Annotated in this window: 59 protein-coding genes, 1 tRNA gene and 1 pseudogene (1 of these 61 running past the window's edge); 43 read left to right on the forward strand and 18 right to left on the reverse strand. The window is 58.9% G+C overall.

Annotated features, from left to right (window positions below):
- Positions 1 to 17 precede the first annotated feature (17 nt).
- The 4 genes and pseudogenes from J7E41_RS21425 to J7E41_RS21440 all read right to left on the reverse strand — a co-directional run.
- Positions 18 to 1,727 (reverse strand): annotated as a pseudogene (locus tag J7E41_RS21425) (host specificity protein J); the annotation flags it as partial.
- Between the two features lie 59 nt (positions 1,728 to 1,786).
- Complete coding sequence (locus J7E41_RS21430) at positions 1,787 to 2,368, reverse strand: tail assembly protein (RefSeq protein WP_214996014.1); 582 nt, start codon at positions 2,366 to 2,368, stop codon at positions 1,787 to 1,789.
- A 52-nt stretch (positions 2,369 to 2,420) separates the two neighbouring features.
- Positions 2,421 to 2,765, reverse strand: coding sequence for a hypothetical protein (locus J7E41_RS21435; RefSeq protein ID WP_214996016.1), 345 nt, complete (start codon positions 2,763 to 2,765; stop codon positions 2,421 to 2,423).
- Positions 2,766 to 2,782: 17 nt separating this feature from the next.
- Entirely contained in the window at positions 2,783 to 3,250 is a 468-nt protein-coding gene (locus J7E41_RS21440; protein WP_214996017.1) for a hypothetical protein, read from the reverse strand.
- A gap of 95 nt (positions 3,251 to 3,345) precedes the next feature.
- On the opposite strand from J7E41_RS21440, the gene J7E41_RS21445 reads away from it, so the two are divergent.
- The 4 genes from J7E41_RS21445 (at position 3,346) to J7E41_RS21460 (ending at position 5,278) form a co-directional block, all read left to right on the forward strand.
- Complete coding sequence (locus tag J7E41_RS21445) at positions 3,346 to 4,008, forward strand: lambda exonuclease family protein (protein ID WP_177006245.1); 663 nt, start codon at positions 3,346 to 3,348, stop codon at positions 4,006 to 4,008.
- A 2-nt stretch (positions 4,009 to 4,010) separates the two neighbouring features.
- A complete protein-coding gene (locus J7E41_RS21450; RefSeq protein ID WP_214996019.1) occupies positions 4,011 to 4,253 on the forward strand; it encodes a hypothetical protein in 243 nt (80 codons plus the stop codon).
- Entirely contained in the window at positions 4,250 to 4,720 is a 471-nt protein-coding gene (locus tag J7E41_RS21455; protein WP_214996021.1) for a hypothetical protein, read from the forward strand. Before J7E41_RS21450 ends, J7E41_RS21455 begins: the two co-directional genes overlap by 4 nt.
- Positions 4,721 to 4,789: 69 nt before the next feature.
- Entirely contained in the window at positions 4,790 to 5,278 is a 489-nt protein-coding gene (locus J7E41_RS21460; protein ID WP_214996023.1) for a hypothetical protein, read from the forward strand.
- A gap of 58 nt (positions 5,279 to 5,336) precedes the next feature.
- Here J7E41_RS21460 and J7E41_RS21465 read toward each other — a convergent pair whose 3' ends face one another.
- Positions 5,337 to 6,098, reverse strand: coding sequence for a hypothetical protein (locus J7E41_RS21465; protein ID WP_214996025.1), 762 nt, complete (start codon positions 6,096 to 6,098; stop codon positions 5,337 to 5,339).
- 105 nt (positions 6,099 to 6,203) lie between these two features.
- On the opposite strand from J7E41_RS21465, the gene yejK reads away from it, so the two are divergent.
- A complete protein-coding gene (yejK, locus tag J7E41_RS21470) occupies positions 6,204 to 7,211 on the forward strand; it encodes a nucleoid-associated protein YejK (RefSeq protein ID WP_214996027.1) in 1,008 nt (335 codons plus the stop codon).
- Between the two features lie 43 nt (positions 7,212 to 7,254).
- Here the strand turns inward: yejK and J7E41_RS21475 are convergent, their stop codons facing one another.
- On the reverse strand, positions 7,255 to 7,563 hold the full coding sequence (locus J7E41_RS21475; protein WP_214996029.1) for a hypothetical protein: 309 nt from the start codon (positions 7,561 to 7,563) through the stop codon (positions 7,255 to 7,257).
- A gap of 11 nt (positions 7,564 to 7,574) precedes the next feature.
- Between J7E41_RS21475 and J7E41_RS21480 the strand changes: the two genes are divergently transcribed.
- A complete protein-coding gene (locus J7E41_RS21480) occupies positions 7,575 to 7,979 on the forward strand; it encodes a hypothetical protein (protein WP_214996031.1) in 405 nt (134 codons plus the stop codon).
- A gap of 5 nt (positions 7,980 to 7,984) precedes the next feature.
- Here J7E41_RS21480 and J7E41_RS21485 read toward each other — a convergent pair whose 3' ends face one another.
- Positions 7,985 to 8,494 (reverse strand): hypothetical protein, encoded by a 510-nt coding sequence (locus J7E41_RS21485; protein ID WP_214996033.1) that lies wholly within the window; start codon positions 8,492 to 8,494, stop codon positions 7,985 to 7,987.
- A 48-nt stretch (positions 8,495 to 8,542) separates the two neighbouring features.
- Here J7E41_RS21485 and J7E41_RS21490 point away from each other — a divergent pair, with 48 nt between their 5' ends.
- Positions 8,543 to 10,588: a DNA cytosine methyltransferase gene (locus tag J7E41_RS21490; protein ID WP_214996035.1), complete on the forward strand. Its 2,046-nt coding sequence runs from the start codon at positions 8,543 to 8,545 to the stop codon at positions 10,586 to 10,588.
- 259 nt (positions 10,589 to 10,847) lie between these two features.
- Here the strand turns inward: J7E41_RS21490 and J7E41_RS21495 are convergent, their stop codons facing one another.
- Positions 10,848 to 11,081: a hypothetical protein gene (locus tag J7E41_RS21495; protein WP_214996037.1), complete on the reverse strand. Its 234-nt coding sequence runs from the start codon at positions 11,079 to 11,081 to the stop codon at positions 10,848 to 10,850.
- Between the two features lie 70 nt (positions 11,082 to 11,151).
- Here J7E41_RS21495 and J7E41_RS28145 point away from each other — a divergent pair, with 70 nt between their 5' ends.
- The 5 genes from J7E41_RS28145 (at position 11,152) to J7E41_RS21520 (ending at position 14,248) form a co-directional block, all read left to right on the forward strand.
- Positions 11,152 to 12,030 (forward strand): hypothetical protein, encoded by an 879-nt coding sequence (locus J7E41_RS28145; protein WP_251029614.1) that lies wholly within the window; start codon positions 11,152 to 11,154, stop codon positions 12,028 to 12,030.
- Between the two features lie 49 nt (positions 12,031 to 12,079).
- Positions 12,080 to 12,391, forward strand: coding sequence for a hypothetical protein (locus J7E41_RS21505; RefSeq protein ID WP_214996039.1), 312 nt, complete (start codon positions 12,080 to 12,082; stop codon positions 12,389 to 12,391).
- Positions 12,392 to 12,730: 339 nt separating this feature from the next.
- Positions 12,731 to 12,952 carry a hypothetical protein gene (locus J7E41_RS21510; RefSeq protein ID WP_214996041.1) on the forward strand — a complete coding sequence of 74 codons (222 nt, stop codon included), beginning with the start codon at positions 12,731 to 12,733 and terminating at the stop codon, positions 12,950 to 12,952.
- A 2-nt stretch (positions 12,953 to 12,954) separates the two neighbouring features.
- The gene (locus J7E41_RS21515) at positions 12,955 to 13,197 is read left to right on the forward strand and encodes a DUF4224 domain-containing protein (protein ID WP_214996043.1); all 243 of its coding nucleotides are present in this window, start codon (positions 12,955 to 12,957) and stop codon (positions 13,195 to 13,197) included.
- A 1-nt stretch (position 13,198) separates the two neighbouring features.
- Complete coding sequence (locus tag J7E41_RS21520) at positions 13,199 to 14,248, forward strand: tyrosine-type recombinase/integrase (RefSeq protein ID WP_214996045.1); 1,050 nt, start codon at positions 13,199 to 13,201, stop codon at positions 14,246 to 14,248.
- 115 nt (positions 14,249 to 14,363) lie between these two features.
- Here the strand turns inward: J7E41_RS21520 and J7E41_RS21525 are convergent.
- Positions 14,364 to 14,454, reverse strand: a tRNA-Ser gene (locus J7E41_RS21525).
- A 152-nt stretch (positions 14,455 to 14,606) separates the two neighbouring features.
- Here J7E41_RS21525 and J7E41_RS21530 point away from each other — a divergent pair.
- From J7E41_RS21530 to J7E41_RS21560, 7 genes are all read left to right on the forward strand, one after another.
- On the forward strand, positions 14,607 to 15,278 hold the full coding sequence (locus J7E41_RS21530; RefSeq protein WP_155584015.1) for a Bax inhibitor-1/YccA family protein: 672 nt from the start codon (positions 14,607 to 14,609) through the stop codon (positions 15,276 to 15,278).
- Positions 15,279 to 15,366: 88 nt separating this feature from the next.
- Positions 15,367 to 15,759 carry a sulfurtransferase complex subunit TusD gene (tusD, locus tag J7E41_RS21535; protein ID WP_214996047.1) on the forward strand — a complete coding sequence of 131 codons (393 nt, stop codon included), beginning with the start codon at positions 15,367 to 15,369 and terminating at the stop codon, positions 15,757 to 15,759.
- 1 nt (position 15,760) lies between these two features.
- Complete coding sequence (gene tusC / locus J7E41_RS21540; RefSeq protein ID WP_214996049.1) at positions 15,761 to 16,111, forward strand: sulfurtransferase complex subunit TusC; 351 nt, start codon at positions 15,761 to 15,763, stop codon at positions 16,109 to 16,111.
- Positions 16,111 to 16,404, forward strand: coding sequence for a sulfurtransferase complex subunit TusB (gene tusB / locus J7E41_RS21545; RefSeq protein ID WP_214996051.1), 294 nt, complete (start codon positions 16,111 to 16,113; stop codon positions 16,402 to 16,404). The genes tusC and tusB overlap by 1 nt, the downstream gene beginning before the upstream one ends.
- Complete coding sequence (locus J7E41_RS21550) at positions 16,401 to 16,736, forward strand: TusE/DsrC/DsvC family sulfur relay protein (RefSeq protein ID WP_214996053.1); 336 nt, start codon at positions 16,401 to 16,403, stop codon at positions 16,734 to 16,736. Before tusB ends, J7E41_RS21550 begins: the two co-directional genes overlap by 4 nt.
- Positions 16,737 to 16,750: 14 nt before the next feature.
- Positions 16,751 to 17,734: a glycosyl transferase family protein gene (locus J7E41_RS21555; RefSeq protein WP_214996204.1), complete on the forward strand. Its 984-nt coding sequence runs from the start codon at positions 16,751 to 16,753 to the stop codon at positions 17,732 to 17,734.
- Between the two features lie 88 nt (positions 17,735 to 17,822).
- Positions 17,823 to 18,824, forward strand: a complete 1,002-nt coding sequence (locus J7E41_RS21560; RefSeq protein ID WP_214996056.1) for a glutathione S-transferase family protein — start codon at positions 17,823 to 17,825, stop codon at positions 18,822 to 18,824.
- A 197-nt stretch (positions 18,825 to 19,021) separates the two neighbouring features.
- On the opposite strand, the gene cysG is transcribed toward J7E41_RS21560, so the two are convergent.
- From cysG to ftsK, 6 genes are read right to left on the reverse strand one after another with little or no spacing between them, the layout of a single operon-like run.
- Positions 19,022 to 20,416, reverse strand: coding sequence for a siroheme synthase CysG (gene cysG, locus J7E41_RS21565; protein WP_169354139.1), 1,395 nt, complete (start codon positions 20,414 to 20,416; stop codon positions 19,022 to 19,024).
- Positions 20,417 to 21,697, reverse strand: a complete 1,281-nt coding sequence (serS, locus tag J7E41_RS21570) for a serine--tRNA ligase (protein ID WP_214996058.1) — start codon at positions 21,695 to 21,697, stop codon at positions 20,417 to 20,419.
- A 16-nt stretch (positions 21,698 to 21,713) separates the two neighbouring features.
- Positions 21,714 to 22,088: a fluoride efflux transporter CrcB gene (crcB, locus tag J7E41_RS21575; RefSeq protein WP_169354137.1), complete on the reverse strand. Its 375-nt coding sequence runs from the start codon at positions 22,086 to 22,088 to the stop codon at positions 21,714 to 21,716.
- Positions 22,088 to 23,410, reverse strand: coding sequence for a replication-associated recombination protein A (locus J7E41_RS21580; protein ID WP_214996060.1), 1,323 nt, complete (start codon positions 23,408 to 23,410; stop codon positions 22,088 to 22,090). Before J7E41_RS21580 ends, crcB begins: the two co-directional genes overlap by 1 nt.
- A gap of 27 nt (positions 23,411 to 23,437) precedes the next feature.
- Complete coding sequence (gene lolA, locus J7E41_RS21585; RefSeq protein ID WP_155584005.1) at positions 23,438 to 24,061, reverse strand: outer membrane lipoprotein chaperone LolA; 624 nt, start codon at positions 24,059 to 24,061, stop codon at positions 23,438 to 23,440.
- Positions 24,062 to 24,117: 56 nt separating this feature from the next.
- Positions 24,118 to 26,526 carry a DNA translocase FtsK gene (gene ftsK / locus J7E41_RS21590; protein ID WP_214996062.1) on the reverse strand — a complete coding sequence of 803 codons (2,409 nt, stop codon included), beginning with the start codon at positions 26,524 to 26,526 and terminating at the stop codon, positions 24,118 to 24,120.
- A 476-nt stretch (positions 26,527 to 27,002) separates the two neighbouring features.
- On the opposite strand from ftsK, the gene aat reads away from it, so the two are divergent.
- The 3 genes from aat (at position 27,003) to infA (ending at position 28,765) form a co-directional block, all read left to right on the forward strand.
- Positions 27,003 to 27,683 carry a leucyl/phenylalanyl-tRNA--protein transferase gene (gene aat, locus J7E41_RS21595; protein ID WP_214996064.1) on the forward strand — a complete coding sequence of 227 codons (681 nt, stop codon included), beginning with the start codon at positions 27,003 to 27,005 and terminating at the stop codon, positions 27,681 to 27,683.
- A gap of 55 nt (positions 27,684 to 27,738) precedes the next feature.
- Entirely contained in the window at positions 27,739 to 28,446 is a 708-nt protein-coding gene (locus J7E41_RS21600; protein WP_214996065.1) for an arginyltransferase, read from the forward strand.
- A 100-nt stretch (positions 28,447 to 28,546) separates the two neighbouring features.
- Positions 28,547 to 28,765 carry a translation initiation factor IF-1 gene (gene infA / locus J7E41_RS21605; RefSeq protein ID WP_002553999.1) on the forward strand — a complete coding sequence of 73 codons (219 nt, stop codon included), beginning with the start codon at positions 28,547 to 28,549 and terminating at the stop codon, positions 28,763 to 28,765.
- 223 nt (positions 28,766 to 28,988) lie between these two features.
- On the opposite strand, the gene clpA is transcribed toward infA, so the two are convergent.
- A complete protein-coding gene (gene clpA, locus J7E41_RS21610) occupies positions 28,989 to 31,259 on the reverse strand; it encodes an ATP-dependent Clp protease ATP-binding subunit ClpA (RefSeq protein ID WP_155584001.1) in 2,271 nt (756 codons plus the stop codon).
- A 29-nt stretch (positions 31,260 to 31,288) separates the two neighbouring features.
- Positions 31,289 to 31,678, reverse strand: coding sequence for an ATP-dependent Clp protease adapter ClpS (gene clpS / locus J7E41_RS21615; protein ID WP_214996067.1), 390 nt, complete (start codon positions 31,676 to 31,678; stop codon positions 31,289 to 31,291).
- A gap of 218 nt (positions 31,679 to 31,896) precedes the next feature.
- On the opposite strand from clpS, the gene cspD reads away from it, so the two are divergent.
- Positions 31,897 to 32,163, forward strand: coding sequence for a cold shock domain-containing protein CspD (cspD, locus tag J7E41_RS21620; protein ID WP_285229516.1), 267 nt, complete (start codon positions 31,897 to 31,899; stop codon positions 32,161 to 32,163).
- Positions 32,164 to 32,246: 83 nt separating this feature from the next.
- Here cspD and icd read toward each other — a convergent pair whose 3' ends face one another.
- Positions 32,247 to 33,503, reverse strand: coding sequence for an NADP-dependent isocitrate dehydrogenase (gene icd / locus J7E41_RS21625; RefSeq protein ID WP_214996069.1), 1,257 nt, complete (start codon positions 33,501 to 33,503; stop codon positions 32,247 to 32,249).
- A 494-nt stretch (positions 33,504 to 33,997) separates the two neighbouring features.
- Here icd and J7E41_RS21630 point away from each other — a divergent pair, with 494 nt between their 5' ends.
- From J7E41_RS21630 to nuoK, 20 genes are all read left to right on the forward strand, one after another.
- Positions 33,998 to 36,223 carry an NADP-dependent isocitrate dehydrogenase gene (locus J7E41_RS21630; protein ID WP_214996071.1) on the forward strand — a complete coding sequence of 742 codons (2,226 nt, stop codon included), beginning with the start codon at positions 33,998 to 34,000 and terminating at the stop codon, positions 36,221 to 36,223.
- A 174-nt stretch (positions 36,224 to 36,397) separates the two neighbouring features.
- On the forward strand, positions 36,398 to 37,621 hold the full coding sequence (locus J7E41_RS21635) for a serine hydrolase domain-containing protein (protein WP_251029615.1): 1,224 nt from the start codon (positions 36,398 to 36,400) through the stop codon (positions 37,619 to 37,621).
- Positions 37,622 to 37,694: 73 nt separating this feature from the next.
- Entirely contained in the window at positions 37,695 to 38,141 is a 447-nt protein-coding gene (locus J7E41_RS21640) for an NUDIX hydrolase (RefSeq protein ID WP_214996073.1), read from the forward strand.
- Between the two features lie 59 nt (positions 38,142 to 38,200).
- Complete coding sequence (mnmA, locus tag J7E41_RS21645) at positions 38,201 to 39,325, forward strand: tRNA 2-thiouridine(34) synthase MnmA (RefSeq protein WP_214996075.1); 1,125 nt, start codon at positions 38,201 to 38,203, stop codon at positions 39,323 to 39,325.
- Positions 39,322 to 39,945: a high frequency lysogenization protein HflD gene (hflD, locus tag J7E41_RS21650; protein ID WP_017137510.1), complete on the forward strand. Its 624-nt coding sequence runs from the start codon at positions 39,322 to 39,324 to the stop codon at positions 39,943 to 39,945. The genes mnmA and hflD overlap by 4 nt, the downstream gene beginning before the upstream one ends.
- 124 nt (positions 39,946 to 40,069) lie before the next feature.
- Complete coding sequence (gene purB / locus J7E41_RS21655; protein WP_214996077.1) at positions 40,070 to 41,440, forward strand: adenylosuccinate lyase; 1,371 nt, start codon at positions 40,070 to 40,072, stop codon at positions 41,438 to 41,440.
- Positions 41,441 to 41,524: 84 nt separating this feature from the next.
- On the forward strand, positions 41,525 to 42,691 hold the full coding sequence (locus tag J7E41_RS21660; RefSeq protein WP_214996079.1) for a cupin domain-containing protein: 1,167 nt from the start codon (positions 41,525 to 41,527) through the stop codon (positions 42,689 to 42,691).
- Entirely contained in the window at positions 42,684 to 43,106 is a 423-nt protein-coding gene (locus tag J7E41_RS21665; RefSeq protein WP_214996080.1) for a GNAT family N-acetyltransferase, read from the forward strand. The genes J7E41_RS21660 and J7E41_RS21665 overlap by 8 nt, the downstream gene beginning before the upstream one ends.
- Positions 43,107 to 43,242: 136 nt before the next feature.
- The gene (locus J7E41_RS21670; protein WP_214996083.1) at positions 43,243 to 43,980 is read left to right on the forward strand and encodes a secretin N-terminal domain-containing protein; all 738 of its coding nucleotides are present in this window, start codon (positions 43,243 to 43,245) and stop codon (positions 43,978 to 43,980) included.
- A gap of 493 nt (positions 43,981 to 44,473) precedes the next feature.
- Positions 44,474 to 45,799 carry an isocitrate lyase gene (gene aceA / locus J7E41_RS21675; RefSeq protein ID WP_010458877.1) on the forward strand — a complete coding sequence of 442 codons (1,326 nt, stop codon included), beginning with the start codon at positions 44,474 to 44,476 and terminating at the stop codon, positions 45,797 to 45,799.
- A gap of 554 nt (positions 45,800 to 46,353) precedes the next feature.
- Complete coding sequence (locus tag J7E41_RS21680) at positions 46,354 to 46,767, forward strand: NADH-quinone oxidoreductase subunit A (RefSeq protein ID WP_003223812.1); 414 nt, start codon at positions 46,354 to 46,356, stop codon at positions 46,765 to 46,767.
- Between the two features lie 10 nt (positions 46,768 to 46,777).
- Complete coding sequence (locus J7E41_RS21685) at positions 46,778 to 47,452, forward strand: NuoB/complex I 20 kDa subunit family protein (RefSeq protein ID WP_155583991.1); 675 nt, start codon at positions 46,778 to 46,780, stop codon at positions 47,450 to 47,452.
- Between the two features lie 71 nt (positions 47,453 to 47,523).
- Positions 47,524 to 49,308 (forward strand): NADH-quinone oxidoreductase subunit C/D, encoded by a 1,785-nt coding sequence (nuoC, locus tag J7E41_RS21690; RefSeq protein ID WP_214996085.1) that lies wholly within the window; start codon positions 47,524 to 47,526, stop codon positions 49,306 to 49,308.
- A 2-nt stretch (positions 49,309 to 49,310) separates the two neighbouring features.
- Positions 49,311 to 49,808 (forward strand): NADH-quinone oxidoreductase subunit NuoE, encoded by a 498-nt coding sequence (gene nuoE, locus J7E41_RS21695; protein ID WP_214996086.1) that lies wholly within the window; start codon positions 49,311 to 49,313, stop codon positions 49,806 to 49,808.
- A complete protein-coding gene (nuoF, locus tag J7E41_RS21700) occupies positions 49,805 to 51,160 on the forward strand; it encodes an NADH-quinone oxidoreductase subunit NuoF (protein ID WP_214996088.1) in 1,356 nt (451 codons plus the stop codon). The genes nuoE and nuoF overlap by 4 nt, the downstream gene beginning before the upstream one ends.
- Before the next feature lie 135 nt (positions 51,161 to 51,295).
- Positions 51,296 to 54,010, forward strand: coding sequence for an NADH-quinone oxidoreductase subunit NuoG (nuoG, locus tag J7E41_RS21705; protein ID WP_214996090.1), 2,715 nt, complete (start codon positions 51,296 to 51,298; stop codon positions 54,008 to 54,010).
- Positions 54,007 to 55,014, forward strand: a complete 1,008-nt coding sequence (gene nuoH, locus J7E41_RS21710) for an NADH-quinone oxidoreductase subunit NuoH (protein WP_214996092.1) — start codon at positions 54,007 to 54,009, stop codon at positions 55,012 to 55,014. The genes nuoG and nuoH overlap by 4 nt, the downstream gene beginning before the upstream one ends.
- Before the next feature lie 11 nt (positions 55,015 to 55,025).
- A complete protein-coding gene (gene nuoI / locus J7E41_RS21715) occupies positions 55,026 to 55,574 on the forward strand; it encodes an NADH-quinone oxidoreductase subunit NuoI (RefSeq protein WP_214996094.1) in 549 nt (182 codons plus the stop codon).
- A gap of 9 nt (positions 55,575 to 55,583) precedes the next feature.
- Positions 55,584 to 56,087 (forward strand): NADH-quinone oxidoreductase subunit J, encoded by a 504-nt coding sequence (gene nuoJ / locus J7E41_RS21720; protein WP_214996096.1) that lies wholly within the window; start codon positions 55,584 to 55,586, stop codon positions 56,085 to 56,087.
- Positions 56,088 to 56,089: 2 nt separating this feature from the next.
- Positions 56,090 to 56,102, forward strand: partial view of an NADH-quinone oxidoreductase subunit NuoK gene (nuoK, locus tag J7E41_RS21725; RefSeq protein ID WP_003219560.1) — the 5' portion only. It continues 296 nt past the right edge of the window; only the first 13 of its 309 coding nucleotides appear in the window; the start codon lies at positions 56,090 to 56,092; its stop codon lies beyond the right edge, outside the window.

The following is a 56,102-nucleotide window of genomic DNA, read 5'->3' on the forward strand; positions in this document are numbered from 1 at the left end:
TTAACCGCTCAGGCCACTAGGTCGTCAGCATCCAGCGCCCACACCAGTTCACGCTCGGGCGCGACGGAATAGGCTGTGGTGACGGTGACCTGGCGGCCGCTGACCAGTTGCACGGTACGCCCTTCGCACTTGCCGTCTGGCAGGTTCAGGATCAGCCGATCTCCTGCCTTGGCCTGGGTGTCGCGATCCAGGGTGATGACCTTGCCGTTCACCGCCGAGATGCGCCCGCCCACAGGCCGACCTGCGATAAGTTCGTCAGCAACAGGTATCACGTAGCCAGGCAGCGGGATACGCCCATCCAGCCCAACCTTGAACGTAATGGCCCGGTCCTTGGAGTTGGTGAGCAAGGCCCACTTGCCGCGGCGCTGAGCCTCAGATTCGCGCGTGCAGCCGATCGCGCTGATCTCCAGCGGGTTGTCACCGTAGCGCCGCTGCAGCTTCTGGTCGGTCACCGCAGTGACGTCCGTGTCGTAGTTGTTCGCCGGGTTGTCGTAGCTGATCAGGGCCCGGGTATAACGAGTGCGCTCCGACGCACTGGAGTAGGTGAACTTGCCATCGATGACATTCGCCCGGGTATAGGCAAAGTCAAAGTCAGTGGCTCGCGGCATATCTGAAAGCGTGAACACCTGGCCCTGGGCCCAGTACGTCATGCCCCGGTAGATCGCCGAGATATCACGCAGCAAGGACCAGGCATCAGCCTTGCTCTGTAGGTTCAGGTTGCAAATAAAGCGCGGCTCCATGCCACCCTTCCCATCCGGCACCAACTGGTCGCAGTACTGCGAGATGCGATAAAGCTCCCACTTGTCGACCATCCACGGCTTGATGCGACGGCCAAGGCCAAAGCGATCGGCCGTGGTAACGTCATAGGTCATCCAAACCGCGTTATCGGTCCATGCCTGCTTGAAGGTACCGTCCCAGATGCCGGTGTATGAACGCGACACCGGGTCGTAATTGCTCGGCACCTGCATCTTCTTGAGCTTGGTCTCGACGGTCACCGCCGGGATGCTACGGAACTGCTCGGCAGAAAACTCAATGTAGAGCAGCGCGGTGTTCGGGTACCGCAACTTGGCGTCGATCACCTCTGTGAAGCCGGCGATCTGCATCGTGTCGGAGATTTTGTTGTTGTTCTGGTTGATCGTCAGGCGCGTGATGCGCATCAGCCAGCCAGAAGTCGCCTTCGGCAGATCGATACGCCGGGTACGCTCGTACACGCTGGTGGTCTTGCCGTCGACAGCCTCGCTCAGCACCTGCTGGTACGCGCCGCCGTCGGTTGCCAGTTCGACCTTGTACTCAATCCGGTACCCGTTGATGTTGCCGCCGGCGTCCACAGACTGGAGCGCTGGCCAGGCGAAGCGAACCCGCACAGCCGAAAGCTGGACGTTGTTGATCGCACGAACCCATGGAGTACCACTACGCAGCTCGGTGCTGATGGTGGTTTCGTTCTCTACCGAAGGGATACCCTGGATATAGGTCTGATCCACCGCGCCGGTGCGCCACTCCCACTTCACGTTCGGGAAGTTCATGTTGCCCTGAGGGTCTTGCAGAGGGGTGTTATCGAGGTAGATATCCTTGGCGGTTGGTGTGCCTTCGAACTCACCCTCCCCAATAGCGATCAACATTTTGGCGATGGCAACGGAGCGCAGGCTGTCCGGGGCCTCAGTTGGCGTTTTTGGTTTCTCTTCGCCACCCTTGGCGCCGTAAATATCGAGCTTCTGTGCTGCGCCCATGCTTTTCTCCAGGCAATAAAAAACCGGCTCATGGCCGGCTTAGGTGATGCAGGTGTGATTTACATCTGGTCTTCGGCGTAGATCGCAGCACTGATGATCGCCCCGCCTACTCGCCGCTTTCCGTAGCACAGTGGGACTGGGTTGCCGGATGCGGTGGTGTTCTTGGCGCTGCCGAAGGCGTAGCCGGGGGTGTTTTCTGGTGCGGCGCTGGTCTTTAGGCCCGTGGCTTGAGGGCTCAACATCTGGATTACGCCACCAGCCGCAAGCGCAATGCCGGGTGCGGCAAGCACCTGAAATCCAGGGATGAAGGACACGGCAATCAATACCGCACCTATGATGGTCTGGATAAGTCCGGCTCGTTTGCTGCCGGTAATAATTGGAGCGATGCGTATGTCTCCAGCGCCTGAGAACCCTACTTCCTTCTCGCCAAGGGCTTTTTTTCCTCGAAAAACTGCGAACTCGATCCCTCGAGATTTGGCGTTTGAAATAAACCGTTCAAACCCTGGGATCTGAACACACAGAGCCTTAATCGCTTCTGCTGGTGAGCGCACAGATAGTCGGAATGACCTGCCGAACTGTCGTAGCTGGCCATAAAGGAGGACGGTGATAAGCGGTTGGTATTCGATTGTGAGCGCAGCCATTATTTTCTCCAGACATAAAAAAACCGCCCGGAGGCGGCTTGTGTTGATGTTCTTAGAGGCAGTTTCGAACAGCCTTCTCCATATCACTTCTGCCCCAGCCAGGACCCCATGCCAGCCGCTGAAACAGCTTCACCGAGCTGCCGCTTGAAACCTTGCGGATACTCAGCAGCTCGTCTGTCATGTTGTTGCTGGCAGCAATAAGGCGATAACCGTACTCAGTCTCTGACATCGTCACGTCGCTGCGCGCGTCTTGCCATTTAGGAAATACGCAGAGTGCGTACTTTTTCGGGTCTTTGGCAGTACTGCCTGAAATGCTCGGGTCTTTCGACTCTAGGTCACCAGGCGATACACACCCCGCCAGCATCGCCACCGCTGCCGCCGCTATCAAAATTCGCATGCCATATTCCTGGTTGCTTATTGGAAAGAGCCGTAAACGTAACGGTTGTTAGAAGGTTCGTCCTTAGGATAAGCGTCCCGCCAATCTTTCGTGTAAGAGGAAAAGCTCGATATCTTTGTGATCTTCCAACCACTCTTCGTGTCTTGCCGCTCCAACACATACTGGAAGGGCTCGCCATCCTCCTTACTTTTCTTGGCGTCGGCATCAAGCACTGCACCATCCTCAGGAGGTGTTGCATTCTTAATATGGGCAGTTACGACCGCGCGCGTATCAGACTGAACCTCTACTTTCGTAATTTGCCGGTCAAAGACCAAGGGCGTTTTTTCACACTCTCCGTCGGTAACTAGCCGGCCCTCGGCCAGCTGTGAAAGCTTTCCAAAGTAAGGTGCCGCAACCTTCAAATTGCTCTTGCAAACCTCAATCCGTATGTTCGCTGACGCGTCCTTAAGCCGAAGCAGCGTGCGGCAATCGGTCTTGAATGCCATGAAGCACTCAAGAGCATGGCGGCGACCGTCGACGCTGACTTCACAGACATGACCAGCACCAACAGCGACCAGCCCCACACAGAGGAGGCGGCGTAGTGAGAACTGAGCTTCAGGGCACAGAGAAGTGGCATGCGGACCGATCCGGCCGCGTGACAGCCAGCCGCTTCAAAGATGTGATGGCCTGGGGGAAACCTGACAAAAACGGCAAGCGCGAGCCAATGGGGGCTCGGACCTCGTACATGCGTGAGCTGTGCTTTGAGCGCCTGGCAAAGAAGTCAAAGCACAACGTCAGTAGCGCGTCTATGAAGTGGGGTCACACCGAGGAGCAAAAAGCCCAGGACGCTTACGAGATGCTAACCGGCAACATCGTCCTGCCCTCGGAGTTCATCGTTCACCCCAAGTACGACTGGTTGGGCTGCTCACCCGACGGCCTCATCAACGACGACGGCGGCACCGAATCGAAGTGCCCTTTCAACGAAGCAATACACGTCAGGACCTGGCTTGAAGGCATGCCCGAGGAACACATGCCGCAAGTCCAGGGCTGCATGTTCGTGACGGGCCGTAAATGGTGGGACTTCCTGTCATTCGATTCTCGCCAGGATGAAGAGTGCCAGCTCTACATCGAGACGATTTACCGCGACGAAGACTACATCGCCAATCTTCACAAAGAGCTGGTCCAGTTCAACCTGGAACTGAATCGCATGGTTGACGAGGTGGCAGACAAAGCTCGGGCGCAAGCCCATCGTTTAGGAGCCTGATCATGATCAGCAATCACCTCAGTCTGGTAGAGCAGCACCGCCAGGACGCTTACTCGATATCGGAGCGCACAGCGCAGTTCCTGGAGGCCGGCGGAACGATCTACCTGGGCGAAAGCCCGGCTATCAACCCGCCACCGCCGAAGCGCTCCACCAAGATAGACCCCGAGACCATCCTCAAGCGCCGCAAGCCGCCCTTCACCCGGACCGAGCGTAACGCGCTGCGCAAACTCGCGGAGGCATTATGAGCAAGCGCAAGGCGCATAACCTGCAGGCGCGCATTGCCCGGTCGTGCCGCTCTCTACTGGCATCCAATCACGCCGCAGTGGTCAACATCGACCCAAGCGGCCGACAGGGCATGATCAACTACAAATCGCTCAAGAATATTGCACCGGGGAAGATTGGCCAGGCCGTCTGCGGTATCCCTCATCGGTGGACGATCTACCTCAGCACCCTGTGTATCGACGCTCGCGGTGACCGCTACAGCAAGTCGGTGGAGCTGGCACCGGACGGGGTCTACCTGTCCGACCACCTGGAGGATGTGATCGAGCATTGCTACATGAAGCTGCGCGCTGAGGCCAATCAAAGCCAGATGGTGGCGTCGGGCTGGATCGCCATTCCCGAAACGATGTCGCTGGACGAAGCGCACGCCGCGCGGATCTTCGAAGCAGTCGGAGCCTGGCGACAGGTCAAGGTCGATTCATGCGCCGCATAGCCCGCACCCAGCAACGCAAACGACAAACCTGGCTCGTTCTGCCAGCCAGCGGAATAGAAGAGGTAGGCCATGGCAGCCGAACAGAAGGAACGCACGGCCAAGCTTGCCGAGAGGCGGCAGGAACTGGGCGAGCAGGAATTGAGGCACACGGTGCCGTACGGCACCCGGCAGATGCTCGACGAGCTGATGCTCTGGCATGAAATCGAGGAAGTCAGCGAGGCGGTGCAACTGCTGGTGCTGAATGGCCGGGCCGAGGATCTGCCGCCGGCGCCGCCGAAGGTTAAAGGTCCGACGGACATCATCCGCCACTACTTCCGCCAGGGAATGCGTGACCGGCTGGCAGCGCTCACAGCCGACCTGGGCGAGACGAAAGACCGCACCACCATCTGGCGCCTGATCGCTCATACCCACTCGCTGGGCGCCGAGAAGTCCGCGCCGCTCTTCAAATTTAAGCGCCACGTTTACGAGATATCCGAAACCGTGGCGCGCAAATTACGGCAAGCAGGCTTCGCCGAATCGTTGCAGATGAACGCCGAAGACGACGGCGACGAATCCTGACCCAGTTCAATAACGGACACTAGTCAGCGTCGAGCGCCTCCATACACACCGCTTCCTTTTATTGCTGATCAAAGAAAAACCTAATGAGATAAACAATAGAGAACGCCGAGACTGCAAGCGGGAGGCCAATTTCAATTAGCACGATTCGAATATTTTGAGACTTAAGCAGAAGTCTAAAGCGATTATCAAACCTCTCCAAGGAAACAGGAATACGGGTGCTCAATATGACGCCTTCAGACGACTCAACAGATCTCTGTATTTGATCTAAGGAGCTTTTAACTTCTTGTATAGAGCGACTAACTGTTCCAGCTGTTGACATATCTTTTTTTTCTAACTCGTCAATATGGCCGTTCAGGCTTCTCAACCCATCCTCGACTTTGACTAGCAGTTCCCGGTATGCGCCCATAGATCGCGCCTCCTGCAACCACCAAGTGTATAGTGACGATTGCTTAGGATCATCTGGGTAATCTGCGCCTTCGGAGGCCCATTTTGCCCCGGTCACAAACCCAAGCTTGGTCCCTGTAATTCGGATTGTCCACTCAGAATAAAATTCATAGCAACACCAGACGTAATGAATCAGATTATATCCAAGCATTACAGCAAGACCGACCATTAACTTAAATGGGGTTACACCTGTCAGTTTAACTCCCAGCAACGAAAAATCAGCGCCAGGCTGAATCTCTCCTGCTACAAGAATGATGATCACTACCGACGTTAGCAAAAGATTACGCCGCAACTTCATTGCTGTATCAGATATACCAAAACCGATCGGTGCGCCTAAGGTTTTCTCAAGTTCTTCTTTAGATGGGTACTGTCTCACCATGAGCGCCTTATAAACACAGAAATCAATTTAACTTAATAACCCAACCCAAACCAAATTGCCACCACCGGATACGGAGGGCGGCGCCTACCTGAGGTAAACGCAATGCCCATTCGCCACAGTGTCATCCACAAGATCGACAAGAAGCCCAACGGAACACCGGCAGTTCTTCACCTCGCCGGCGCCGAGCAGAACGACAGCGGTGCCCATGACGACCTGATGAGCCAGCTCAACGAAAGCTACAACGCCACTGCTGGTAAGGGCTGGGGGTTCTTCCATCAAGAATCAGGCGCTTACCCCCTGAGCGGATGGCTCGGCCAGTACCTAACCGGCGTAACCGACTTCCTGGCCTTCAGCACCACCGCCGTCGAGCACCTGACCAAACTGATGGAAGAGTCGAACCTCACCACTGGCGGGCACGCCCTCTTCTGCCACTACCAGCAAGGCATGACCGACTACCTGCTGATCGCTCTGGTGCAGGAAACCGAAGCGGTGACCATGACCGAAGAGCTGGCCCTGATGACAGTGAAGCGCCTGGACCTGGACCATATCCGCCTGGCCGCGCGCATCAATATCAGCGAATGGCAGACCAACCGCCAGTCAAAACAATACATCTCGTACCTGAAGGGCAAGCAGGGGCGTCGGCTGAACGACTACTTCCGCGACTTCATCGGTTGCCAGGAAGGGATCGACGGCCCAGGCGAGACCCGGACCTTGCTCAAGGCATTCAGCGACTTTGTTGAAAGCGAGGATCTCCCAGAAGAATCGGCGCGCGAGAAGACGCACACCCTGGTCAACTACTCAATGGCCCAGGCCAAAATCGGGGAGCCGATCACGCTCGACGAGCTGTCGGGCCTGATCGACGAAGACCGGCCGAAGAACTTCTACGACTTCATCAAGGCGAAGGACTACGGGCTTTCCGAGACCCTGCCGCCGGACAAGAAGACGCTCAACAAATTCCGGCGTTTCACCGGCCGGGCCGAGGGCATGTCGATCAGCTTCGAGGCGCACCTGCTGGGCGACAAGATCGAGTTCGACGAAGCAGGCGGCACGCTAACGCTGCGCGGGTTGCCCACTCAACTGACCGAGCAGCTCAAGCGCGCAGCGGCCTGAGGTCGAAAGTAGCGCCGCTCTCTGGAAGGAAAGCGGCGCCTGCTTATGCCTTAGCTCGTACGGAAACTACAGCCGCCTCAACCTCATTCCATGCATTTCCGACATGTGGATGCTCTGCTTGACGATACTTCGAGTTTTCGATGATTAAGGATTTAGCTTTCTGGCTGATCTTTACCAGGTCCAAATCTAGATCCTGAGCTGCGCCCAACACTGCTACAAGGGCCTGCTCTAAAGCGATTTCACGATCTGTAGCCATTTTCATCTCTCCTTGATCCGGCTCCATGCCGGTCACCCGTAATACCCCAACCCAAACCAAATTGCCATCACCGGTCACGGAGGGCGGCGCCTGCATTGGAGAACACCATGAGCCACAACTGCGCATACGCCCGGCATCACTATCAGGTGCCTGCCGAAGTAGGCCGCCGTGTCATCGCCTACGGCAAGCCCGGTGTCATCCTGGCAGACCGCGGGCATTACATCGGCGTGGTGCTGGACGAAGACCCGAAAAAGCGGATCAGAAACTACCACCCGACGCACGAAATACAGTACGGCGAGATGGCCAAGACGCTACCTCTCAAGGAGTGGCTGGTCCTGCCGTTCAATCATGACTGGGATGATCTCAACTGGGACAAAGAGGCTCGGGAAGATTTGGTCAGGGTGTGGGCGGCCACCCCGGGCCAAGCCAAATACAAGGCCTATGAACGGCTTCAAGATTACTGCCATAGCATCAAGGCGATGCTCCACTTTAAAGTGAGGCGAGCATTATAGGAGTTCTAAAATTTCGTTCTTAGAGCGCTTAAATTATCCAGTGCTGAGACAACTTGGTCCAGCGAACCCTTCGGTATCTCCAGATCAAATTCCTCTTCGTTTTTTAAACCTCCGAGCACATCGAAGGTATGTACTGCGGTTTCGATCGCGGTTCTGACTACGAATATCTGCGTATAAATCACCGAATCCACGCCTTGGATGGATAGTATTTCCTTGAGATGCCTCTGCGATTGAGCAAGGTCACTCGAAATCAACGCCAATACAGGACGGCGAATCCCCAAATTCTCTACTGTATGAATCGCGCCTGATAGCCTCATGGCCGAGTCGTTGACCACGATTATCGCTCGTTCAATTGCTCCACTTCTTGCTTCGGAATCGCTCCTTCTTCTAATTCTCGAGTCGCGACCAGCTATTAAAATGGCGGCGAATATGGCGGCGATTGAGCCTACGGCCTGAATCCATGACGCAAGTCCTGGATGACTCTCGATCCACCCGAAAATAACTTCCCAGCTCATAAACCCACTCCCCTGTAGATCCCGGAACTATACCGGCGAGGATCCCCTATGTCCGCACAACAGAAGAAACACCCCTTCGATTTCAAAACCCAGTATGGACTCGGCTTCAACCCTCAGGACGATGAGATCGTTGTCGACTTCTTCTGCGGTGGTGGTGGTGCTGGTACTGGCCTGGAAATAGGCCTAGGCCGTGCGGTGAGCGTGGCTAAGAACCACAGCCCGCAAGCCATCAGCATGCACACCGTGAATCACCCAGGCGCCAAGCACTTCACCACCGACGTGTTCGACGGCGATCCGGACACCGAGTGTGGCGGCAAAGCCGTGGGCTGGTTCCACATGTCGCCGGACTGCACGCACCACAGCCAGGCTGCCGGCGGCCAGCCACGAAAGCGAGAGATCCGCAACTTGTCGTGGATCGGCTTGAAGTGGGGAGGCAAGAAGCGGCCCAGGGTGATCAGCCTGGAAAACGTGAAGCAGATCCTGCAATGGGGTCGGTTGATTGCCAAGCGCGATAAGGAAACCGGCCGCGTGGTGAAGCTCGGCGGCGACGTTGCCGCACCTGGTGAGGTAGTGCCGGTGGGCCAGCAGTTCCTGATTCCTGACCCTAAGCAACGCGGCCGCACTTGGCGCCGATTTGTGGCCCTGCTGGAAGGCATGGGCTATGTCGTTGAGTGGAAGGTGATCAGGGCCTGCGACTTCGGCGCCCCGACCAGCCGGGAGCGCCTGTTCATGATCGCCCGGTGCGACGGTAAGCCAATCGTATGGCCGGAGCCAACCCACGCCAAGAACCCTGCCAAGGGCCAGCAGAAGTGGAAAACCGCCGCTGACTGCATCGACTTCACCGACCTGGGCAAAAGCATTTTCGGCCGTAAGAAAGACTTGGCCCCGGCCACCCTGCGCCGCGTTGCCAAGGGCATGAAGAAGTTTGTCATCGACAGCGCGACGCCATTCATTGTGCCGATCGCCAATTGGTCGGGCGAAACGGTGCAGTCAGCCGACGAGCCGCTGCGCACCATCACCTCCTACCCCAAGGGTGGCGCCTTCAGCGTTGTCAGCCCGATCATCGCACCGGCAACACACCAGGGTAGCGACCGCATCAACGACCCGCTCGACCCGCTGCCGACGGTGACATGCGCAAATCGCGGCGAGCTGACCCTCATCAGTCCGCTTATGGTTGGAGCCGGTGGGCCCGAGTACTCTGGCAAGCCGGTGAGCGTTGACCAACCGACCGGTACGCTCATGACCCAGAACCACCGCGCGATCGTAGCCGCACATCTGGTGAAGTTCCGCTTCGATGACGCGGGCAAGGCGCTGGATGAGCCGCTGCCGACCATCACCAGCGGCGGCAACTATCAGCGTCCAGCCGGTGCCGCGCATGCCATGGGCATCTCCACCGTGTTCATGGCCCAGATGAATGGCGGCTTCAACACCACCGACGCCAAGAGCATCGAAGACCCGATGACTACGGTGACCAACACCGGCAGCCAGCAGCAACTGGTGGCGGCGAACCTGGTGCACCTGCGCGGTAACTGCGATGCGCGGGACGTCAATGACCCGCTGCATACCGTCAGCGCCGGCGGCCAGCACCACGGGTTGGCCAGCGCATTCATGGAGCGGGCATTCGGCGGGAGTGTGGGCCAGGGCCTGGATGGCCCGGCGCCGACGATAACTGCTGGCGGCGGTGGAAAGAGTTCGCTGGTGTCGCTCACCCTCTCGCCAGAGCACGAAGCCGGTGCCCTACGGGTCGCGGCATTCCTGATCAGCTACTACGGAACAGAGAACATCAGCGCTTGCGATGCTCCCGCGCCGACGATAACTACCAAGGACCGCCTTGCCATGGTCACCGTGATGGTGAAGGGCACGCCCTACGTGATCGTCGATATCTGCCTACGCATGCTGAAACCGACCGAGCTGTACAAGGCCCAGGGCTTCCCGGCCGACTACATCATCAGCCACGGCGCCGACGGCAAGCCGTTCACCAAGACCCAGCAGGTACATATGTGCGGCAACAGCGTCAGTCCGCCGCCGATGGCTGCACTGGCTCGCGCAAACGATCCGTGGCTCTTAAAAGCTACAACTTCTGTCGCGGCATGAGCTTGTCCCTAGCGGTATTTCCGATGCTGAAACCGCGGAGAAAGGCTTCCTCTTCACTTCGCCACATCTGGGAATCGTGCTCGACTGGATCGTTGGATACCCAAATAGCCTCGATAACCCAGCCTCCCACGGAATCTTGATTACCGGCCATGTTGCCAACAGTGACGGCGATACCGTTTCTTGTCCTAGTAGTACTCATAACACCTCCTTAAAACCCTCAAAAATATACCAGCGGGGCATCTCCATGCCTACAGAAAACCTATAGGCCTGCGGCGGCAATCAGCCCGGCCCCAACCTCACGCCCAGCCACCTGCGCCAGACCACGGTCAACATAGGTTTGGTCACCGGCAACAACCGGCACCACCACCTCACCACCACGCTTCACCTCGACGTTGATACGCCAGGTCTCCCGGCCTTCCTCGTCCTTGTCGCACTCCATGTAGTTCCAGACCTGAAAACCTTCTATCTCATCGTAAATATCGTGCTTGGTCATGGTCCTGTCCGCTTGTAGGAAGGCGCCATCGTAGCACCACACCCCGGGCATGGCCCGGCAAGGACTCCCCGTGCCTACAGAAAGCAAAGCGGTACCGTTCGAGCGCGAAGAGCGCTACATCGTCTTAAAACTGAAGCGCCTCCCTAAAGATGAGGCGGAGTACCTTCGCAACTGCCACCCCAAAGCGATGGTTGAGTGTGTGGTGGTCGAACACGACTGGCCGGAATATCACCTGGTCTGGGCAATGATCGAACATCGTATGGCTGGCAAACCGGTGCCCGACTTCAATCTCTGGCGGCGCGCAGATGAACTACAACAGCGCCTGACCGCAGCGGATGAGCGGGCGGATGTGCTTACCACTGCGCTGACCCGAATTCACGGTAGGGCTGAGGCATTCATTGACGACGGGATGCACATGCCGACTCCGTCTATTGAGGTGATTCGAGACATCGCGGCCAGGGCCGTTCCGATCACTAGCGATGCAGCAGAACCCCGACAGGAGTACATCCGTACTCCACCCGCAAAACCTGTAACCCCTCCCCCTTCAAAGTCAGCCGCTATAGCGGCAAGGACGAACTCGCGCATGGAAACTGTGAAGCTCACGGAAAAACAGCAGGGCGTCCTCGACGAACTGCGCAAGATCGGGCGCGAAAACGCCTATCGCTACCGCGAAACCCAGCCATACCTGCACCAGAAGGATTGCGAGAAGCTGGCACTTGGTGATCAGGCGTGCGTGTTCGGCATGGGCGGGCTCAGCTATCAGGCTGGCCACCGCCTCGGCTTCTCGGCGCCATCCGTGCTCAGCATCTTCAAGGCTCTTCGACGCAAAGGGCTGGTGATTCGCGAAGAGAGCTATCCGGATTATCAGCGTGCGCGCTACTGGTGGCCGGTTGGTCTGGCCGCCGAACTCGGTGCCGAACTGCAAACTGAAAACCGGGTGACGCCATGATCGCCACCCTCTGGTTCGACTACGGGCTCATCTACAAGGGGCCAAGGCCATGAGGAAGGTAAGCCGTTTCGTAGATGATCCCAAAGCACAGTACGGCTTCCGCTCAGTGCCAGCGACCTATGAGGACGCAGAGAAGATCACCGGCTTTCGCCTGGACCGTCGCATCAACTACCTGATCACACGGGAAGGTGAAGTTGAGCAGGAAAGCTGGTGCACCTTGAATTGCTCCGGGTGCAGCTGCGGCTGCGAGGGTGGCTGCGGGTGTGGCCCCTCCACGGGATGCAGTGAATGCGGCTACACCGGCAAGAGCCGTCACTACTTCAGCTTCCCGCCCTCCCCGCCAGACTGCAAGAACCACTAACCCCAATCCCCCTACATGCCTGCCGGTGAGCGGAGGTAAGAGCTCACCCAAGCCAGAAGCAAATCCCCCGGTAAAGGCTGCTGTAAAGACCCTGGCTGAGTGAACGGCAAGACATTAACTGAAACCCAAATCGAAATATGTAGGAATTTTCTTGAGTTTCACTAAGAAAACAGCCTGCCGGTAGCGGCGCGGGATAGGTGCTCACCAAGCAGGTTTAGCCTCGCCATCCATAGACCGGTAAAGAGCATCGCCTGCTGGGTGAGCTCTGCCAAATTACTGCCAAATGACAATGACCTTCAACTAAATCCGACGGGCCGCCCAGCGCGGCAAGGACACCCCATGTACGCAACGAAACTCACCCTGATTATATTGGGCGCTTTGCTGTACCTACTCGCCACCCTCGGTTGGTTCGCGTGGTTCGTCCCCGACCTGCTCAGCACTGGCACCACCGAATCGCTGTTCAGCGCATTCGCCGGCACATGCATCTGGCTACTGGTCAGCTTTGGCCTGGCCATTCACATCATCAAGACAGCGCGGCCCAGTGCGGGCGGCGGGAGGTAGGTATGCAAGCTGAAATCCTGTCGGACGATGAACTCGCCGACCTCACCGGCTACAAGCGTCGATCTGATCAGCGCAAATGGCTCAAGGATCGCAACTGGGTGTTCGTCGAGAGTCGCGGCGGCCGGCCGCTGGTTGGCCGGATGTTCGCCCGCATGAAGCTTGGCATGGTTAACGCCGCTATCTCAGATCCAAACCCGCCGCCGGCACGCCCGGCTTGGACGCCTGATTTCTCCAGAGTGAACTGATATGCGCCCCCGGAACACGGAAAACAGGGACTTGCCGCCAGGAATGGTGCGCCGTAAGCGCCCAAGGAAAAATGGCAAGGTCTGGATCGGCTACTACTACCGTGACTCAGCGGGAAAAGAGATCCCGCTTGGAACAGACCTGAGCAAAGCCCGGCTGAAGTGGGCCGAACTGGAGGCAAAAGAAAAGCCTGCCGATCTAACGACGATGAAGGGCATCTTCGACCGGTACGTGCGCGACGTCATCCCAAAAAAGGGGGAGCGGACCCAGAAGGACAACATGGCCGAACTGAAACAGCTTCGCCCTACGTTTGATGAGGCGCCCATCGATTCAATTACGCCGTTCAACATCGCCGGTTACCGTGATGCCCGCTCAGCGAAGGTTCGTGCCAACCGCGAGATCGCGCTCCTGTCCCACGTTTTCAACATGGCTAGGGAGTGGGGACTCACGGAGCGGGAGAACCCTTGCCAGGGCATCAGGAAGAACAAGGAGGCGCCGCGTGATTACTACGCCAACGCGGCTGTTTGGGATGCCGTCTACGCGGTTGCCGAACAAGAACTCAAGGAAGCCATGGATCTGGGCTATTTGACCGGTCAACGGCCAGCTGACGTACTAATCATGCGCAGCGACGATACCGAGGGTGACTACTTCCTGGTAACGCAGGGCAAGACCGGTCAGAAACTCAGAATCCTGATGCGTACGGAAGCCGGGGAAAACAGCTTGGGGAGATTGGTCGGGGAGATCAGCGAAAGGAATGTCGGTCATTCGTCCAAGTACCTGTTGATCAACAGACACGGAAAGCGGATGACGAAGGGGATGTTGCGCTTGCGCTGGGACAAGGCGCGGGAAAAAGCCAAGCAGAACGCCATCGAACAAGGCGACCCGCTGCTCGCAGCCAAGATTGGAGGGTTTCAGTTCCGCGACATCCGGCCGAAGGCCGCGTCGGAAATCATCGATATCGGGGATGCCAGCCTGCTGCTGGGGCACAGCAAACAGGAGATCACAAAGCGGGTTTACAGGAGGATTGGCGCCACCGCGAAACCTTCCAAATAGGCAAAGTTTCGGAACTCCTACCTGAAAGTTTCGGAACTCCCGCCAAAAGCAGAAGAAACCTTCTCAAACCCCAGACACGAAAAAGCCCCGACTAATCGAGGCTTTTCGTTAAATTTGGCGGGAAACCAGGGATTCGAACCCTGGGAACGCTATTAACGTTCGCCGGTTTTCAAGACCGGTGCATTCAACCACTCTGCCAATTTCCCTTGTGCAGCACAGGATTATAGTAGCCCATCCTGTCTCAGCGGGCGCCATAATACCCGAATGAAACACACTGTCAAACTCTCGCCATCGCTTGTTACAGAGCGTCTGTTATGATCTTTGCGACTGAACGTTTCAAAACTGAAGGAGTGTCGCCATGCGCGAACAGAATTACGCAGTGAATGGCAACGCGCAGGCTGAGCAGCTAGAAGTTAGCCGCGTCCTGCGCAATACGTACGGCTTGCTCGCTCTTACCCTAGCATTCAGCGGTGTGATGGCCTACGTTGCTCAGCAAATGCGCGTCGGCTACCCGAATATCTTTGTCGTGCTGATCGGCTTCTACGGCCTGTTTTTCCTGACCAACAAGCTGCGTGACTCGGCCTGGGGCCTGGTATCGGCGTTTGCCTTGACCGGTTTCATGGGTTTCCTGCTGGGCCCTATCCTTAACCGTTACCTGGGCATGCAGGGCGGCGCGGAAGTAGTCAGTTCGGCCTTTGCCATGACGGCACTGGTGTTTGGTGGCCTGTCGGCTTACGTGCTGATCACCCGCAAGGACATGAGCTTCCTCGGTGGTTTCATCACCGCTGGTTTCTTCGTCTTGCTGGCAGCGGTAGTGGCCGGGATGTTCTTCCAGATCAGCGGCCTGCAACTGGCGATCAGCGCAGGTTTTGTGCTGTTTTCCTCGGTCTGCATCCTGTTCCAGACCAGCGCGATCATCCACGGTGGTGAGCGTAACTACATCATGGCGACCATCAGCCTGTATGTGTCGATCTACAACCTGTTCATCAGCTTGTTGCAGATCTTCGGCATCATGAGCCGCGACGACTGATCGCAGCCTCATGCAAAAAGCCCGCTTCGGCGGGCTTTTTGTTGTCTGCGGCTTTATCATTGACGCAGGTTTGCCTACAGAGTGTTCCATGAAGTTCGCGATTGCGCTTTTCTCCGCCGCCCATGCGCCCTCCTCGCGCCGCGCCCTGCTGTTCGCCCAAGCTGTGCTGGCCGGCGGGCATGAGATTGTGCGGCTGTTTTTTTATCAGGATGGCGTCTACAGCGCGTCCAGCAACATTGTGGCGCCGCAGGACGAACAGGATATCGCCAGCCAATGGCGTGCCTTTGTCAGCCAGCATCAGCTCGATGGCGTGGTGTGTATTGCCGCGGCCTTGCGCCGCGGGGTGTTGAATGCCGAAGAGGCTACGCGTTATCAGCGCAGTGCCGTAAACCTGGACGCGCCCTGGGCGCTGTCGGGACTTGGGCAATTGCACGACGCCACCCAGGCCGCTGACCGCTTGATCTGCTTTGGAGGGCCGTGACATGGCAAAATCCTTGTTGGTGATCAGCCGCCAGGCACCCTGGTCCGGGCCCAGCGCACGGGAAGCGCTGGATATCGTGCTGGCCGGTGGTGCATTCGATTTGCCTATTGGCCTGCTGTTTCTGGATGACGGGGTGTTTCAACTGGCACCGAACCAGCACGCCAAGGCCGTTCAGCAAAAAGACCTCAGTGCCAACCTGCAAGCGCTGTCACTGTTTGGCATCGACGATGTGTTTGCCTGCAGTCATAGCCTCAACGAGCGCGGGCTTGTATCTCCCACCAGTGCGCAACCGCTGAGCAGCGAGCAGATCAGCGAGATGATTGACCGTTACGACCAGGTGATAACCCTCTGATGTCGACTTTGCATGTGGTGTCCCACTCCCCTTTTACCGATAGCCGGCTGGACAGCTGCCTGCGCCTCTGTGGCGTACAGGACGCGATCCTGCTGTGCGGTGACGGTGCCTACGCCCTGCACGCGACCAGCGCGCCTTTCCAGGCCCTGCAAGTCAAAGGCCTGAAGGTGTTTGTCCTCGCAGAAGACAGCCAGGCCCGGAATCTGCCTGTGCCCGCCTGGGCCGACAGCGTCGATTACCCGGCCTTCGTCCAGTTGTCGATCGACTACGACAAGGTCAATACCTGGCTATGAACACCCTGACCGTAGGCGAGCGCACCCTCGAACTGGACAAGGACGGCTACCTCGTCGACTTGAGCGACTGGTCCACCGACGTGGCCAATGCCCTGGCCGCCGCAGAAACGCTGGCGTTGACCCCTGAACACTGGGAAATCCTCGAGTTGCTGCGCGGCTTCTATCGCGAGTTCCAACTGTCTCCTGCCACGCGCCCGCTGATCAAGTACACCGCCTTGAAGCTGGGCCCGGAAAAAGGCAACAGCCTGTACCTCAACCGACTGTTCAACGGCACTCCCGCCAAACTCGCCGCCAAGCTGGCGGGCCTGCCCAGGCCGACGAATTGCTTATGACCGACTTTTCCCCGTTGATCACCCAAACCCCTGCCGAGCATCCATTTGCCCCCTTCGTGCGCATCCTCGGCAAAGGCAAGCGCGGCGCCCGCAGCCTGACCCGCGAGGAAGCCCGGGAAGCCATGGGCATGCTGCTCGATGAAAAGGTCGAAGACACCCAACTCGGGGCGTTCCTGATGCTGTTGCGGCACAAAGAGGAAAGCCCGGAAGAACTCGCCGGTTTCACCGAAGCCGTGCGTGAACGTTTGAACGCACCCTCACTCAACGTTGATGTCGACTGGCCTACATACGCCGGTAAAAAACGCCACCTGCCGTGGTACCTGCTGGCGGCCAAATGCCTGGCCCAAAACGGCGTGCGTATTTTGATGCACGGCGGCGGCGCGCATACAGCTGGCCGGCTCTATACCGAGCAGTTGCTGGAAGGTTTGCAGATACCGTTATGCCGCAACTGGCAGCAGGTCGAGTCGGCCCTTGAACACGGCAACCTGGCATTTATTCCGCTAGGGGATTGGGCGCCGCAACTGCAGCGCATGATCGACCTGCGCAACACTCTGGGCCTGCGCTCGCCGATCCATTCCCTGGCGCGCATCCTCAACCCGTTGAATGCCCGTTGCGGCCTGCAAAGCATCTTCCATCCGGGCTACCAGGGCGTGCACCGTGACGCCAGCGGCTTGCTCGGCGATAACGCCATTGTGATCAAAGGCGACGGCGGCGAGATCGAGATCAACCCCGACACCATCAGTCACTTGTATGGCACCACCGGCGGCAAAAGTTGGGATGAAGAGTGGCCCGCCCTCTCCGCCCAACGCCACGTCAAGCCGGCTGCACTCGACCCCGAGCACTTGAAGGCGCTGTGGCGTGGCGATGTACAGGACAGTTACCCGCAACTGGCGTTGATTGCCACCATGGCCCTGGCCTTGCGCGGCCTTGGTCACCCACGGGCGCAAGCGTTCGAACTCGCCCGGCAATACTGGGATGCCCGGAACAAATCGATTTAGTCGATCATTAACCCCCAGCCTTTGCGCTATTTGTTCGAACCCAGACCTTTAGACTGGACTCCAACGCTTATTAGCCAAGGAGTCAGTCATGGGTTTGCTGATCGAAGGACGCTGGCATGACCAGTGGTACGAAAGTAGCGCAGATGGCGCCTTCCAACGGGAACAGGCACAACGTCGCAACTGGGTCACTGCCGATGGCCAACCTGGGCCTACCGGTGAGGGCGGCTTCGCTGCTGAAGCGGGGCGTTACCATTTGTACGTATCCCTCGCCTGCCCCTGGGCTCATCGCACGCTGATTCTGCGCAAGCTCAAAGGCCTGGAAAGCCTGATTGATGTGTCCGTGGTCAGCTGGTTGATGCTGAAAAACGGCTGGACCTTCGACCAGGCCCATGGCTCAACCGGAGACAAGCTTGATGACTTTACCTACATGCATCAACGCTACACCGCCGACACAGCCACCTATACCGGGCGCGTCACGGTGCCGGTGTTGTGGGACAAGAAACTGAAGCGGATCGTCAGCAATGAATCGGCGGAGATCATCCGTATGTTCAACACTGCGTTCGACGGTCTGACGGGCAACACCCTGGACTTCTATCCTGAGGCCCTGTGCTCAGACATCGATGCCCTGAATGAACGGATTTATCCTGCCATAAACAACGGCGTCTATCGCGCAGGCTTTGCCACCTCGCAAAAGGCCTATGAAGCCGCGTTTGATGATGTGTTCGCCGAACTGGACCATCTGGAACAGCATCTGGCCGACCATCGTTACCTGGCCGGTGAATACCTGACCGAGGCCGACATACGGCTGTTCACCACGATGGTTCGTTTTGATGCGGTGTATTACAGCCACTTCAAATGCAACCTGCGGCGGATTGCCGACTATCCGAACCTGTCGAACTGGCTACGGGAGTTGTATCAGTGGCCGGGGATTGCCGAAACGGTAGATTTTGCTCACATCAAGGGGCATTACTACGCCAGTCACCGCACGATTAATCCGACGGGGATTGTGCCGAAGGGGCCGTTGCAGAGTTTTGCTATCGCCCATGATCGGAAGAGACTGAGCGAGAAAGGGGTTTGGACACGGGCCTGAGGCAGAGGCACCACCTGTGGCGAGCGGGCTTGCCCGCGTTGGGCTGCGCAGCAGCCCCGGTCGGAGTTCGATTGAATCGCAGACTTTAGGGCCGCTTCGCGCCCCAACGCGGGCAAGCCCGCTCGCCACAAAAGCCATCTCACCACAACAAGCCCGGCTCCCACAGTTTGATCTGTGTGAAGCCGGGGCATGTATTATCAGACCTGCGACTGGGCGCCTTCGAACCACTTCAATTTCTCACGCAACTGCACCACTTCTCCCACAATAACCAATGTCGGCGCATGAACCTCATGCTCCGCCACCAGTTGCGGCAGGTTGGCCAAGGTGCCCGTGAAGACCCGCTGGTTCGATGTGGTGCCTTGCTGGATCAACGCTGCCGGAGTGTCTGCGGAGCGACCATGCTGGATCAATTGCTCACAGATAATCGGCAAGCCGATCAGTCCCATGTAAAACACCAGGGTCTGTGACGGCCCTACCAGATCACTCCAGGGCAAGTCCGAAGTCCCGTCCTTCAAGTGCCCGGTAATGAAGCGTACCGATTGTGCATAGTCGCGATGGGTCAGCGGAATACCGGCGTAGGCTGCACAACCACTGGCCGCAGTAATGCCTGGCACGACCTGGAACGGGATGCCATGGGCCGCCAACTCTTCGATCTCTTCGCCGCCACGGCCAAAGATGAACGGGTCGCCGCCCTTGAGTCGCAGCACGCGCTTGCCTTGTTTGGCCAGGTCCACCAGTTGCTGGTTGATCTGGTCCTGAGGCAACGCATGGTCCGCACGACGCTTGCCGACATACACACGCTCGGCATCGCGACGGCACAACTCAAGAATCGCTGGCGCCACCAGGCGGTCATACAGCACCACATCGGCCTGCTGCATCAAGCGCAAGGCACGGAAGGTCAGCAGGTCCGGGTCACCGGGCCCCGCGCCCACCAGATAGACTTCACCGGGCGCATGAGGCGGCGCGCCGTTGATTTTTTCCACCAACAAGCGCTCAGCTTCATCGCCCTGCCCGGCCAGTTGCCGATCGGCAATCGGGCCTTGAAAGACGTCTTCCCAGAACGCACGGCGCTGCTGCACATCCGGGAACAGGCCCTTGACCTGAGTACGGAAGCGCGCCGCCAGCCCGGCCAGTTGGCCGTAGGTGGACGGCACCCAGGTTTCCAGCTTGGCCCGGATCAACCGCGCAAGCACCGGCGCATCGCCGCCACTGGACACCGCAATCACCAACGGCGAACGGTCGACGATCGCCGGGAAGATCACGCTGCACAGCGCCGGCGCATCCACCACATTGACGGGTACACAACGACGCCGAGCATCACTGGACACTTGCGCGTTCAATGGCTCGTCATCGGTCGCTGCGATGATCAGGGTGCAGCCATCAAGGTCAGCCTCCTGATAACCGCGCAAAATCAGCTCACCGCCACTGCCCAGCACCAGCTCACGTAACTGGTCTTCAATCTGGGGAGCAACCACCCGCAACACCGCACCGGCGTCGGCCAGCAGCCGGGATTTGCGCAAGGCAATCTCCCCGCCACCGACGACCAACACACGACTGCCGCGCAGGTTATGAAACAGCGGCAGAAATTCCATTTAGCCGATGACCTCAACGCCAGCCATGTAAGGCTTGAGCACGTCAGGTACGCGGATCGAACCGTCGGCCTGCTGGTAGTTTTCCAACACCGCAACCAGGGTCCGGCCTACAGCCAGGCCCGAACCGTTGAGGGTGTGGACCAGCTCAGGTTTACCGGTTTCCGGGTTACGGAAACGCGCCTGCATACGACGGGCCTGAAAGTCGCCGCAGTTGGAGCACGACGAAATTTCACGGTATTTGTCCTGGCTCGGTACCCACACTTCCAGATCGTAGGTTTTGACCGCGCTGAAACCCATGTCGCCGGTGCACAGCGCCAGAACGCGGTATGGCAGCTCGAGCAATTGCAGGACGCGCTCGGCGTTAGCCGTCAGGCCTTCCAGGGCTTCCATGGAGGTCGACGGCTCGACAACCTGGACCATCTCAACCTTGTCGAATTGATGCTGGCGGATCATGCCACGCGTATCGCGACCCGATGCACCGGCTTCGCTGCGGAAGCACGGGGAATGGGCGACAAACTTGATCGGCAGTTGCTTGGCATCGAGGATTTCCCCGGCCACGATGTTGGTCAGCGACACTTCGGCGGTCGGGATCAGGTACAGATCGGCTTCGCCATCGCGGCTGATCTTGAACAAGTCTTCCTCGAACTTCGGCAGTTGGCTGGTACCCACCAGCGCGGGAGCCTGAACCAGGTACGGGGTGTAAGCCTCTTCGTAGCCGTGTTCGCCGGTATGCAGGTTGATCATGAACTGCGCCAGGGCACGGTGCATGCGCGCGATCGGACCGCGCAGCAAGGCAAAGCGTGCGCCGGACATTTTGGCGGCCGTTTCAAAATCCAGGCCACCGGTCAATTCGCCCAGGGCGACGTGGTCCTTGATCTCGAAATCGAAGACTTTTGGCGTGCCCCAGCGACGGACTTCGACGTTACCATCTTCGTCTTCGCCGATCGGCACAGATTCGTGCGGCAAGTTGGGGATGCCCAGCAGGATCGAATCCAGTTCGGTCTGGATCACGTCCAGCTCGACTTTGCCGGAAGCCAACTCGCCAGCCATACGCTCGACGTCCGCCATCAGCGGCGCGATGTCTTCACCGCGCTGCTTGGCTTGACCGATGGATTTGGAACGCGCATTACGCTCAGCCTGCAGTGCTTCGGTGCGGGTCTGGACGGTCTTGCGCTGTTCTTCCAGCGCTTCGATGCGCGCAACATCCAAGGCAAAACCCCGGGATGCCAGGCGGTCCGCTACGTCCTGAAGGTTGCTACGTAACAGTTTGGAATCGAGCATGTCGGTCTCTCGTTTATCAAAGTTTGGTCAAGGACAGGCCAGCCCAGGTAGCGAGCAGCCCGCCGAACACGCTGATGGCCAGGTACCCGAAGGCAACCGGTGCCTGCCCGCTTTCCAGCAGGCGCAGCGTATCCAGTGAAAAGGATGAAAAGGTCGTCAGACCGCCTACAAAGCCGACAATCAAGCCGGCACGAATTTCAATCGGCACTTCCGGACGCACCAGAAACCACCCGTACAACAAGCCGATGATCAAACAGCCCACCAGATTGACCGCCAGGGTCGCCGCATAAAAATGCCGCGGCCAATTGGCGCTGACCCACGTACTGGTGGCGAAACGCAATAATGTACCAGCGATGCCGGCCACGGACACGGCAAGAATCGTTCTAAGCACTACTTTCTCCGCTGTTTCGGGCTGAGCCGGTCAAGTTGGGCGAGGTGGTTGAGTTTTTCACCGATCTTCAACTCCAGGCCACGGGGCACAGGCTGATAAAACGGTTGTGGCTCAAGCTCATCGGGGAAATAGTCTTCGCCAGCGGCGTAGGCATCCGGCTCATCGTGGGCGTAACGGTATTCGTCGCCATAACCCAATTGCTTCATCAGCTTGGTCGGTGCATTGCGCAGGTGCAGCGGCACTTCCAGGGAGCCGTGCTCGGCGGCGGCACGCAGGGCGGACTTGAAGCCCATGTACACCGCGTTGCTTTTCGGCGCGCAGGCCAGGTACGTGATGGCCTGGGCCACGGCCAACTCGCCTTCCGGACTGCCCAGGCGTTCCTGCACTTCCCAGGCTGCCAGGCATAGGCTCAGGGCACGCGGGTCGGCGTTGCCTATGTCTTCGCTGGCCATGCGTATCACGCGCCGGGCGAGGTACAGCGGGTCGCAACCGCCATCGATCATCCGGGCAAACCAGTACAGCGCACCGTCCGGGTTGGAACCGCGCACCGATTTGTGCAACGCAGAGATCTGGTCGTAAAAGGCTTCGCCGCCCTTGTCGAAGCGGCGACGGGTATCCCCCAGCAGGCTTTGCAGCAGGTCGACGCCGATTTCGCTGCCGTCCTCAGCCAGGTCGGAGGCGTTTTCCAACAGGTTGAGGAAACGTCGTCCGTCGCCGTCGGCTGCCGTCAGGAGAATCTTGAAGCCCTCCTCACTGACCGTCAGCTGGCGCTTGCCCAGGCCCTTGTCCTCGGTCAGCGCCCGCTGCAACAGCTTTTGCATCGCCGCTTCGTCGAGGCTCTTGAGCACATACACCCGCGCCCGCGACAGCAAGGCGTTGTTCAGCTCAAAGGAAGGGTTCTCGGTGGTCGCACCGATAAAGATCAGCGTGCCGTCTTCGACATACGGCAAAAACGCATCCTGCTGCGACTTGTTGAAGCGATGCACTTCGTCGACGAACAGGATGGTGCGCTTGCCATATTGCCCGGCCTGCTGCTTGGCCACATCCACCGCCTGGCGAATCTCCTTGACCCCGGCCAGCACCGCCGAGACCGTTTCGAAGTGCGCGTCCGAGACTTTCGCCAGCAGCCGGGCCAGGGTGGTTTTACCCACGCCCGGCGGCCCCCAGAAAATCATCGAGTGCAGGGCACCCTGCTCCAGGGCTTCGCGCAAGGGCTTGCCGCGAGCGAGCAGGTGTTCCTGCCCGACGTACTCATCCAGGTTGGTCGAACGCAGGCGCGCCGCCAAAGGTTGAGCAATCGGGTCACTTCGAAACAAATCCATGGGCAGCGTTTGAAACCTCTAAGCAGTTTATTCCTGGATCACGTCGGCACCCTTGGGGATGTCGAACTTGAACTTGGACGCAGCGACAGGCTGGTTGGCCTTGACCCCGGTGAACAGGATATTGGTGCGCTGACCGACGCTGTCGATCAACTGCATGTCATTGATCACGCCGTTACGGAACGACAGGCGCAGGCTGTCGAACAGCGTGTCCTTGGTGGTCGGCTTGAGGGTGAAGTCGATCACGCCGCTGGCTTGCTTGGACGTAATGTCAAAGCTCTTGCTGATTTGCGACACATCGCCGGACAGCAGCAAGGCCGGCGTCTGGCTCAGGCGCGGATCAAGCTTCTTGATGGTCGCCTGTTCCAGGTCCGGATCCCACAAGGTGACTTTCTGGCCGTCGGAAACGATGGTCTGGTCATTGGGCGCGTCGGTTTTCCAATAGAAAAGCCCTGGACGCTGCACGGCCATCTCGCCAGCCGTTTCCTGCAACCGGGTACCGCCACCGTCCAGGGTCAGTTGGGAAAAGCGCGCGGTAATGGTTTTGGATTGTTCCAGCAGGTTGGTCAGGCTCGCCACGGAGGCGGGATCAGCCTGAGCCGAAAGAGCAGTCAAGGCCAGTGCCGGCAACAACAGCATGCGGATAAGACGCATGGGAGTCCTCATAGATTCGTGTGAAAGGCGCGCCGCGTGTTGCCACACGGCACGTATCAGTCGCGCATCGGCCCTGGCGCGATCACTTCGCGCGAGCCGTTGGTGTTCATGGACGTCACCACCCCGGCCATTTCCATGGCTTCGATCATACGGGCGGCGCGGTTGTAGCCAATCTTCAGTTTGCGCTGCACGGCGGAGATCGAGGCGCGACGACTTTCCAGGACAAATTGTACCGCTTCGTCATAAAGGGCGTCGGTTTCAGCATCATCGTCACCACCGCCGCTGCCACCATCGAAGCCGCTACCGGCCTCTTCGACGCCGGCGAGGATGTCGTCGTTGTATTCCGGTGCGCCGCGCAGTTTCCAGGCTTCCACCACACGGTGTACTTCATCATCGGACACAAAGGCGCCGTGAACCCGGATCGGCAGGCTGGTTCCCGGCGGCATGTAGAGCATGTCACCGTGGCCCAGCAATTGTTCGGCACCACCTTGGTCGATGATGGTCCGCGAGTCGATCTTGCTCGACACCTGGAACGCCATACGGGTCGGGATGTTGGCCTTGATCAGGCCGGTGATCACGTCCACCGACGGACGCTGGGTGGCGAGAATCAAGTGGATACCGGCCGCACGCGCCTTCTGGGCAATACGCGCGATCAGCTCTTCAACCTTCTTGCCCACGATCATCATCATGTCGGCGAATTCGTCGACCACCACCACGATGGTCGGCAGTTTGGTCAGCAACGGCGCTTCGTCGTGAATGCTTTCGCGCTTGTACAGCGGATCGGTCAGCGGCGTACCGGCGTCCTGGGCTTCCTTGACCTTGGCGTTGAAGCCGGAAAGGTTACGTACACCCATCTTCGCCATCAGCTTGTAGCGTCGCTCCATCTCGGCGACGCTCCAGCGCAGGGCGTTGGCGGCGTCCTTCATGTCGGTCACGACCGGGCACAGCAGATGCGGGATGCCTTCGTAGATCGACAGCTCAAGCATCTTCGGGTCGATCATGATCAGCTTGGCGTCTTCCGGGCCTGACTTGAACAGGATCGACAGGATCATCGCGTTCACGCCCACCGACTTACCCGAGCCCGTGGTACCGGCCACCAGCAAGTGAGGCATTTTCGCCAAATCGGTGATCACCGGCTTGCCGCCGATATCATGACCCAGGGCCAAGGTAACCGGAGACTTGAAGTTGTCATATTCCGGGGTCGACAGCACTTCGGAGAAGCGCACGATCTGGCGGTCTTCGTTAGGAATCTCGATGCCGACAGTGGTCTTGCCGGGAATCACTTCCACCACCCGCACACTGGTCACGGCCAGGGAACGCGCCAAATCCTTGGCCAGATTGGAAATGCGGCTGACCTTGACGCCGGCGGCCGGCTGGATTTCGTAACGGGTAATCACCGGGCCGGGGTGGATCGAGTCCACCGAGACTTCGACACCGAACTCCTTGAGTTTGATTTCCAGCAAGTGGCCGACGGCCGCCAGGGACTCAGGGGAATAGTTGAGTTGTTTCTTTTCAGCCGGGTCAAGAATCGAAATCGGCGGCAAGGTGCCTTCCACCGCACTGTCGACAAACAGTGGTGCCTGCTTCTCTTTCTGTACGCGCTTGCTTTGCTCCGGCGCCTTGGTGGGCACAGGGGCAATCACCGGCGGGACTTGTTTCTCGCGGTCGGACATGTGCTTGGTCAGGGCCTGCTCGCGTTCGATCAGGCGCTCCTTGACCTTGGCTTGCTCGCGACGGTCCGGCGTGCTCGGCGCCACGACTTCGTTGACGCGTGTGTCGACCTCACGCAGTTGCGCAACCATCCGCTTGCGATCAACACGGGCCGACCACCAACGGTTGGCCGCGCCCTGAAACAGCTCGAACAGGTCGAGGGTAATCTTGCCGGTCACGTCCATGACCTTGAACCAGGACAGATCGGTAAACACCGTCAAGCCGAACAGGAACAAGGCGATGAACATCAGGGTGCTGCCCTGGATATTCAGGGACCTGCGGGCCAGGTCGCCCAGGCTCTCACCCAGGGCACCGCCCGCGCCCGCCGGCAAACCGGTGGGTGCATGGAAATGGATATGCGCCAGCGCCGCGCCCGACAACACCAGGAACACCAGGCCGATCAGCCGCCAGGAAAACAGCCAGCCGCTCCACTGCCATGGTTCATGACGCTGACGGAAGATCTGCCAGGTCTTGATGGCCAACAGCAACGGGAAGATATAGGCGAAGTAGCCCAGGATCATGAACAGGATATCGGCGCTGTAGGAGCCGGCAGGACCGCCGAAGTTCTGCACATCTTCGATCTTGCTGTTGTGGCTCCAGCCCGGATCATCCTTGCCATAGGTCAGCAAGGCCATCATCAAGAACAGGCACAAGGCGCCAATGGCGATGAGTGCGCCCTCCTTGAGCCGGTAGTGCAGATGCTGGCGCCAGGCCGGAACTACTACTGTTTTAGGTGTTGCGGCGGATTTCTTCAAAACGGGTCTTTTCCTGCGCCTTTAGCGCGTCCATCTGTTGAATGACTACAAAACACTGCTCAATCCGAGCAGGTAAAAAATGAACAAGTGTTGATGAAACTACTTTTAACACTCTGTGACTGATTCATGAAACGTCGATAGCGCCTGAATCGCCGCATTGTACGGGTTTGTGTGCCCGTTGCCACGCCGTAAGCCTGCGTAATGCAGCATAGCCAAAAGCCTATCGCTTGGCGCTCAATTTGAGCATGCATTGTCTTTGCTGACAAAGGCTTATGAGCTGTTTTTAGCAATCCAGGCTAGCTTGACGACAACCGGACGCTCCTTGAACCCGATTACGACCATGCCCCCGCGATAGAGTTGCAAAAACGCCCATTGATGTTCGGGCTGGCCCCCAAGCGTTTCGTCGACAATAATCAGTGTTCTTGAGATGGGCTTTACACCTGTCACTCCCCTCCCCTTCCATAAGCCTGGATGCCATGCTGACCTGGTTGCAACGCAACACCCTGACTTTCCCGCCGCTGACAAAAGCCATGCGTGAACCCAACGGCTTGCTCGCCGCCGGTGGCGATCTGTCCGCCGACCGACTGATCCAGGCCTATCGCCACGGCTGCTTCCCTTGGTTTTCGGAAGGCCAGCCGATTCTCTGGTGGTCGCCAGACCCGCGCACCGTGCTGTTCCCCGCCGAGCTGCATGTTTCCCGCAGCCTGGGCAAGCTGCTGCGCCAGCAGCGCTACGAGGTGACTTTCGACCAGGATTTCGCCGCCGTCATCCAGGCCTGCGCTGCGCCGCGCAGCTACGCTGACGGCACCTGGATCACCGAGGCCATGCAGAGTGCCTACTTGCAACTGCATCGCCGGGGCTATGCGCACTCGGTGGAAGTCTGGGATCAGGGCGAGTTGGTGGGCGGGCTCTACGGCCTGGCCATGGGCCAGTTGTTTTTTGGCGAGTCGATGTTCAGCCGCGCCGACAACGCGTCGAAACTCGGCTTCGTCACATTGGTCAAACAATTGCAGGCCTGGGGCTTTGTACTGATCGACTGCCAGATGCCCACCGATCACCTGCACAGCCTCGGCGCCCGCGCCATACCTCGCAGCGATTTTGCTGACTATCTTCGCGACCATCTGGACCAACCCAGCGCTGCACCGTGGGTTTCCTAGGCGACTTCCTCGCACCTGGCTTACACTTATTTCAAAGCTTATCCGAGGGTTGATCATGACCGAGCTGGCGCGTTTGAAGTTTTATGCCACTCAACCCCACTCTTGCAGCTATCTGCCCGATGAGCAGGCCACCACGCTGTTCCTCGATCCCAGCCAGCCAATGGACGTGCATGTGTATGCCGATTTATCGGAAATGGGTTTTCGGCGCAGTGGCGACCATCTCTACCGGCCTCATTGCCAGAACTGCAACGCTTGCGTGCCGGCGCGCATCCCGGTGGCGCAGTTCCTGCCGGACCGTAATCAGAAGCGCATCCTCAAGCGCAACGCCGACCTGACGGTGACACCGGCAAAACCGGGCTTCAGCGAAGAATACTTCAATCTCTACCAGCGCTATATCGAACAACGCCATGCCGACGGCGATATGTTTCCGCCCAGCCGCGATCAGTTTTCCACCTTCCTGGTGCGCGACCTGCCGTTCTCGCGCTTCTACGAATTCCGCCTCGAGGGACGACTGCTGGCGGTAGCCGTCACCGACTTGCTGCCCAACGGTTTATCTGCGGTGTACACCTTTTACGAACCCGCCGAAGAACGCCGCAGCCTGGGACGCTTTGCGATCCTCTGGCAAATCGGCGAAGCCATACGGCTGGAACTGGAAGCGGTGTACCTCGGATATTGGATCAAGAACTGCAAAAAGATGAACTACAAGACCCAATATCGGCCCATTGAACTGCTGATTAATCAAAGATGGGTCACCTTGAACTAGAACCCCTTGGCTTAAACCCCATTTTTCGGGCACAATGCACGCCGCTTTTGCCTGGCGCAGTTGCACCGGGCCATTCATTGGATACCGAGGGCTTTACTGCATGTCGAAAGAAGACAGCTTCGAAATGGAAGGCACTGTCGTCGACACCCTGCCCAACACCATGTTTCGCGTGGAGTTGGAAAATGGGCACGTCGTAACCGCGCATATCTCCGGCAAGATGCGCAAGAACTACATTCGTATTCTTACCGGTGACAAAGTGCGCGTCGAGCTGACGCCCTATGACTTGAGCAAAGGGCGCATCACTTACCGCGCTCGTTAAGCAAGTCAATACAAAACGCCCGGTTATGCCGGGCGTTTTTGTTTGGGCACTATTTATCAGTGTGGGAGCGGGTTTGCTCGCGAATGCGGAGTGCCAGCCTCCAAATATATTGGCTGACCCACCGTATTCGCGATGCGAGCCCGCTCCCACATTGGTTTTGTAGTGTATTCAACACAGCAAAAAGGCGCCTCTCGGCGCCTTTTTGCTGTGTTGCGATCAGCTATCAGGCCATTTCAGCCGTGGTTTCGAAGTCGAAGGTCAGTTCGCCATCCTTCAGATCGATATGCACCACGCCACCATGGTCGGACAGTTCGCCAAAGAGGATCTCCTCAGCCAGCGGACGCTTGATCTTGTCCTGGATCAGACGAGCCATCGGCCGCGCGCCCATTGCTGCGTCGTAACCACCCTCTGCCAGCCAGCCGCGCGCCGCCTCCGTCACTTCCAGCTGCACGCGCTTGTCTTCCAACTGCGCTTGAAGCTCGGTAAGGAACTTGTCCACCACGCTTTTGATAACCTCATGACTGAGGCGACCAAACTGGATAATGGTGTCCAGACGGTTACGGAATTCCGGCGTAAAGCTCTTCTTGATCACTTCCATGGCGTCGGAAGAGTGATCCTGATGAGTAAAGCCGATGGAAGCCCGTGCAGCCGTTTCGGCACCGGCGTTGGTGGTCATGATCACGATCACATTGCGGAAATCCGCCTTGCGCCCGTTGTTGTCGGTCAAGGTCCCGTGATCCATGACCTGCAGCAGCAGGTTGAAGACTTCCGGGTGAGCCTTCTCGATTTCATCGAGCAACAATACGCAATGCGGTTGCTTGGTGATCGCTTCGGTCAACAGGCCACCCTGGTCGAAACCGACATAGCCCGGAGGCGCACCGATCAGGCGCGACACGGTGTGGCGCTCCATGTACTCGGACATGTCGAAACGCACCAGTTCGATGCCCATGGCCTTGGCCAACTGCCGTGCCGCTTCGGTCTTGCCGACGCCCGTAGGGCCTGCGAACAGGAACGAACCGACCGGTTTGTCCGGCGACTTGAGGCCGGCCCGGGACAGCTTGATCGCGGTCGACAACGAATCGATGGCCGCATCCTGGCCAAACACGGTCAGCTTGAGGTCACGCTCCAGGTTACGCAGCAGCTCCTTGTCGGAACTGGTGACGTGTTTCGGCGGAATCCGCGCGATTTTCGCCACGATGTCCTCGACCTGAGGCACGTCGATGCGTTTCACACGCTTCTCTACCGGTTGCAGGCGCTGGTAGGCCCCTGCTTCGTCGATCACGTCGATGGCCTTGTCCGGCATGTGCCGGTCATTGATATAGCGCGACGCCAGCTCGGCAGCCGCACGCAACGCCTCATCGGTGTATTCGATGCCGTGGTGCGCTTCGAAACGGCCTTTGAGCCCGCGCAGAATGCCGATGGTGTCTTCCACCGAAGGCTCGGACACGTCAACTTTCTGGAAGCGGCGCGCCAGGGCGCGATCTTTCTCGAAGATCCCGCGAAATTCCTGGAACGTGGTCGAACCGATGCAGCGGATATCACCCGACGACAACAAAGGCTTGAGCAGGTTAGAGGCATCCATCACCCCACCGGAAGCCGCGCCGGCACCGATGATGGTATGAATCTCATCGATGAACAGGATCGCCTGCGGGCGTTTTTTCAGCTCGCCGAGCAACGCCTTGAAGCGCTTCTCGAAGTCGCCACGGTACTTGGTACCGGCCAGCAAGGCACCGAGATCAAGGGAGTAGACGACGCTATTGGCCAACAGGTCCGGCACCTGGTTATCAACGATGCGCTTGGCCAGGCCTTCGGCAATCGCGGTTTTACCCACGCCTGCCTCGCCCACCAACAGTGGGTTATTCTTGCGACGACGGGCCAGGATCTGTGCCACGCGCTCGACTTCTAGCTCGCGCCCCACCAGCGGATCAATCCGCCCCTGGCGCGCCAGTTCATTGAGGTTGCTGGCATAGGCATCCAGCGGGTTGCTTGAAGAAGAAGACTCACCGCCCTCGTCATCCTGCATATCCTGCTCACCCTCGGAATGATCGCCATGCCCTGGCACTTTCGAGATACCGTGGGCGATGTAATTGACGACATCAATGCGGGCAACGCTCTGCTGCTTGAGCAGGAACACCGCCTGGCTTTCCTGCTCGCTGAAGATTGCAACGAGCACGTTGGCGCCCGTGACTTCGCGTTTGCCGGAGCTCTGTACGTGAAAGACAGCACGCTGCAGTACCCGCTGGAAGCCCAGGGTTGGCTGGGTTTCGCGGTCCTCATCATGGACGGGGATCAATGGCGTGGTGGAGTCGATAAACTCCTGCAGGTCATGCTTGAGCTTTTCAAGGTTGGCGCCGCACGCACGCAACACGGTGGCGGCAGCTTCGTTATCCAAAAGTGCCAGCAGCAGGTGCTCGACGGTCATGAATTCATGACGTTTCGAGCGAGCCTCCTTGAAGGCAAGATTGAGGGTGACTTCGAGCTCGCGGTTTAACATAGCTTCACCTCATACCCAAGTGGTCGGAGTTAACCGTCCTTCTCGATTTCACAGAGTAGCGGATGCTGGCTTTCCCTGGCGTACTGGTTGACCTGCATGGCCTTTGTCTCGGCGATGTCGCGGGTAAACACTCCACATACTGCCCGTCCTTCTGTGTGAACGGCCAGCATTACCTTGGTCGCCAACTCGCGGTTCAGGTTAAAAAACACCTCGAGCACTTCGACGACGAAATCCATCGGTGTGTAGTCATCATTAAACAAAACCACCTTGTACATCGGTGGCGCCTGTAAAGCAGGCTTGGCCTCCTGAACAGCAATGCCTGCAGAACCGTCGTCTTCTTGTTGGCCATCCGGGTGATCCTGATGAAGAGTCGGGCGATCCTGATTGAATGTTAGTCGAATCTGGCTGATTGCATGCATGGAAAGAAAGGTTCGTCAGTTGTGCGAATACAGTGGTGGGGGCGACCTGTCAGAATTTCAACTCCGACCGATTGGTCACCTTGACTATCGGCAAAACGGTGTTACAACCAATAGAACCCACAGTGGGTAAAAAAGGTCCGCGCAGTCAACCTTATTTATTCGGGTTAGGACGGATAAACTGGATGATACTCCAGTGATGGAGTCTGGTGCAGAGGGATATGGGCATGGTAAGCGGTAAGGTCAAGTGGTTCAATAATGCCAAGGGTTACGGCTTCGTCGTCGAAGACGGCAAGAGTGACGACCTTTTTGCGCATTACTCGACAATCAATATGGATGGCTACAAGACGCTGAAAGCAGGCCAGGAGGTTTCCTTTGATATCATCCAGGGACCAAAGGGCTTGCATGCGGTGAATATCAGCGCTCCAGTCAGTATCAGCAAAACCAAAGATAGCATTGCTCAAAAACCAAAAGAGCAACTGGCCTGACCCGCCACTGAGCAAGCGACCGGAATAAAAAAACGGCCATCCCGAATCATCAGGATGGCCGTTTTTATTGGCCGATTATCCGCTTACATATGCGAAATCAGCGCATCCCCAAACGCTGACGAAGACAGCAACTTGGCCCCATCCATCAGACGGTGGAAGTCATACGTCACGGTCTTGGCAGAGATCGCACCGTTGGTGCCCTTGATGATCAGGTCGGCCGCTTCGGTCCAACCCATGTGCCGCAGCATCATTTCCGCCGACAGAATCAGCGAACCCGGGTTGACTTGGTCCTTGCCGGCATATTTCGGTGCGGTACCGTGGGTGGCCTCGAACATGGCTACGGTGTCGGACAGGTTGGCACCCGGCGCAATACCGATACCGCCCACTTCCGCCGCCAGGGCGTCAGACAGGTAGTCACCGTTAAGGTTGAGGGTGGCAATCACGTCGTATTCGGCCGGGCGCAGCAGGATCTGCTGGAGCATGGCGTCGGCGATGGCGTCCTTGACCACGACATTCTTGCCGGTACGCGGGTTCTTGAACTGCATCCACGGGCCGCCATCGAGCAGGGTTGCGCCGAACTCTTGCGCCGCCACTTCATAGGCCCATTCCTTGAAGGCACCTTCGGTGAACTTCATGATGTTGCCTTTGTGCACGATGGTCAGCGAGTCACGGTCGTTATCGACCACATACTGCAGAGCCTTGCGCGCTAAACGCTTGGTGCCTTCCAGGGACACCGGCTTGACGCCGATCCCGCAATTCTCGTCGAAACGGATCTTGGTGACGCCCATTTCCTCTTTAAGGAACTTGATGACCTTGATCGCTTCCGGGGAACCGGCTTTCCACTCGATGCCCGCGTAAATATCTTCGGAGTTCTCACGAAAGATGGTCATGTCGACATCACCGGGCTTCTTGACCGGGCTCGGCACGCCTTCGAACCAGCGCACCGGGCGCAGGCACACATACAGGTCAAGCTGCTGACGCAGGGCCACGTTCAGCGAACGAATACCGCCACCGACAGGGGTGGTCAACGGGCCCTTGATGGAAACCACATAATCTTTGACCGCATCCAGGGTTTCCTGAGGCAGCCAGGTGTCCTGGTCGTAAACTTGAGTCGCCTTCTCGCCGGCATAAACCTCCATCCAGGAAATCTTGCGCTTGCCGCCGTAAGCCTTGTTAACAGCTGCATCGACAACCTTGATCATGACCGGGCTGATGTCGACGCCAATACCGTCACCTTCAATGAAGGGAATGATCGGGTTGTCAGGAACATTGAGAGAATGGTCTGCATTGACGGTGATTTTGTCGCCGACTGCCGGAACCTGAATCTTCTTGTATCCCATGCTGAACTCCGTTTGTGGATTGAACATCTGGCTGCGTTCGAGCCTACTCCAGATAAATGAGGACTGAAACCTCACGCCCTGCACATTTGCAGGGAAAACAGCACATTTAGTGGCCTACAAGCTTGAAAGCAAAGGGAAAAGCGCCAAACTTGAGCACTTCTCACGACTTTAGGGCCACGCCCTCCCCTGCGACCTTTAGACCAATGGACGAGAGACCTTTTGTATGAAGGCTCGGCGTAAGCATAGCGACCTATGTATAATGCCGCCGCTGACCAAAGAGTCACGACGGCTGACCGCTCTAGAACGACGCCCTCCGCCAGAACAGCAGGCCTGCCACAGCAGTCCACCCGCTTGACGCTCGACTGATGCAACCCAACATCACCGCGAAGAAACATCGACATTTCGCTCATGGATGACTTTGAACGAACGCGCTTTACCCGGCGCATCTCGAGTTTCTGCGCACGCTTTCAGCAAAGAAGAGAGTTAATCCGAATATGCCCACCCGCTCGAAGATCATCTACACCTTCACCGACGAAGCCCCAGTCCTCGCCACCTATTCACTGCTGCCTATCGTAGAGGCCTTCACCGCTTCCGCTGATATTGCCGTGGAAACCCGCGACATCTCCCTCGCTGGGCGCATCCTCGCAAGCTTCCCCGAGCAACTGGGCGCCAAGGCCGTGCCGGACCACCTCGCCGAACTGGGCGCCCTGGCCGTCACCCCTGAAGCCAACATCATCAAGCTGCCGAACATCAGCGCCTCGACGCCGCAGCTGCAAGCCGCGATCAAGGAACTGCAAGCCCAGGGCTTCGATCTGCCGGACTACCCGGAAACCGTAACCACCGACGCGGAAAAAGAAACCCGTGCACGTTACGACAAGGTCAAGGGCAGCGCCGTGAACCCGGTCCTGCGCGAAGGCAACTCCGACCGTCGCGCGCCCCTGTCGGTCAAGAACTACGCCCGCAAGCACCCGCACAAAATGGGCGCCTGGGCTGCTGACTCCAAGTCCCACATCGCTCACATGAGCGCTGGCGACTTCTATGGCAGCGAAAAAGCCGTACAGATCGAAGCCGCTGACGCTGTCAAAATCGAGCTGATCGCTCAGGACGGCACCGCGACCGTCCTGAAAGAAAAAACCACCGTACAAGCCGGTGAGATCATCGACAGCGCCGTGCTGAGCAAAAAAGCCCTGCGCAGCTTCATCGCCGCTGAAATCGAAGACGCCAAGAAACAAGGCGTGCTGCTGTCGGTTCACCTGAAAGCCACCATGATGAAGGTCTCCGACCCGATCATGTTCGGCCAGATCGTTGCCGAGTTCTATAAAGACGCCCTGGCCAAGCACGCTGACGTGCTGGCACAGATCGGCTTCAACCTGAACAACGGCATCGGCGACCTGTACGCTCGCATCAAGGCCCTGCCAGCCGATCAGCAAGCGCAGATCGAAGCCGACATTCAGGCGGTGTACGCCGCTCGTCCGTCCCTGGCCATGGTCAACTCGGACAAAGGCATCACCAACCTGCACGTGCCGAGCGACGTTATTGTCGACGCCTCGATGCCGGCCATGATCCGTGACTCCGGCAAGATGTGGGGCACCGACGGCCAACTGCACGACACCAAGGCGGTGATCCCGGACCGCTGCTACGCCACCATCTACCAGGCGGTGATCGAAGACTGCAAGGCAAACGGCGCCTTCGACCCAACCACCATGGGCAGCGTGCCAAACGTTGGCCTGATGGCAAAAAAAGCCGAAGAGTATGGCTCCCACGACAAGACCTTCCAGATCAAGGCTGACGGCGTAGTCCGCGTCACCGACAGCAAGGGCGACCTGCTGATGGAACAGAAAGTCGAAGCCGGCGACATCTTCCGCATGTGCCAGACCAAAGACGCGCCGATCCAGGACTGGGTCAAACTGGCCGTCAACCGTGCTCGCGCCAGCAACACCCCGGCCATCTTCTGGCTGGACCCACAGCGCGCCCACGATGGTGTCGTGGTCGAAAAAGTTCAGGCCTACCTGAAAGACCACAACACCGAAGGCCTGGACATCCGCATCATGTCGCCTGTCGACGCGATGAAGTTCACCCTGGAACGCACCCGCAAAGGCCTGGACACCATCTCGGTAACCGGCAACGTACTGCGTGACTACCTGACCGACCTGTTCCCGATCATGGAGCTGGGCACCAGCGCCAAGATGCTGTCGATCGTGCCGCTGATGAACGGTGGCGGCCTGTTCGAAACCGGCGCCGGCGGTTCGGCACCGAAGCATGTGCAGCAACTGCTGGAAGAAAACTTCCTGCGTTGGGATTCCCTGGGCGAGTTCCTGGCCCTGGCCGCGTCCCTTGAGCATTTGGGTGTGAACTACAACAACCCGAAAGCCCTGGTGTTGTCCAAGACCCTGGATCAGGCCACCGGCCAGTTCCTCGACAACAACAAGTCGCCATCGCGCAAAGTCGGCAACATCGACAACCGCGGCAGCCACTTCTACCTGGCGCTGTACTGGGCTCAAGCCCTGGCTGCCCAGACTGAAGACACCGCACTGCAAGCGCAGTTTGGCGAACTGGCCAAGACCCTGGCCGCGAACGAGGCAACCATCGTTGCCGAGCTCAACGCTGTACAGGGCAAGCCAGTAGACATCGGCGGTTACTACCACGCCGATGCCGAGCTGATCAGCAAGGCCATGCGCCCAAGCAACACCCTCAACGCGGCGATTGCTGCGCTGGTTTGATGCTTTACGGTGCCGCCGGCTTGAGGATGGCTGGCTGATCTTCAAGCGGCAGGAAAATCCGGAATTCGAAAGAGTTCCGGATTTTTTTTGCCTGCTTTTCAGGAACGAGCGCAGTCCTTACCTTGTCTTCTTATTTGTTCCTACTCTCGAAAAACAATAAATAAGGACGTTCCCATGCCAAGAAACCTCTTCCAGGCACTGGCCTGCTCCTCGGCACTGGCCTTGCTGACCGGCTGCGCAACCCATTCAAGCCCCTCGCACTCCTACCCCCATGCACAGGAGCCAATCGGTGACGTGCAGACCATGTACGACGGCAAGCTCAGCCAGGAAGCTGCCATCAGCACCTTCCGTAATATCGATCGCCTGTTCCCGGTGCGCACCATCAAGGCCGGCGGCCACCCGCTTCCACTACCGCGCAGCCAACCGTTGGGCCCGGTTGCATTCGACTACGAAGGCAAACGTTATAGCCTCGACGACTACATCACCCTCAACCGGGTAACGGGCCTTCTGGTGATCAAGGACGGCCACGTCGTTACTGAACGCTACGAAAAAGGCAACACACCGGACACTCGATGGATGTCGATGTCAGTGGCCAAATCGATTACTTCGACCCTCGTGGGTGCCGCACTGCAGGACGGCTCAATCAAAAGCCTTGATGACAAAGTGACCCACTATTTGCCCGCACTCGCCGGCAGCGGTTATGACCAGGCCACCGTACGCGAAGTCCTGGCAATGCGCTCCGGGGTCAAATGGAGTGAGAAATACGCCGACCCGACGTCAGACCGGCGAATGATGCTTAAGCTGCAAACCGAACAAGTGCCTGGCTCTGCCCTCAAGTTCATGGCGAGCCTGCCCAGCGCCGCGCCGCCTGGCACTCGGACCAACTACAGCACCGGCGAGACACAAGTGCTGGGGCAAATGGTCAGTGCCGCCGTGGGCAAGCCACTGGCGCAATACCTGAGCGAGAAAATCTGGGCGCCGTACGGCATGCAAACCGACGCGAACTGGTGGCTCGACGGCCCCAACGGCAACGAAGTGGGTGGCAGCGGCATCAGCGCAACACTTGAAGATTACGGGCGCTTCGGGCAGTTCGTACTTAGCGGTGGGAAAGCCGGCGACAAGCAGGTACTACCCAAAGGCTGGATGAGTTTCGCCAGCGCCACCACCGGAGCCGACCCGGCGTACGGTGACTTTGCCTCCATGTGGTGGCCCGCATGGACCGCCGCCTCCAAGGCAGACAAAGCCTTCACGGCCGCAGGCATTTTCGGCCAGTTTGTCTACATCAACCCCACCCAAAACGTGGTGATCGTCGTGTGGCAAGCGCAAACCAAAGCCACGGGCGGCGAAGTGATTGACGACATGGTCGCCTTCGACGCCATTACCAAGGCCGCGAAGTAACTGGCAGGGGCGCCCGGCGGGCGCCCCTGTATGATGTGCGCCTCTGCCCATCAGCCCCCTCGAGACGCCTCTCATGACCTGGCTACCCCACATCACCGTCGCCACCATCGTCGAAGACAACGGCCGCTTTCTGATGGTCGAAGAACTCAAGGGCGGCCGCGCCGTGCTCAACCAGCCGGCCGGCCACTTGGACCCGCATGAAACGCTGACCGAAGCCGCCGTGCGCGAAACCCTTGAAGAGACTGGCTGGGACGTTGAAGCCACCGGCATCGTCGGGATCTACCTGTACACCGCCCCCAGCAACGGCGTGACCTACCAGCGCGTGTGTTTTATCGCCAAGGCCCTGAAACACCACCCGGACTATCAGTTGGACGACGGTATCCTCCGCGCCCGCTGGCTGACCCGTGACGAGCTGATGACCCTGCGCGACGACTGGCGCAGTGAGCTGATCATTCGCTGCATCGACGATTATCTGGCCGGCCAATGCCACAGTCTCGAATTGATCCGTCCTTCTCTTTAGCCTTGCAGGCTCGGGCCTGCTAGAATCGCGTCCTTTTTAAAGACACCCGTTGAAATCCTATGCGTGATCCAGCCCCTTCTGACACACAAAAGAAGCGCGTCATCGTCGGCATGTCCGGCGGCGTGGATTCTTCCGTTTCCGCCGTCCTGCTGATGGAGCAGGGTTATGAGGTGGAAGGCCTGTTCATGAAGAACTGGGAAGAAGACGATGGAACGGAATATTGCACCGCCATGGACGACTTGGCGGATGCCCAGGCTGTCTGCGACAAAATTGGCATCAAGCTGCACACCGCCAACTTCGCCGCCGAGTACTGGGACAACGTATTCGAGCACTTCCTGGCTGAATACAAGGCCGGCCGTACGCCGAACCCGGACATCCTGTGTAACCGCGAGATCAAGTTCAAGGCGTTCCTCGACTACGCCATGATCCTCGGTGCTGACCTGATTGCCACTGGCCACTACGTGCGTCGCCGTGACATCGATGGCCGCACCGAACTGCTCAAGGGCCTGGACGCCAACAAAGACCAGAGCTACTTCCTGCACGCCGTCGGCGGCGAACAGATCGCCAAGACCCTGTTCCCGGTGGGCGAACTGGAAAAGCCGGAAGTGCGCCAAATCGCGGAAAAACATGGCCTGGCCACCGCAAAGAAAAAGGATTCCACCGGGATCTGCTTTATCGGCGAACGCCGCTTCAGCGACTTCCTCAAGCAGTACCTGCCCGCACAACCGGGCGAAATCAAGACCACCGAAGGTGAAATCATCGGCCGCCACCATGGCCTGATGTACCACACCATCGGCCAGCGCCAGGGCCTGGGTATCGGCGGCTTGAAAGACGCGGGCGATGAACCGTGGTACGTGTTGATCAAGGACCTGGAACACAACGAGCTGATCGTTGGCCAGGGCAATGACCACCCGTATCTGTTCTCCCGCGCCCTGCTCGCTTCGGACATCTACTGGGTCAACCCGGTAGACCTGAGCACCCCGCGCCGCCTGACCGCCAAAGTGCGCTATCGCCAAAGCGACCAGCCTTGCACCCTGGAAAAAACCGCCACCGGTTACCGCGCCACCTTCGACGACCCGCAGCGCGCGGTGACGCCCGGCCAATCAGTGGTGTTCTATGACGGTGAGATTTGCCTGGGGGGCGGCGTGATTGAAGTTGCCGAGCCCTGGAGCAGCAAGGCATGAGCCCGACCCAGGAGCAACTGACGGCATTGGGCGGCGTGTTTCTCGCCGCCGTGCTGGTGGACAAGATTGCCAAGACCGGCCAAGTCACCGAGGCCGGCCTGACCTGCATGCTGGGCAGCTTGCTGATCCGTGACCCCAAGGACACCCTTGAAGTCTACGGCGGCGATGACCTGGCCCTGCGCGAAGGCTATCGCGCCCTGATCGGCGCCCTGGAACGCGACCCCAGCACCCTGCAGCGCGAGCCATTGCGCTACGCCCTGTCGATGCTCGGCCTTGAGCGCCAACTGGCCAAGCGTGATGACTTGCTGGAGACCATTGGCAAGCGCCTGCCGCAGATCCAGTCCCAGGTCGAGCACTTCGGTCCGGCCCACGAAAACGTGATCGCAGCCTGTGGCGCCCTGTATCAGGACACCTTGAGCACCTTGCGCCAACGGATCCAGGTCCACGGCGACATGCGCAACCTGCAACAACCGAACAACGCCTCGAAAATCCGCGCCCTGCTCCTGGCCGGTATTCGTTCGGCACGGTTGTGGCGACAGCTGGGCGGCCACCGCTGGCAACTGGTCATCAGCCGTCGCAAATTGCTTAAAGAGCTTTACCCGTTGATGCGCAACGAATAAGTCGCGCAGACAACCTTTTTCATCGCCTCACGCGTAATACGCCGGTCAGTTGGCAACGGACCGGCGGATTTTTTCATGTATGATACGCGCCCCATTTCGTTGCCCGACTGTCCGAGAACACCCCATGCAGCTCTCTTCGCTCACTGCGGTTTCCCCTGTTGACGGCCGCTACGCCGGCAAAACCCAGGCCCTGCGCCCTATTTTCAGCGAATACGGCCTGATCCGTGCTCGCGTTCTGGTTGAAGTGCGCTGGCTCCAGCGCCTGGCCGCTCATCCCGCCATCAGCGAAGTGCCGGCGTTCTCCGCGCAAGCCAACGCTGTGCTCAACACCCTGGCGGAAAACTTTGCTCTGGAGCACGCCGAGCGTGTGAAAGAGATCGAGCGCACCACCAACCACGACGTAAAAGCCATCGAGTACCTGCTCAAAGAGCAAGCGGCCAAGCTGCCGGAACTGGCCAAGGTCAGCGAATTCATCCACTTTGCCTGCACCAGCGAGGACATCAACAACCTGTCCCACGCCTTGATGCTGCGCGAAGGCCGTGATGATGTGATGCTGCCGCTGATGCGCCAGACCGCCGACGCCATCCGCGAACTGGCTGTCCGCTTCGCCGACGTACCGATGCTGTCGCGCACCCACGGCCAACCGGCTTCGCCGACCACCCTGGGTAAAGAACTGGCCAACGTGGTGTACCGCCTGGAGCGTCAGATCGCTCAAGTCGCTGCCGTGCCATTGCTGGGCAAGATCAACGGCGCCGTAGGCAACTACAACGCCCACCTGTCGGCCTACCCTGAGATCGACTGGGAAGAAAACGCCCGCGCCTTCATCGAAGATGAGCTGGGCCTTGGCTTCAACCCGTACACCACGCAGATCGAGCCGCACGACTACATCGCCGAGTTGTTCGACGCCATTGCGCGCTTCAACACCATCCTGATCGACTTCGATCGCGATATCTGGGGCTACATCTCCCTGGGCTACTTCAAGCAGCGCACCATTGCCGGTGAAATCGGTTCGTCGACCATGCCGCACAAGGTCAACCCGATCGACTTCGAAAACTCCGAAGGCAACCTCGGTATCGCCAACGCCCTGTTCCAGCACCTGGCCAGCAAGTTGCCGATCTCCCGCTGGCAGCGCGACCTGACCGACTCCACCGTACTGCGCAACCTCGGCGTGGGCTTTGCCCACAGCGTGATCGCGTACGAAGCGAGCCTCAAAGGCATCAGCAAGCTGGAACTCAACGCACAGAAAATCGCCGCCGACCTGGACGCCTGCTGGGAAGTCCTGGCCGAGCCGATCCAGACCGTGATGCGTCGCTACAACATCGAAAACCCGTACGAGAAGCTCAAAGAGCTGACCCGCGGAAAGGGCATCACCTCCGACGCCCTGCAAACGTTCATCGACGGCCTGGATATGCCAGCTGCCGCCAAGGCTGAGCTGAAACTGCTCACCCCGGCCAACTACATCGGCAACGCTGTAGCACAAGCCAAACGCATCTGATCGACCGCTAGACCCTTGAGACGCCCGGCAGCGCCGGGCGTTTTTATTCCCGTCTGAAAAGTGCATTTTTTCAATAGGTTACACATGAATCCTGATATTCCTCTTCAACTTCTGGGCGGCATCACGGCACGGGAATTCCTGCGCGACTACTGGCAGAAAAAACCGCTGCTGATCCGCCAGGCCATTCCTGATTTCGAAAGCCCGATCGATGCCGACGAACTGGCCGGCCTGGCACTGGAAGAAGAAGTCGAGTCACGCCTGATCATCGAGCACGGCGAACGCCCTTGGGAACTGCGCCGCGGCCCATTTGCCGAAGATGCTTTCAGCACCCTGCCCGAGCGTGACTGGACCCTGCTGGTTCAAGCCGTCGACCAGTTCGTCCCGGAAGTGGCCGAGCTGCTGGAAAACTTCCGCTTCCTGCCAAGCTGGCGCATCGATGATGTGATGATCAGCTTTGCCGCCCCTGGTGGCAGCGTGGGTCCGCACTTCGACAACTACGACGTGTTCCTGCTGCAAGGCCACGGCAAACGCAACTGGAAGATTGGCCAGATGTGCAACGCCGAAAGTCCGTTGCTGCAACACGCCGACCTGCGCATCCTTGCCGAATTCGAAGAGACTGCCGAGTGGGTGCTGGAACCGGGCGACATGCTTTATCTGCCGCCACGCCTGGCCCACTGCGGCGTAGCCGTGGATGACTGCCTGACCTATTCGGTAGGTTTTCGCGCCCCGAGCGCCGCTGAAGTGTTGACCCACTTCACCGACTTCCTCAGCCAATATCTGACGGACGAAGAGCGCTACACCGACGCTGACGCCCAGCCTGTGAGCGACCCACACCAGATTCAGCACGACGCACTCGACCGCCTCAAAGGCCTGCTGGCCGAACACATGAGCGACGAGCGCATGCTGCTGACCTGGTTCGGCCAGTTCATGACCGAACCGCGCTACCCGGAATTGGTGGCCGGTGAAGAGCTGGGCGAAGACGACGTCATCAACAGCCTGGAAAACGGTGCGATTCTGGTCCGCAACCCAAGCGCCCGCCTAGCCTGGTCGGAAGTGGACGACGACGTGCTGCTGTTCGCCAGCGGCCAGAGCCGTTACCTGCCAGGTAAACTGCGCGAGCTGTTGAAACTGGTGTGCTCGGCCGACGCCCTGCACAGCGAGAACCTCGGCGCATGGCTCGCAGACGAAGATGGCCGCGACCTGGTTTGTGAACTGGTCAAGCAAGGAAGCCTGGGACTTGCCGATGAATAAGATTCACGTAAGTGTCGCGGACTGGCAAAAGGATATCGCTGAGATTCGGCGCATTCGTGAAGCGGTATTTATCGCTGAACAATCGGTTCCACCTGAGCTGGAGTGGGATGCGGACGACGCCGACGCCATGCATTTCCTTGCATTCGAAGGCGATTTTCCGATTGGTACTGCGCGCTTGCTGCCCAGCGGCGAAATTGGCCGCGTGTCGGTGCTCAAAGATTGGCGTGGGCTGAAGGTTGGCGACAAGCTGATGGAAGCGGTGATTGGCATGGCCGAGAAACGCGGCCAGGCCAGGCAGTTCCTCAGCGCACAGGTCTACGCTGCGCCGTTCTATGAGCGCCTGGGCTTCAAGATTGTCAGCGATGAGTTCCTGGAAGTCGGGATTCCTCATGTTGATATGGTGCGTGAGGGCTGACTTTAGACCGAGCCGCACCCCCAAAAGGCCCTGCCATCCACCGATGCCAGGGCCTTTTGCCGTCTACGATTCAACTTGCGACCCGCCAGGCCGACAAACTGGCAGAATCACTCTTTGAATCGCAGAGATAACGGACATGTCCCTACGCACGCTGCTCACCACCCTGCTCCTGGCCGCCAGTTTCTCGGTGATGGCCGCCACCGAAGTCGTCCCCCTGAGCAACCGCACCAGCGCCGACCTATTGCCAGTAGCGCAGAACTTCATCGGCATGGACGGCACCGTCAGCGCCTACGGCAACCAGCTGATCGTGAATGCCGATCCAGATAAGATCCAAGGCCTGCGCGCCCTGCTCGCGCAACTGGACACACCCGCCAAACGCCTGTTGATCACCGTCGACACCAACGAAAACAACCAGCAAAACAGCGGCGACGGCCAGACCCGCATCATCAGCTACGGCACCACCAGCCGCGACGGCGGCATTCAGCAGATCCAGGCCAGTGAAGGCGTGCCCGCACTGATCCAGATCGGCCAGAGCGTACCGCTGACCACCACCCAGCCAGACGCCTATGGCCGCCCGCAAAACCAGACCCAGTATCGCAACGTCACCCAAGGCTTCTACGTCACCGCCAGCGTCACCGGCGAGACCGTTCACCTGAGCATCAGTACGAATCGTGACCGCATGAGCCAGGAACGTCCCGATGTAGTGAACGTACAGAGCACCGACACAACCGTCAGCGGACGCCTGGGCGAGTGGATTACCCTCGCTGGCGTCAATCGCCAGACTCAGGCCGACAAAACCGGTACAACCCGTATCTACTCTACTCAGGGCCGGGACGACCTGAGCCTGAAGGTCAAAGTCGAGACCGTGAACTGAAGCACCAAAAACTGACTGACAAGTCGCATTAGACTAAAGATGTAGTGCTTTAAAAAAAGCACTACAAAACATTTGACGATCCAAAAAAGCATGGGCATGATGGCCTCGCTCCCGCTAATCAGGGGCCCTGGCAAGGGCCTTCGGATCGCCGCTCTAAGCTACCCACCTGAGCCGATTCGTGTCTGTACCGCCCACAAGGTGTGTTTGACGAGGTTGCGACTGGAACGAAGTTGTCCCGAGGGACGGAAGCTAACCAGGTAACCCGGCAATACACTGACTGACCGTACCAAGGCCCACGATGCCCGAAGACTGTCCGCAGCCCGCCCTTACCTCGCTCGCCTTCCCCTCTTGAGCCATTCGTCATCCTGTCGCCTTCCCCGCCAAACCTGACTTGACCGCCTAAGCTTCTGGTCAGCGAGCAGCCACGCCCATGCACTGAATGCACGGCGGCTAAACGGAACTTTCCACCCAAGACGCGACGAGGTTTTTCCCCATGGCACTGACACGCGAACAGCAAATTGCAGCCCTTGAAAAAGACTGGGCTGAAAACCCACGCTGGAAAGGCGTGACCCGCGCTTACTCCGCTGCTGACGTCGTCCGCCTGCGTGGCTCGGTTCAACCTGAGCACACCTTTGCAAAACTCGGCGCCGAGAAGCTGTGGAACCTGGTGACCCAGGGTGCCAAGCCGTCCTTCCGTCCCGATAAAGATTTCGTCAACTGCATGGGCGCCCTGACCGGCGGCCAGGCTGTGCAACAAGTCAAAGCCGGCATCCAGGCGATCTACCTGTCGGGCTGGCAAGTGGCTGCGGACAACAACTCCGCCGAGTCGATGTACCCGGACCAGTCGCTGTACCCGGTAGATTCCGTGCCGACCGTGGTCAAGCGCATCAACAACTCGTTCCGTCGCGCCGACCAGATCCAGTGGAAGGCCGGTAAAGGTCCGGGCGACGAAGGCTACATCGACTACTTCGCGCCAATCGTGGCAGACGCCGAAGCCGGTTTCGGCGGCGTACTGAACGCCTACGAGCTGATGAAGAGCATGATCGAGGCCGGCGCTGCCGGCGTTCACTTCGAAGACCAATTGGCTTCCGTGAAAAAATGCGGCCACATGGGCGGCAAGGTACTGGTTCCGACCCAGGAAGCCGTACAGAAGCTGACCGCTGCTCGTCTGGCAGCTGACGTGGCCGGCACCCCAACCATCATCCTGGCCCGTACCGACGCCAACGCGGCTGACTTGCTGACCTCGGACTGCGATCCGTACGACCAGCCATTCGTTACCGGCGAACGTACCCAGGAAGGCTTCTATAAAGTGCGCGCCGGTCTCGACCAGGCTATCGCTCGCGGCCTGGCCTACGCACCGTATGCCGACCTGATCTGGTGCGAAACCGCCAAGCCAGACCTGGACGAAGCCCGTCGCTTCGCTGAGGCGATCAAGAAGGAATACCCGGACCAACTGCTGTCCTACAACTGCTCGCCTTCTTTCAACTGGAAGAAGAACCTGGACGACGCGACCATCGCCAAGTTCCAGCGCGAACTGTCCGCCATGGGCTACAAGCACCAGTTCATCACCCTGGCCGGCATTCACAACATGTGGCACAGCATGTTCAACCTGGCGCACGACTACGCCCGCAACGACATGACTGCCTACGTGAAGCTGCAAGAGCAGGAATTCGCCGACGCCTCCAAGGGTTACACCTTCGTGGCGCACCAGCAGGAAGTGGGCACTGGCTACTTCGACGACATGACCACCGTGATCCAGGGCGGCACCTCGTCCGTGACCGCGCTGACCGGCTCGACCGAAGAAGAACAGTTCCACTAAGCACCGCGTACACGGCCATTGCGGCCCCAAGGAAGACCTAACCGCACTGCCGCACAACAATCACGCCCCGACTGGTTCGGGGCGTTTTTTTGCCTGCAGGAAAATCCTCCCACACTGGGAAATGTGTGCAGCCTGAAGACTTTGTGCAAAACATTGATCCAGCGCGGTATTTGATTCGGATAAATCGGTTAAAAGATCCGCTTCACCAACTTGCTCCAAAACGCGCAAGTAACAACAACTTTCCCCGCAAAGCAGTCAACACCCGCTTAAAATCCTCGCAAACAATATTCATTATCATTTAAAGCAACAAAACTTCGTTACACCTTAAACAAAACATCATTGATGAAAATCAAGCTAATGCCCGCCACACAAGGGCCACAGCCCCAAGAAGGTGCACTATGTCCTTATTCCATCGAATAATTTCGCCACAGGAATTTTACTTGCCCGGTGTTTAGCCATAAAATCACCGCGATTGATTGCGCTGCGACATATCGTCACTGCATCGTTACTTTTTCAAGCTCAGAGACCTTTGCTCTCTGTTAAGGATTTCCAGCATGCCCGAAGCGACAGGACTCATGGCCCACAACTGGGGCTTTGCCATTTTCCTCCTCGGTGTTGTCGGCCTTTGCGCCTTCATGCTCGGCGTATCCAGCCTCCTGGGGTCAAAAGCCTGGGGTCGCAGCAAAAACGAACCGTTCGAGTCCGGCATGCTACCTACAGGTGGCGCCCGCTTGCGGCTCTCAGCCAAATTCTATCTGGTCGCGATGCTCTTCGTGATCTTCGATATCGAAGCCCTTTTTCTCTTTGCCTGGTCTGTGTCTGTCCGCGAAAGTGGCTGGACCGGATTCGTCGAAGCTCTCGTTTTCATAGCAATTCTGTTGGCAGGCCTTGTCTACCTATTTCGAGTGGGCGCCCTTGATTGGGCTCCGGAAGCTCGTCGCAAGCGGCAAGCGAAGCTGAAACAATGAGGCTTTGGCGATGCAATACAATCTCACCAGGATCGACCCGGATGCTCCTAACGAGCAATACCCCATCGGCGAACGGGAAACTGTTTCCGATCCGTTAGAAGACCAAGTCCACAAAAACATCTACATGGGCAAGCTGGAAGACGTGCTGAATGGCGCGGTCAACTGGGGGCGTAAAAACTCCCTGTGGCCGTACAACTTCGGTCTGTCCTGCTGCTATGTGGAAATGACCACCGCCTTCACGGCGCCCCACGACATCGCGCGCTTTGGCGCCGAAGTTATCCGGGCATCGCCGCGTCAGGCGGACTTCATGGTTATCGCCGGAACCTGCTTTATCAAGATGGCGCCGATCATTCAGCGTCTCTACGAGCAAATGCTCGAGCCAAAGTGGGTTATCTCCATGGGTTCGTGCGCCAACTCCGGTGGCATGTACGACATCTACTCCGTGGTTCAAGGGGTGGACAAGTTCCTGCCCGTGGACGTCTACGTGCCTGGCTGCCCGCCCCGCCCTGAAGCATTCCTGCAAGGCTTGATGCTATTGCAGGAATCGATTGGCAAGGAGCGTCGCCCGCTTTCCTGGGTCGTCGGTGATCAAGGCGTGTACCGCGCCGAGATGCCTTCGCAAAAGGAACAGCGCCGCGAACAGCGAATCGCAGTCACCAATCTGCGCAGCCCCGACGAAGTCTGATCCAGCCCGCTTCTTTTATAGAACGAAAACCTGGCCTCATTCTTTACGTTGACCGAAAGCGATAAAAAACCATGACTACAGGCAGTGCTCTGTATATCCCGCCTTATAAGGCAGACGACCAGGATGTGGTCGTCGAACTCAATAACCGTTTTGGCCCTGACGCCTTCACCGCCCAGGCCACACGCACCGGTATGCCGGTGCTGTGGGTGGCGCGTGCCAGGCTCGTCGAAGTCCTGAGCTTCCTGCGTAACCTGCCCAAGCCGTACGTCATGCTCTATGACCTGCATGGCGTGGACGAGCGTCTGCGCACCAAGCGCCAGGGTCTGCCGAGCGGCGCCGATTTCACCGTGTTCTACCACCTGATGTCGCTGGAACGTAACAGCGACGTGATGATCAAGGTGGCCCTCTCCGAGAGCGACCTGAGCGTTCCGACCGTGACCGGTATCTGGCCAAACGCCAACTGGTACGAGCGTGAAGTGTGGGACATGTTCGGTATCGACTTCCCGGGCCACCCGCACCTGTCGCGCATCATGATGCCGCCGACTTGGGAAGGTCACCCGCTGCGCAAGGACTTCCCTGCCCGCGCCACCGAATTCGACCCATTCAGCCTGACCCTCGCCAAGCAGCAGCTTGAAGAAGAGGCTGCACGCTTCCGTCCGGAAGACTGGGGCATGAAACGCTCCGGTACCAACGAGGACTACATGTTCCTCAACCTGGGCCCGAACCACCCTTCGGCTCACGGTGCCTTCCGCATCATCCTGCAACTGGATGGCGAAGAAATCGTCGACTGCGTGCCGGACGTCGGTTACCACCACCGTGGTGCCGAGAAGATGGCCGAGCGTCAGTCCTGGCACAGCTTCATCCCGTACACCGACCGTATCGACTACCTCGGCGGCGTGATGAACAACCTGCCGTACGTGCTCTCGGTCGAGAAGCTGGCGGGCATCAAGGTGCCGGACCGGGTCGATACCATCCGCATCATGATGGCCGAGTTCTTCCGGATCACCAGCCACCTGCTGTTCCTGGGTACCTATATCCAGGACGTCGGCGCCATGACCCCGGTGTTCTTCACCTTCACCGACCGTCAGCGCGCCTACAAGGTCATCGAAGCCATCACCGGTTTCCGTCTGCACCCGGCCTGGTACCGCATCGGCGGTGTCGCACACGACCTGCCGAACGGCTGGGAGCGTCTGGTCAAGGAATTCATCGACTGGATGCCCAAGCGTCTGGACGAGTACCAGAAAGCCGCCCTGGACAACAGCATCCTCAAGGGTCGTACCATCGGCGTCGCCGCCTACAACACCAAAGAAGCCCTGGAATGGGGCGTCACCGGTGCTGGCCTGCGTTCCACCGGTTGCGATTTCGACCTGCGCAAGGCGCGTCCGTACTCCGGCTACGAGAACTTCGAATTTGAAGTTCCGCTGGCGGCCAACGGCGATGCCTACGACCGTTGCATCGTGCGCGTCGAAGAAATGCGCCAGAGCCTGAAAATCATCGAGCAGTGCATGCGCAACATGCCGGCTGGCCCGTACAAGGCGGATCACCCGCTGACCACGCCGCCGCCGAAAGAACGCACGCTGCAGCACATCGAGACCTTGATCACGCACTTCCTGCAAGTTTCGTGGGGCCCGGTCATGCCGGCCAACGAGTCCTTCCAGATGATTGAAGCGACCAAGGGCATCAACAGTTATTACCTGACGAGCGATGGCGGCACCATGAGCTACCGCACCCGGATTCGTACCCCAAGCTTCCCGCACCTGCAGCAGATCCCCTCGGTGATCAAAGGTGAAATGGTCGCGGACTTGATTGCGTACCTGGGTAGTATCGATTTCGTTATGGCCGACGTGGACCGCTAAGCATGAATAGCACGCTTATCCAGACAGACCGTTTCACCTTGAGTGAAACCGAGCGCTCGGCCATCGAGCACGAGCTGCATCACTACGAAGACCCGCGCGCGGCGTCGATCGAAGCCTTGAAGATCGTCCAGAAGGAACGTGGCTGGGTGCCGGACGGCGCCCTCTACGCCATCGGCGAGCTGCTGGGCATCCCCGCCAGCGACGTTGAAGGCGTGGCGACGTTCTATAGCCAGATCTTCCGCCAGCCGGTGGGCCGCCACATCATTCGCGTATGCGACAGCATGGTCTGCTACATCGGCGGCCACGAATCCGTGGTCAGCGAAATCCAGAGCAAGCTGGGCATCGGCCTGGGCCAGACCACCGCTGACGGCCGCTTCACGCTGCTGCCAGTGTGTTGCCTGGGCAACTGCGACAAGGCGCCGGCGTTGATGATCGACGACGACACATTCGGTGACGTACAGCCTGCTGGCGTCACCCAATTGCTCGAGGGCTACCCATGACCCTGACTTCCTTCGGTCCTGCCAACCGTATCAAGCGGTCGGCCGAGACTCACCCGCTGACCTGGCGCCTGCGTGACGACGGCGAAGCCGTATGGCTCGACGAGTACCAGGCCAAGAACGGCTACGCTGCCGCCCGTAAAGCCTTTGCCGACATGGCCCAGGACGACATCGTCCAGACCGTGAAAGATGCAGGCTTGAAAGGCCGTGGCGGCGCAGGCTTCCCCACGGGTGTGAAGTGGGGCCTGATGCCCAAGGACGAATCCATCAACATCCGCTACCTGCTGTGCAACGCGGATGAAATGGAGCCCAACACCTGGAAAGACCGCATGCTGATGGAGCAACTGCCCCATCTGCTGATCGAAGGCATGCTGATCAGTGCTCGCGCGCTGAAAACCTACCGTGGCTACATCTTCCTGCGGGGCGAATACACCACCGCCGCCAAGCACCTCAACCGTGCAGTGGAAGAAGCCAAGGCCGCTGGCCTGCTGGGTAAAAACATCCTGGGCAGCGGTTTTGATTTCGAGCTGTTCGTGCACACCGGCGCCGGGCGTTACATCTGCGGTGAAGAAACCGCACTGATCAACTCCCTCGAAGGCCGCCGCGCCAACCCGCGTTCCAAGCCGCCCTTCCCTGCCGCCGTGGGCGTGTGGGGCAAGCCGACGTGCGTGAACAACGTTGAAACCCTGTGCAACGTGCCGGCGATCATCGCCGACGGCGTGGACTGGTACAAATCGTTGGCCCGTGAAGGCAGTGAAGACATGGGCACCAAGCTCATGGGCTTCTCCGGCAAGGTCAAGAATCCTGGCCTGTGGGAGCTGCCTTTCGGCGTCACCGGTCGCGAGCTGTTCGAAGACTACGCCGGCGGCATGCGCGACGGTTACACCCTCAAGGCCTGGCAGCCTGGTGGCGCCGGTACCGGCTTCCTGTTGCCCGAGCACCTGGACGCACAAATGTATGCCGGCGGCATCGCCAAGGTGGGCACCCGTATGGGGACCGGCCTGGCCATGGCGGTGGACAACACCGTCAACATGGTGTCGTTGCTGCGCAACATGGAAGAGTTCTTCTCCCGCGAATCCTGCGGCTTCTGCACCCCTTGCCGCGACGGCCTGCCATGGAGCGTCAAGCTTCTGCGCGCCATCGAGAACGGTGAAGGCCAGGCCGGTGATATCGAGACCCTGCTGGGTCTGGTCGGCTTCCTCGGCCCAGGCAAGACCTTCTGTGCTCACGCACCGGGCGCCGTGGAACCATTGGGCAGCGCAATCAAATACTTCCGCTCGGAGTTCGAAGCCGGCATCGCGCCCAAAAGCGCCGCCGTCCCGCCTCTGGCAAGGCCGATCGTAGTCGGCGCGTAATGCTTAAAAAAGCGAAGGGTCTGTGCCCTTCGCTTTCTCATGTGCTGACGCCTTGATGGCTGTGTTGATGCACATGAATAACAAGATTCCATTAGCCACGCCCGCTGACACCGGGCCAACGAAGAACTTTGAACCATGGCCACTATCCACGTAGACGGCAAAGAGCTCGAAGTCGATGGGGCAGACAACCTGTTACAGGCGTGTCTGTCGCTAGGCCTCGACATCCCATATTTCTGCTGGCACCCCGCCCTCGGCAGTGTTGGCGCTTGCCGCCAGTGCGCGGTCAAGCAGTACACCGACGAGAACGACACCCGTGGTCGTATCGTCATGTCCTGCATGACGCCCGCCACCGACGGCAGCTGGATCTCCATCGAAGACGAAGAAGCGAAAGTATTTCGCGCCAGCGTCGTCGAATGGCTGATGACCAACCACCCCCACGACTGCCCGGTCTGTGAGGAAGGCGGTCACTGCCACCTGCAAGACATGACGGTGATGACCGGCCACAACGAGCGCCGGTATCGCTTCACCAAGCGCACCCACCAGAACCAGCAACTGGGCCCGTTCATTTCCCACGAAATGAACCGCTGCATCGCTTGCTACCGCTGCGTGCGCTTCTATAAAGACTACGCTGGCGGCACCGACCTCGGTGTATTCGGCGCCCACGACAACGTGTACTTCGGTCGAGTTGAAGACGGCACCTTGGAAAGCGAGTTCTCCGGCAACCTCACCGAGGTCTGCCCGACCGGTGTATTCACCGACAAGACTCACTCCGAGCGCTATAACCGTAAGTGGGACATGCAGTTTTCGCCGAGCATCTGCCATGGCTGCTCCAGCGGTTGCAACATCTCCCCGGGCGAGCGCTACGGCGAACTGCGTCGGATCGAAAACCGCTTCAATGGTTCGGTCAACCAGTACTTCCTGTGCGACCGTGGCCGTTTCGGCTATGGCTACGTCAACCGCGAAGACCGCCCTCGTCAGCCGCTGCTGGCCGATGGCGCCAAGCTGAGCCTGGACGAAGCACTGGATAAAGCCGCTGACCTGCTACGTGGTCGCAATATCGTCGGTATCGGTTCGCCCCGTGCCAGCCTCGAAAGCAACTACGCGTTGCGCGAGCTGGTCGGCGCCGAGCACTTCTACTCCGGTATTGAAGCCTCCGAGCTGGAGCGCATCCGTCTGGTCCTGCAAGTGCTGAACGACAGCCCGCTGCCGGTTCCGAACATGCGCGACATCGAAGACCACGACGCGATCTTCGTCCTCGGTGAAGACTTGACCCAGACCGCCGCTCGCATGGCCCTGGCCCTGCGCCAGTCGGTCAAGGGCAAGGCCGAAGACATGGCTGACGCCATGCGCGTCCAGCCTTGGCTCGACGCTGCGGTGAAAAATATCGGCCAGCACGCGCTGAACCCGCTGTTCATCGCAAGCCTGGCTGAAACCAAGCTCGACGACATCGCTGAAGAATGCGTACACGCAGCGCCCGACGACCTGGCCCGCATCGGTTTCGCCGTGGCCCACGCCCTCGACGCCAGTGCCCCTGCCGTTGAAGGCCTGGACGCTGAAGCCGTTGAACTGGCCAAGCGCATCGCCGATGCCCTGCTGACGGCCAAGCGCCCACTGATCATCGCCGGTACCTCCCTGGGTTCCAAAGCGCTGATCGAAGCCGCTGCCAACATCGCCAAGGCCTTGAAGCTACGTGAGAAGAACGGTTCCATCAGCCTGATCGTGCCGGAAGCCAACAGCCTCGGCCTGGCCATGCTCGGTGGCGAATCGCTTGATGCTGCTTTGCAAGCCGTGATCGACGGCAGTAGCGATGCCATCGTAGTGCTGGAAAACGACCTGTACACCCGCACTGATTCGGCCAAGGTCGACGCAGCGCTGAACGCAGCCAAAGTACTGATCGTTGCCGATCACCAGAAAACCGCCACCAGCGACCGTGCTGACCTGGTCCTGCCAGCGGCGAGCTTTGCCGAAGGCGACGGTACGCTGGTCAGCCAGGAAGGCCGCGCCCAGCGCTTCTTCCAGGTCTTCGATCCGAAGTACATGGACGCCAGCATTCTGGTTCACGAAGGCTGGCGCTGGCTGCATGCCCTGCGCGCGACCCTGCTGAACCAGCCGATCGACTGGACCCAGCTCGATCACGTGACCGCAGCCGTCGCCGCCAGCGCACCGCAGCTTGCCCGGATTGTCGACGCAGCACCGTCCGCCGCGTTCCGCATCAAAGGCATGAAACTGGCCCGCGAACCGCTGCGTTACTCCGGTCGTACCGCCATGCGCGCAGACATCAGCGTGCACGAACCGCGTACACCACAAGACAACGACACCGCGTTCAACTTCTCCATGGAAGGTTACTCGGGTTCGGTCGAGCCACGTCAGCAGGTGCCTTTTGCCTGGTCGCCGGGCTGGAACTCGCCGCAGGCCTGGAACAAGTTCCAGGACGAAGTCGGTGGTCATATCCGCGCTGGCGACCCGGGCACCCGCCTGATCGAAAGCCAGGGTGATTCGCTGAACTGGTTCGCCGCTGTACCGCGTCCGTTCAACCCGGCCCCGGGTACCTGGCAGGTCGTACCGTTCTTCCACCTGTTCGGCAGCGAAGAGACCTCTTCCAAAGCCGCCCCGGTTCAAGAGCGCATTCCGGCTGCTTATGTATCCCTGGCCAAGTCCGAAGCCGATCGCCTGGGCGTCAACGACGGTGCCCTGCTCAGCCTGAACGTAGCCGGTCAGACCCTGCGCCTGCCGCTGCGTATCAATGAAGAGTTGGGTGCAGGCCTGGTTGCGTTGCCAGCGGGTATCGCGGGCATTCCTCCAGCCATTTTCGGCAAAACCGTTGACGGTCTGCAGGAGGCAGCGCAATGACCTGGTTCACCCCTGAAGTGATCGACGTGATCATCGCGGTCCTCAAGGCCATCGTGATCCTGTTGGCCGTGGTCGTGGCGGGCGCCCTGCTCAGCTTCGTCGAACGTCGCCTGCTGGGCTGGTGGCAGGACCGTTACGGTCCGAACCGCGTTGGCCCGTTCGGCATGTTCCAGATCGCCGCCGACATGCTGAAAATGTTCTTCAAGGAAGACTGGACCCCGCCGTTTGCCGACAAGGTGATCTTCACCCTGGCACCGGTCGTGGCCATGAGTGCCTTGCTGATTGCCTTTGCAATCATCCCGATCACCCCGACCTGGGGTGTGGCGGACCTGAACATCGGCTTGCTGTTCTTCTTTGCCATGGCCGGTCTGTCGGTCTACGCGGTGCTGTTCGCCGGTTGGGCCAGTAACAACAAGTTCGCCCTGCTGGGCAGCTTGCGGGCCTCGGCCCAGACCGTGTCCTACGAAGTGTTCATGGGCCTGGCGCTGATGGGCATCGTGGTGCAGGTTGGCTCGTTCAACATGCGCGACATCGTCGAGTACCAGGCGCAGAACCTGTGGTTCATCATTCCGCAGTTCTTCGGCTTCTGTACCTTCTTCATCGCTGGCGTGGCCGTGACTCACCGTCACCCCTTCGACCAACCGGAAGCGGAACAGGAACTGGCCGACGGTTACCACATTGAATACGCCGGCATGAAATGGGGCATGTTCTTCGTCGGTGAGTACATCGGCATCATCTTGATCTCGGCCCTGCTGGTCACGCTGTTCTTCGGTGGCTGGCACGGTCCGTTCGGCATCCTGCCGCAGTTGGCCTTCTTCTGGTTCTTCCTGAAGACCGCGTTCTTCATCATGTTGTTCATCCTGCTACGCGCTTCCATCCCGCGTCCACGGTATGACCAGGTGATGGATTTCAGCTGGAGATTCTGCCTGCCGCTGACCCTGATCAATTTGCTGGTGACTGCTGCCGTTGTGTTGTTGAACACGCCAGCAGGCGCGGTTCAGTGAGGATTTGACCCATGTTCAAATATATTGGCGACATCGTTAAGGGTACCGGTACCCAGTTGCGAAGCCTGGTGATGATATTCGGTCACGGCTTTCGCAAACGCGACACCCTGCAATACCCGGAAGAAGCGGTCTACCTGCCGCCGCGCTATCGCGGCCGTATCGTCCTGACCCGCGACCCCGACGGCGAAGAGCGCTGCGTAGCTTGCAACCTGTGCGCCGTGGCGTGCCCGGTGGGCTGCATCTCGCTGCAGAAAGCTGAAACCGAAGACGGTCGCTGGTACCCGGACTTCTTCCGCATCAACTTCTCGCGCTGCATTTTCTGCGGCCTCTGCGAGGAAGCCTGCCCGACCACCGCGATCCAGCTGACACCGGATTTCGAAATGGCCGAGTTCAAACGTCAGGACCTGGTGTACGAGAAAGAAGATCTGTTGATCTCCGGTCCCGGTAAAAACCCTGATTACAACTTCTATCGTGTTGCAGGTATGGCCATTGCCGGTAAGCCAAAAGGCTCCGCGCAAAACGAAGCCGAGCCGATCAACGTGAAGAGCTTGCTGCCTTAAGGAAGAAAGATGGAATTCGCTTTCTATTTCGCATCGGGTATTGCAGTGGTGTCCACGCTTCGCGTGATCACCAACACGAACCCCGTGCACGCCCTGCTCTACCTGATCATTTCGTTGATCGCCGTGGCCATGACCTTCTTCAGCCTCGGCGCACCGTTCGTCGGTGTACTGGAAGTGATCGCCTACGCCGGCGCCATCATGGTGCTGTTCGTGTTCGTGGTGATGATGCTCAACCTGGGGCCGGCTTCGGTCGCCCAGGAGCGCGTCTGGCTCAAGCCCGGCATCTGGCTCGGCCCGGTGATCCTGGCTGCCCTGCTGCTGGCTGAACTGCTGTATGTGCTGTTCGCTCACCAGAGCGGCCACGCGATCGGCCACACCACCGTAGACGCCAAGGCCGTGGGCATCAGCCTGTTCGGTCCGTACCTGCTGGTGGTCGAACTGGCTTCGATGCTGCTGCTCGCTGCAGCCATCACCGCCTTCCACTTGGGCCGCAACGAAGCCAAGGAGCAATGACGATGCCTGCTATCC

The organism is Pseudomonas fluorescens (assembly GCF_018614655.1).
Classification (GTDB): Bacteria; Pseudomonadota; Gammaproteobacteria; order Pseudomonadales; family Pseudomonadaceae; genus Aquipseudomonas; species Aquipseudomonas fluorescens_BX.

Coding starts and splice junctions, on each gene's coding strand:
- aat (WP_214996064.1), top strand. CDS start 27,003: ATGCTGACCTGGTTGCAACGCAACACCCTGACTTTCCCGCCGCTGACA.
- cspD (WP_285229516.1), top strand. CDS start 31,897: ATGGGCATGGTAAGCGGTAAGGTCAAGTGGTTCAATAATGCCAAGGGT.
- J7E41_RS21635 (WP_251029615.1), top strand. CDS start 36,398: ATGCCAAGAAACCTCTTCCAGGCACTGGCCTGCTCCTCGGCACTGGCC.
- J7E41_RS21440 (WP_214996017.1), bottom strand. CDS start 3,250: ATGGCATTCAAGACCGATTGCCGCACGCTGCTTCGGCTTAAGGACGCG.
- yejK (WP_214996027.1), top strand. CDS start 6,204: ATGCCCATTCGCCACAGTGTCATCCACAAGATCGACAAGAAGCCCAAC.
- nuoI (WP_214996094.1), top strand. CDS start 55,026: ATGTTCAAATATATTGGCGACATCGTTAAGGGTACCGGTACCCAGTTG.
- J7E41_RS21530 (WP_155584015.1), top strand. CDS start 14,607: ATGCGCGAACAGAATTACGCAGTGAATGGCAACGCGCAGGCTGAGCAG.
- cysG (WP_169354139.1), bottom strand. CDS start 20,416: ATGGAATTTCTGCCGCTGTTTCATAACCTGCGCGGCAGTCGTGTGTTG.
- J7E41_RS21670 (WP_214996083.1), top strand. CDS start 43,243: ATGTCCCTACGCACGCTGCTCACCACCCTGCTCCTGGCCGCCAGTTTC.
- nuoC (WP_214996085.1), top strand. CDS start 47,524: ATGACTACAGGCAGTGCTCTGTATATCCCGCCTTATAAGGCAGACGAC.
- purB (WP_214996077.1), top strand. CDS start 40,070: ATGCAGCTCTCTTCGCTCACTGCGGTTTCCCCTGTTGACGGCCGCTAC.
- J7E41_RS21510 (WP_214996041.1), top strand. CDS start 12,731: ATGTACGCAACGAAACTCACCCTGATTATATTGGGCGCTTTGCTGTAC.
- nuoH (WP_214996092.1), top strand. CDS start 54,007: ATGACCTGGTTCACCCCTGAAGTGATCGACGTGATCATCGCGGTCCTC.
- serS (WP_214996058.1), bottom strand. CDS start 21,697: ATGCTCGATTCCAAACTGTTACGTAGCAACCTTCAGGACGTAGCGGAC.
- J7E41_RS21460 (WP_214996023.1), top strand. CDS start 4,790: ATGGCAGCCGAACAGAAGGAACGCACGGCCAAGCTTGCCGAGAGGCGG.
- J7E41_RS21515 (WP_214996043.1), top strand. CDS start 12,955: ATGCAAGCTGAAATCCTGTCGGACGATGAACTCGCCGACCTCACCGGC.
- lolA (WP_155584005.1), bottom strand. CDS start 24,061: ATGCGTCTTATCCGCATGCTGTTGTTGCCGGCACTGGCCTTGACTGCT.
- J7E41_RS21450 (WP_214996019.1), top strand. CDS start 4,011: ATGATCAGCAATCACCTCAGTCTGGTAGAGCAGCACCGCCAGGACGCT.
- J7E41_RS21685 (WP_155583991.1), top strand. CDS start 46,778: ATGCAATACAATCTCACCAGGATCGACCCGGATGCTCCTAACGAGCAA.
- J7E41_RS21630 (WP_214996071.1), top strand. CDS start 33,998: ATGCCCACCCGCTCGAAGATCATCTACACCTTCACCGACGAAGCCCCA.
- J7E41_RS21660 (WP_214996079.1), top strand. CDS start 41,525: ATGAATCCTGATATTCCTCTTCAACTTCTGGGCGGCATCACGGCACGG.
- J7E41_RS21475 (WP_214996029.1), bottom strand. CDS start 7,563: ATGCAGGCGCCGCCCTCCGTGACCGGTGATGGCAATTTGGTTTGGGTT.
- clpS (WP_214996067.1), bottom strand. CDS start 31,678: ATGCATGCAATCAGCCAGATTCGACTAACATTCAATCAGGATCGCCCG.
- J7E41_RS21480 (WP_214996031.1), top strand. CDS start 7,575: ATGAGCCACAACTGCGCATACGCCCGGCATCACTATCAGGTGCCTGCC.
- mnmA (WP_214996075.1), top strand. CDS start 38,201: ATGCGTGATCCAGCCCCTTCTGACACACAAAAGAAGCGCGTCATCGTC.
- nuoG (WP_214996090.1), top strand. CDS start 51,296: ATGGCCACTATCCACGTAGACGGCAAAGAGCTCGAAGTCGATGGGGCA.
- tusD (WP_214996047.1), top strand. CDS start 15,367: ATGAAGTTCGCGATTGCGCTTTTCTCCGCCGCCCATGCGCCCTCCTCG.
- nuoE (WP_214996086.1), top strand. CDS start 49,311: ATGAATAGCACGCTTATCCAGACAGACCGTTTCACCTTGAGTGAAACC.
- J7E41_RS21640 (WP_214996073.1), top strand. CDS start 37,695: ATGACCTGGCTACCCCACATCACCGTCGCCACCATCGTCGAAGACAAC.
- J7E41_RS21580 (WP_214996060.1), bottom strand. CDS start 23,410: ATGGATTTGTTTCGAAGTGACCCGATTGCTCAACCTTTGGCGGCGCGC.
- J7E41_RS21560 (WP_214996056.1), top strand. CDS start 17,823: ATGGGTTTGCTGATCGAAGGACGCTGGCATGACCAGTGGTACGAAAGT.
- clpA (WP_155584001.1), bottom strand. CDS start 31,259: ATGTTAAACCGCGAGCTCGAAGTCACCCTCAATCTTGCCTTCAAGGAG.
- J7E41_RS21665 (WP_214996080.1), top strand. CDS start 42,684: ATGAATAAGATTCACGTAAGTGTCGCGGACTGGCAAAAGGATATCGCT.
- J7E41_RS21550 (WP_214996053.1), top strand. CDS start 16,401: ATGAACACCCTGACCGTAGGCGAGCGCACCCTCGAACTGGACAAGGAC.
- aceA (WP_010458877.1), top strand. CDS start 44,474: ATGGCACTGACACGCGAACAGCAAATTGCAGCCCTTGAAAAAGACTGG.
- J7E41_RS21600 (WP_214996065.1), top strand. CDS start 27,739: ATGACCGAGCTGGCGCGTTTGAAGTTTTATGCCACTCAACCCCACTCT.
- J7E41_RS21490 (WP_214996035.1), top strand. CDS start 8,543: ATGTCCGCACAACAGAAGAAACACCCCTTCGATTTCAAAACCCAGTAT.
- J7E41_RS21495 (WP_214996037.1), bottom strand. CDS start 11,081: ATGACCAAGCACGATATTTACGATGAGATAGAAGGTTTTCAGGTCTGG.
- J7E41_RS21520 (WP_214996045.1), top strand. CDS start 13,199: ATGCGCCCCCGGAACACGGAAAACAGGGACTTGCCGCCAGGAATGGTG.
- tusC (WP_214996049.1), top strand. CDS start 15,761: ATGGCAAAATCCTTGTTGGTGATCAGCCGCCAGGCACCCTGGTCCGGG.
- J7E41_RS21505 (WP_214996039.1), top strand. CDS start 12,080: ATGAGGAAGGTAAGCCGTTTCGTAGATGATCCCAAAGCACAGTACGGC.
- J7E41_RS21455 (WP_214996021.1), top strand. CDS start 4,250: ATGAGCAAGCGCAAGGCGCATAACCTGCAGGCGCGCATTGCCCGGTCG.
- icd (WP_214996069.1), bottom strand. CDS start 33,503: ATGGGATACAAGAAGATTCAGGTTCCGGCAGTCGGCGACAAAATCACC.
- infA (WP_002553999.1), top strand. CDS start 28,547: ATGTCGAAAGAAGACAGCTTCGAAATGGAAGGCACTGTCGTCGACACC.
- nuoJ (WP_214996096.1), top strand. CDS start 55,584: ATGGAATTCGCTTTCTATTTCGCATCGGGTATTGCAGTGGTGTCCACG.
- hflD (WP_017137510.1), top strand. CDS start 39,322: ATGAGCCCGACCCAGGAGCAACTGACGGCATTGGGCGGCGTGTTTCTC.
- J7E41_RS21430 (WP_214996014.1), bottom strand. CDS start 2,368: ATGGCTGCGCTCACAATCGAATACCAACCGCTTATCACCGTCCTCCTT.
- J7E41_RS21485 (WP_214996033.1), bottom strand. CDS start 8,494: ATGAGCTGGGAAGTTATTTTCGGGTGGATCGAGAGTCATCCAGGACTT.
- nuoF (WP_214996088.1), top strand. CDS start 49,805: ATGACCCTGACTTCCTTCGGTCCTGCCAACCGTATCAAGCGGTCGGCC.
- J7E41_RS21680 (WP_003223812.1), top strand. CDS start 46,354: ATGCCCGAAGCGACAGGACTCATGGCCCACAACTGGGGCTTTGCCATT.
- J7E41_RS21435 (WP_214996016.1), bottom strand. CDS start 2,765: ATGCGAATTTTGATAGCGGCGGCAGCGGTGGCGATGCTGGCGGGGTGT.
- tusB (WP_214996051.1), top strand. CDS start 16,111: ATGTCGACTTTGCATGTGGTGTCCCACTCCCCTTTTACCGATAGCCGG.